At 54.3% G+C, this 56926-nt stretch carries 61 protein-coding genes (1 of these 61 only partly in view); 22 read left to right on the top strand and 39 right to left on the bottom strand.

Features of this window, described 5'->3' with window-relative positions; all coding sequences use genetic code 11:
• Together JK231_RS00955 and JK231_RS00950 are read right to left on the bottom strand one after the other, a co-directional pair.
• Positions 1-150, bottom strand: partial view of a DUF2291 family protein gene (locus tag JK231_RS00955; protein WP_211727799.1) — the beginning only. 462 nt of this gene lie to the left of the window's left edge; only the first 150 of its 612 coding nucleotides appear in the window; its start codon is at positions 148-150; its stop codon lies off the left edge, out of view.
• 13 nt (positions 151-163) lie between these two features.
• Positions 164-1105, bottom strand: a complete 942-nt coding sequence (locus JK231_RS00950; RefSeq protein WP_211727798.1) for a D-ribose ABC transporter substrate-binding protein — start codon at positions 1103-1105, stop codon at positions 164-166.
• A 183-nt stretch (positions 1106-1288) separates the two neighbouring features.
• On the opposite strand from JK231_RS00950, the gene JK231_RS00945 reads away from it, so the two are divergent.
• Positions 1289-2236, top strand: coding sequence for a sugar-binding transcriptional regulator (locus JK231_RS00945; protein ID WP_097119202.1), 948 nt, complete (start codon positions 1289-1291; stop codon positions 2234-2236).
• 59 nt (positions 2237-2295) lie between these two features.
• Here JK231_RS00945 and emtA read toward each other — a convergent pair whose 3' ends face one another.
• Positions 2296-2925 (bottom strand): membrane-bound lytic murein transglycosylase EmtA, encoded by a 630-nt coding sequence (gene emtA, locus JK231_RS00940; RefSeq protein WP_075564066.1) that lies wholly within the window; start codon positions 2923-2925, stop codon positions 2296-2298.
• Between the two features lie 163 nt (positions 2926-3088).
• Between emtA and ldcA the strand changes: the two genes are divergently transcribed.
• Both ldcA and JK231_RS00930 read left to right on the top strand, forming a co-directional pair.
• The gene (gene ldcA, locus JK231_RS00935) at positions 3089-4012 is read left to right on the top strand and encodes a muramoyltetrapeptide carboxypeptidase (protein WP_211727797.1); all 924 of its coding nucleotides are present in this window, start codon (positions 3089-3091) and stop codon (positions 4010-4012) included.
• Between the two features lie 23 nt (positions 4013-4035).
• Positions 4036-4698 carry an MBL fold metallo-hydrolase gene (locus JK231_RS00930; protein WP_038647517.1) on the top strand — a complete coding sequence of 221 codons (663 nt, stop codon included), beginning with the start codon at positions 4036-4038 and terminating at the stop codon, positions 4696-4698.
• Here the strand turns inward: JK231_RS00930 and JK231_RS00925 are convergent, their stop codons facing one another.
• From JK231_RS00925 to JK231_RS00910, 4 genes are all read right to left on the bottom strand, one after another.
• Positions 4699-5112 carry a GNAT family N-acetyltransferase gene (locus JK231_RS00925; RefSeq protein WP_211727796.1) on the bottom strand — a complete coding sequence of 138 codons (414 nt, stop codon included), beginning with the start codon at positions 5110-5112 and terminating at the stop codon, positions 4699-4701.
• 22 nt (positions 5113-5134) lie between these two features.
• The gene (locus JK231_RS00920) at positions 5135-5518 is read right to left on the bottom strand and encodes a hypothetical protein (protein WP_211727795.1); all 384 of its coding nucleotides are present in this window, start codon (positions 5516-5518) and stop codon (positions 5135-5137) included.
• Positions 5519-5649: 131 nt separating this feature from the next.
• Positions 5650-5871 (bottom strand): YgdI/YgdR family lipoprotein, encoded by a 222-nt coding sequence (locus tag JK231_RS00915; RefSeq protein ID WP_058962298.1) that lies wholly within the window; start codon positions 5869-5871, stop codon positions 5650-5652.
• A gap of 175 nt (positions 5872-6046) precedes the next feature.
• Positions 6047-6226 (bottom strand): hypothetical protein, encoded by a 180-nt coding sequence (locus tag JK231_RS00910; protein WP_034821992.1) that lies wholly within the window; start codon positions 6224-6226, stop codon positions 6047-6049.
• Between the two features lie 202 nt (positions 6227-6428).
• Between JK231_RS00910 and JK231_RS00905 the strand changes: the two genes are divergently transcribed.
• Both JK231_RS00905 and JK231_RS00900 read left to right on the top strand, forming a co-directional pair.
• The gene (locus JK231_RS00905) at positions 6429-6758 is read left to right on the top strand and encodes a hypothetical protein (protein ID WP_034821995.1); all 330 of its coding nucleotides are present in this window, start codon (positions 6429-6431) and stop codon (positions 6756-6758) included.
• A gap of 60 nt (positions 6759-6818) precedes the next feature.
• Entirely contained in the window at positions 6819-7370 is a 552-nt protein-coding gene (locus tag JK231_RS00900) for a hypothetical protein (protein WP_211727794.1), read from the top strand.
• Between the two features lie 25 nt (positions 7371-7395).
• Here the strand turns inward: JK231_RS00900 and JK231_RS00895 are convergent, their stop codons facing one another.
• The gene (locus JK231_RS00895) at positions 7396-7602 is read right to left on the bottom strand and encodes a DUF2767 family protein (RefSeq protein WP_211727793.1); all 207 of its coding nucleotides are present in this window, start codon (positions 7600-7602) and stop codon (positions 7396-7398) included.
• A gap of 183 nt (positions 7603-7785) precedes the next feature.
• Here JK231_RS00895 and JK231_RS00890 point away from each other — a divergent pair, with 183 nt between their 5' ends.
• Positions 7786-8034, top strand: a complete 249-nt coding sequence (locus JK231_RS00890; RefSeq protein ID WP_034822005.1) for a DUF883 family protein — start codon at positions 7786-7788, stop codon at positions 8032-8034.
• Positions 8035-8066: 32 nt separating this feature from the next.
• Here the strand turns inward: JK231_RS00890 and JK231_RS00885 are convergent, their stop codons facing one another.
• Together JK231_RS00885 and JK231_RS00880 are read right to left on the bottom strand one after the other, a co-directional pair.
• Complete coding sequence (locus JK231_RS00885; protein WP_211727792.1) at positions 8067-8264, bottom strand: hypothetical protein; 198 nt, start codon at positions 8262-8264, stop codon at positions 8067-8069.
• Between the two features lie 100 nt (positions 8265-8364).
• A complete protein-coding gene (locus tag JK231_RS00880; protein ID WP_034822012.1) occupies positions 8365-8562 on the bottom strand; it encodes a DUF6404 family protein in 198 nt (65 codons plus the stop codon).
• 206 nt (positions 8563-8768) lie between these two features.
• Here JK231_RS00880 and JK231_RS00875 point away from each other — a divergent pair, with 206 nt between their 5' ends.
• Positions 8769-10025, top strand: coding sequence for a mechanosensitive ion channel domain-containing protein (locus JK231_RS00875; RefSeq protein WP_211727791.1), 1257 nt, complete (start codon positions 8769-8771; stop codon positions 10023-10025).
• A 59-nt stretch (positions 10026-10084) separates the two neighbouring features.
• Here the strand turns inward: JK231_RS00875 and icd are convergent, their stop codons facing one another.
• Positions 10085-11335, bottom strand: coding sequence for an NADP-dependent isocitrate dehydrogenase (gene icd, locus JK231_RS00870; RefSeq protein ID WP_038647536.1), 1251 nt, complete (start codon positions 11333-11335; stop codon positions 10085-10087).
• A 131-nt stretch (positions 11336-11466) separates the two neighbouring features.
• Between icd and rluE the strand changes: the two genes are divergently transcribed.
• The 8 genes from rluE to JK231_RS00830 all read left to right on the top strand — a co-directional run bounded on the left by rluE (position 11467) and on the right by JK231_RS00830 (position 19406).
• A complete protein-coding gene (rluE, locus tag JK231_RS00865) occupies positions 11467-12105 on the top strand; it encodes a 23S rRNA pseudouridine(2457) synthase RluE (protein WP_249221582.1) in 639 nt (212 codons plus the stop codon).
• 45 nt (positions 12106-12150) lie between these two features.
• On the top strand, positions 12151-12624 hold the full coding sequence (locus tag JK231_RS00860; protein WP_097119197.1) for an NUDIX hydrolase: 474 nt from the start codon (positions 12151-12153) through the stop codon (positions 12622-12624).
• A 41-nt stretch (positions 12625-12665) separates the two neighbouring features.
• Positions 12666-13778, top strand: a complete 1113-nt coding sequence (mnmA, locus tag JK231_RS00855) for a tRNA 2-thiouridine(34) synthase MnmA (protein WP_200571360.1) — start codon at positions 12666-12668, stop codon at positions 13776-13778.
• Positions 13779-13813: 35 nt separating this feature from the next.
• Positions 13814-14455, top strand: coding sequence for a high frequency lysogenization protein HflD (gene hflD / locus JK231_RS00850; protein WP_200571356.1), 642 nt, complete (start codon positions 13814-13816; stop codon positions 14453-14455).
• 44 nt (positions 14456-14499) lie between these two features.
• Positions 14500-15870, top strand: a complete 1371-nt coding sequence (gene purB / locus JK231_RS00845; RefSeq protein WP_097119194.1) for an adenylosuccinate lyase — start codon at positions 14500-14502, stop codon at positions 15868-15870.
• Positions 15871-16094: 224 nt separating this feature from the next.
• The gene (gene phoP, locus JK231_RS00840; protein ID WP_034822036.1) at positions 16095-16763 is read left to right on the top strand and encodes a two-component system response regulator PhoP; all 669 of its coding nucleotides are present in this window, start codon (positions 16095-16097) and stop codon (positions 16761-16763) included.
• Between the two features lie 3 nt (positions 16764-16766).
• A complete protein-coding gene (gene phoQ / locus JK231_RS00835; RefSeq protein WP_058962308.1) occupies positions 16767-18227 on the top strand; it encodes a two-component system sensor histidine kinase PhoQ in 1461 nt (486 codons plus the stop codon).
• Between the two features lie 57 nt (positions 18228-18284).
• Positions 18285-19406: a cupin domain-containing protein gene (locus JK231_RS00830; RefSeq protein WP_034822040.1), complete on the top strand. Its 1122-nt coding sequence runs from the start codon at positions 18285-18287 to the stop codon at positions 19404-19406.
• Between the two features lie 132 nt (positions 19407-19538).
• Here JK231_RS00830 and pepT read toward each other — a convergent pair whose 3' ends face one another.
• From pepT to lolC, 5 genes are all read right to left on the bottom strand, one after another.
• Positions 19539-20765, bottom strand: coding sequence for a peptidase T (gene pepT / locus JK231_RS00825; RefSeq protein WP_038647552.1), 1227 nt, complete (start codon positions 20763-20765; stop codon positions 19539-19541).
• Between the two features lie 119 nt (positions 20766-20884).
• The gene (gene cobB / locus JK231_RS00820) at positions 20885-21718 is read right to left on the bottom strand and encodes a Sir2 family NAD+-dependent deacetylase (RefSeq protein ID WP_034822045.1); all 834 of its coding nucleotides are present in this window, start codon (positions 21716-21718) and stop codon (positions 20885-20887) included.
• A gap of 149 nt (positions 21719-21867) precedes the next feature.
• Positions 21868-23112, bottom strand: coding sequence for a lipoprotein-releasing ABC transporter permease subunit LolE (gene lolE, locus JK231_RS00815; RefSeq protein WP_038647554.1), 1245 nt, complete (start codon positions 23110-23112; stop codon positions 21868-21870).
• Positions 23112-23813 (bottom strand): lipoprotein-releasing ABC transporter ATP-binding protein LolD, encoded by a 702-nt coding sequence (gene lolD / locus JK231_RS00810; protein WP_034822051.1) that lies wholly within the window; start codon positions 23811-23813, stop codon positions 23112-23114. Before lolD ends, lolE begins: the two co-directional genes overlap by 1 nt.
• The gene (gene lolC, locus JK231_RS00805) at positions 23806-25005 is read right to left on the bottom strand and encodes a lipoprotein-releasing ABC transporter permease subunit LolC (protein ID WP_211727789.1); all 1200 of its coding nucleotides are present in this window, start codon (positions 25003-25005) and stop codon (positions 23806-23808) included. The genes lolD and lolC overlap by 8 nt, the downstream gene beginning before the upstream one ends.
• Before the next feature lie 397 nt (positions 25006-25402).
• On the opposite strand from lolC, the gene JK231_RS00800 reads away from it, so the two are divergent.
• Both JK231_RS00800 and mfd read left to right on the top strand, forming a co-directional pair.
• Positions 25403-25612 carry a hypothetical protein gene (locus JK231_RS00800; protein WP_034822057.1) on the top strand — a complete coding sequence of 70 codons (210 nt, stop codon included), beginning with the start codon at positions 25403-25405 and terminating at the stop codon, positions 25610-25612.
• Between the two features lie 140 nt (positions 25613-25752).
• Complete coding sequence (gene mfd / locus JK231_RS00795) at positions 25753-29196, top strand: transcription-repair coupling factor (RefSeq protein WP_211727788.1); 3444 nt, start codon at positions 25753-25755, stop codon at positions 29194-29196.
• A gap of 165 nt (positions 29197-29361) precedes the next feature.
• Here mfd and JK231_RS00790 read toward each other — a convergent pair whose 3' ends face one another.
• The 8 genes from JK231_RS00790 to hinT form a co-directional block, all read right to left on the bottom strand.
• Positions 29362-29904: a glycine zipper 2TM domain-containing protein gene (locus JK231_RS00790; RefSeq protein ID WP_034822117.1), complete on the bottom strand. Its 543-nt coding sequence runs from the start codon at positions 29902-29904 to the stop codon at positions 29362-29364.
• 295 nt (positions 29905-30199) lie between these two features.
• Complete coding sequence (locus JK231_RS00785; protein WP_034822063.1) at positions 30200-31504, bottom strand: NAD(P)/FAD-dependent oxidoreductase; 1305 nt, start codon at positions 31502-31504, stop codon at positions 30200-30202.
• A gap of 212 nt (positions 31505-31716) precedes the next feature.
• The gene (gene ycfP, locus JK231_RS00780) at positions 31717-32259 is read right to left on the bottom strand and encodes an alpha/beta hydrolase YcfP (protein ID WP_034822066.1); all 543 of its coding nucleotides are present in this window, start codon (positions 32257-32259) and stop codon (positions 31717-31719) included.
• A 39-nt stretch (positions 32260-32298) separates the two neighbouring features.
• The gene (nagZ, locus tag JK231_RS00775) at positions 32299-33342 is read right to left on the bottom strand and encodes a beta-N-acetylhexosaminidase (RefSeq protein ID WP_211727787.1); all 1044 of its coding nucleotides are present in this window, start codon (positions 33340-33342) and stop codon (positions 32299-32301) included.
• A 15-nt stretch (positions 33343-33357) separates the two neighbouring features.
• The gene (thiK, locus tag JK231_RS00770; protein ID WP_211727971.1) at positions 33358-34173 is read right to left on the bottom strand and encodes a thiamine kinase; all 816 of its coding nucleotides are present in this window, start codon (positions 34171-34173) and stop codon (positions 33358-33360) included.
• Entirely contained in the window at positions 34160-34756 is a 597-nt protein-coding gene (lpoB, locus tag JK231_RS00765) for a penicillin-binding protein activator LpoB (RefSeq protein ID WP_211727786.1), read from the bottom strand. The genes thiK and lpoB overlap by 14 nt, the downstream gene beginning before the upstream one ends.
• Before the next feature lie 10 nt (positions 34757-34766).
• Positions 34767-35132, bottom strand: a complete 366-nt coding sequence (locus JK231_RS00760; RefSeq protein WP_166931791.1) for a YcfL family protein — start codon at positions 35130-35132, stop codon at positions 34767-34769.
• Positions 35133-35150: 18 nt separating this feature from the next.
• Positions 35151-35501, bottom strand: a complete 351-nt coding sequence (gene hinT / locus JK231_RS00755) for a purine nucleoside phosphoramidase (protein ID WP_097119624.1) — start codon at positions 35499-35501, stop codon at positions 35151-35153.
• A gap of 358 nt (positions 35502-35859) precedes the next feature.
• Here hinT and JK231_RS00750 point away from each other — a divergent pair, with 358 nt between their 5' ends.
• Together JK231_RS00750 and JK231_RS00745 are read left to right on the top strand one after the other, a co-directional pair.
• The gene (locus tag JK231_RS00750; RefSeq protein WP_211727785.1) at positions 35860-37464 is read left to right on the top strand and encodes an MFS transporter; all 1605 of its coding nucleotides are present in this window, start codon (positions 35860-35862) and stop codon (positions 37462-37464) included.
• Entirely contained in the window at positions 37461-38600 is a 1140-nt protein-coding gene (locus JK231_RS00745) for a glycoside hydrolase family 88 protein (RefSeq protein WP_097119622.1), read from the top strand. The genes JK231_RS00750 and JK231_RS00745 overlap by 4 nt, the downstream gene beginning before the upstream one ends.
• 345 nt (positions 38601-38945) lie before the next feature.
• Here the strand turns inward: JK231_RS00745 and ptsG are convergent, their stop codons facing one another.
• The 14 genes from ptsG to yceD all read right to left on the bottom strand — a co-directional run bounded on the left by ptsG (position 38946) and on the right by yceD (position 51174).
• Positions 38946-40379: a PTS glucose transporter subunit IIBC gene (ptsG, locus tag JK231_RS00740; RefSeq protein WP_058959578.1), complete on the bottom strand. Its 1434-nt coding sequence runs from the start codon at positions 40377-40379 to the stop codon at positions 38946-38948.
• 283 nt (positions 40380-40662) lie between these two features.
• Entirely contained in the window at positions 40663-41454 is a 792-nt protein-coding gene (locus JK231_RS00735; RefSeq protein ID WP_034830707.1) for a metal-dependent hydrolase, read from the bottom strand.
• 17 nt (positions 41455-41471) lie between these two features.
• Positions 41472-42461 (bottom strand): DNA polymerase III subunit delta', encoded by a 990-nt coding sequence (gene holB / locus JK231_RS00730; RefSeq protein WP_097119621.1) that lies wholly within the window; start codon positions 42459-42461, stop codon positions 41472-41474.
• A complete protein-coding gene (tmk, locus tag JK231_RS00725; RefSeq protein ID WP_097119620.1) occupies positions 42458-43093 on the bottom strand; it encodes a dTMP kinase in 636 nt (211 codons plus the stop codon). The genes holB and tmk overlap by 4 nt, the downstream gene beginning before the upstream one ends.
• Positions 43083-44102, bottom strand: a complete 1020-nt coding sequence (gene mltG, locus JK231_RS00720) for an endolytic transglycosylase MltG (protein ID WP_211727784.1) — start codon at positions 44100-44102, stop codon at positions 43083-43085. Before mltG ends, tmk begins: the two co-directional genes overlap by 11 nt.
• A complete protein-coding gene (gene pabC / locus JK231_RS00715) occupies positions 44099-44911 on the bottom strand; it encodes an aminodeoxychorismate lyase (RefSeq protein WP_097119618.1) in 813 nt (270 codons plus the stop codon). The genes mltG and pabC overlap by 4 nt, the downstream gene beginning before the upstream one ends.
• A gap of 122 nt (positions 44912-45033) precedes the next feature.
• Positions 45034-46275 carry a beta-ketoacyl-ACP synthase II gene (gene fabF / locus JK231_RS00710; protein WP_211727783.1) on the bottom strand — a complete coding sequence of 414 codons (1242 nt, stop codon included), beginning with the start codon at positions 46273-46275 and terminating at the stop codon, positions 45034-45036.
• Between the two features lie 86 nt (positions 46276-46361).
• Positions 46362-46598, bottom strand: a complete 237-nt coding sequence (acpP, locus tag JK231_RS00705; protein ID WP_007885774.1) for an acyl carrier protein — start codon at positions 46596-46598, stop codon at positions 46362-46364.
• A 153-nt stretch (positions 46599-46751) separates the two neighbouring features.
• Positions 46752-47486 (bottom strand): 3-oxoacyl-ACP reductase FabG, encoded by a 735-nt coding sequence (gene fabG, locus JK231_RS00700; RefSeq protein ID WP_034830697.1) that lies wholly within the window; start codon positions 47484-47486, stop codon positions 46752-46754.
• A gap of 10 nt (positions 47487-47496) precedes the next feature.
• Complete coding sequence (gene fabD, locus JK231_RS00695) at positions 47497-48429, bottom strand: ACP S-malonyltransferase (RefSeq protein ID WP_160832491.1); 933 nt, start codon at positions 48427-48429, stop codon at positions 47497-47499.
• Between the two features lie 16 nt (positions 48430-48445).
• Positions 48446-49399, bottom strand: a complete 954-nt coding sequence (locus JK231_RS00690) for a beta-ketoacyl-ACP synthase III (RefSeq protein ID WP_034830694.1) — start codon at positions 49397-49399, stop codon at positions 48446-48448.
• Positions 49400-50440 carry a phosphate acyltransferase PlsX gene (gene plsX, locus JK231_RS00685; protein WP_034830692.1) on the bottom strand — a complete coding sequence of 347 codons (1041 nt, stop codon included), beginning with the start codon at positions 50438-50440 and terminating at the stop codon, positions 49400-49402. It abuts the gene before it with no gap.
• Between the two features lie 27 nt (positions 50441-50467).
• A complete protein-coding gene (gene rpmF / locus JK231_RS00680; RefSeq protein ID WP_007885783.1) occupies positions 50468-50638 on the bottom strand; it encodes a 50S ribosomal protein L32 in 171 nt (56 codons plus the stop codon).
• Between the two features lie 14 nt (positions 50639-50652).
• On the bottom strand, positions 50653-51174 hold the full coding sequence (yceD, locus tag JK231_RS00675; RefSeq protein WP_034830691.1) for a 23S rRNA accumulation protein YceD: 522 nt from the start codon (positions 51172-51174) through the stop codon (positions 50653-50655).
• A gap of 143 nt (positions 51175-51317) precedes the next feature.
• Between yceD and JK231_RS00670 the strand changes: the two genes are divergently transcribed.
• On the top strand, positions 51318-51899 hold the full coding sequence (locus tag JK231_RS00670) for a nucleoside triphosphate pyrophosphatase (protein ID WP_211727782.1): 582 nt from the start codon (positions 51318-51320) through the stop codon (positions 51897-51899).
• An 11-nt stretch (positions 51900-51910) separates the two neighbouring features.
• Here JK231_RS00670 and rluC read toward each other — a convergent pair whose 3' ends face one another.
• On the bottom strand, positions 51911-52867 hold the full coding sequence (rluC, locus tag JK231_RS00665) for a 23S rRNA pseudouridine(955/2504/2580) synthase RluC (RefSeq protein ID WP_097119613.1): 957 nt from the start codon (positions 52865-52867) through the stop codon (positions 51911-51913).
• 302 nt (positions 52868-53169) lie between these two features.
• On the opposite strand from rluC, the gene JK231_RS00660 reads away from it, so the two are divergent.
• On the top strand, positions 53170-53376 hold the full coding sequence (locus tag JK231_RS00660; protein WP_141399045.1) for a hypothetical protein: 207 nt from the start codon (positions 53170-53172) through the stop codon (positions 53374-53376).
• Positions 53377-53440: 64 nt separating this feature from the next.
• On the top strand, positions 53441-56884 hold the full coding sequence (rne, locus tag JK231_RS00655; protein ID WP_211727781.1) for a ribonuclease E: 3444 nt from the start codon (positions 53441-53443) through the stop codon (positions 56882-56884).
• The last annotated feature ends 42 nt before the right edge of the window (positions 56885-56926 follow it).

Here is a 56926-nt window from a genome sequence, read left to right as displayed (position 1 = left end):
CTGTGGCGTCTGGTTGCTATAGCCGGGTTTGGCATTCGGATCTTTCGGCATGATGGGATTGCCGTTTGCATCGAGATCCACCACGGTGCAGGCGGTCAATATCAGCGATAAGAGCCCAACCATCAGCCCGGTTGCTGCTTTTCCCTTCATGCCGACCTCCGTCTCATTGCGCCAGGTTGAAGTTTTTCAGCTTCGCGGCGTTACTGTCGTCGATCAGCACGCAATCCATCAGCTGCTTCTCTTCTTTTTGCGCTTTGCCGTTTTTCAGGTAGTAATCCACCTGCTCAACCGCCATTTGTGCCTGATCCCAGCCTGGTTGCAGCACCGTGGCTTTGATGTTGCCTTTATTGATGATGGAATCGCGCGTGTAGTCGCTGCCGTCAAAGCCCACCACAATTACGTTGGTTTTACCGGCGGCTTTCAGCGCGGCTTCTGCCCCCAGCGCCATGGTGTCATTCCCGGAAATCACCCCGACAATGTTGGGATTTTTCTGCAGAATGGTTTCCATGCGGCTAAAGGCTTCGGTCTGGCTCCAGTTGGCACTCTGCTGCGCCACCATCTTCATATCGGGATAGTCATCCAGCACGTCGTGATAGCCCTGTGAGCGCACGCCCGCGTTGGTATCCGACTCTTTGCCCAGCAGCTCAACGTAGTCGCCTTTGCCGTTCAGCAACTTAGCGAACTTCTCTGCGCCCAACTGCGCGCCCTGATAGTTGTTAGAGACAATCTGCGCCACGGCGACGCCGGTTTTGTTGATCTCGCGGTCAATCAGGAAGGTGGGGATTCCGGCATCTTTGGCTTTTTGCACCGGGCCAACGGTGGCGTCAGCACCGGCGTTATCCAGAATGATCGCTTTGGCTTTACGCGCGATGGCGGTTTCGATCAGCTGGTTCTGTTTGTTCACGTCATCATCGTGCGAGGCCACCAGCGTGGTGTAACCGAGCGCTTTGGCTTTCTCTTGCGCGCCATCGGCTTCAGCTTTAAAGAACGGGTTATCGTGAGAAGGCGTGATGATAGCAATCAAGCCCTTTTCTGCCGCCAGCGTTGCCGCTGAAACTAACATCAGTGAAGCCAGTAGGGTCATTTTGAGGACAGAAGCTTTCATTGATTTTTCTCCGCTTGAATATATATTCAATTGCGATTTTATATGCATAATGACTATGCGCTGGCTTCCTGAACTCGTCCATCGCGCGATCCTGAAAAAGCGAAAACGATCACAAAATGTTCTGCGTTGTTATTTATGACAGCCTGATTAACAATACCAGGCAGGTTAAGAGAGAGAAAAACCATGGCAAAACAGGACGAACAGCGGCTGATGGTAAAAATCGCCACGCTTTATTATGTGGAAGGCATGAAGCAGTCCGATATTGCGCAACTGCTGAAGCTGTCGCAATCCTTTGTGTCACGCATCCTCAATCGCAGCGTGAAAGAAGGCGTAGTGAAAATCAGCGTGGTGCCACCCGCCAATGTCTATCCCGAACTGGAGAAGGCGATTGAGCAGCAGTATCAGCTACCACAGGTGATTGTGGTCGATGTGCCGGATCAGGCTTCCGCGCTGCAAATTAAACAGGCGATTGGCTCAGCAGCGGCGCACTATCTGGAAACCCGCCTGCGCGCCGATGAACTGATCGGCATTTCATCATGGAGTGGCACCATTCGCGCGATGGTGGACGCGTTGCATCCGCTGAGTGCGCCCTGCAAAGGCGTGATCCAGCTGCTTGGTGGGGTGGGTGCGAACGGCAACGTGCAGGCCACCATCCTGACGCAGAATCTTGCGGCGCTGCTGGATTGTCCGGCCTGGCTGCTGCCGTCGCAGTCGATTGAGCATTCAGTGCAGGATCGTCAACGCTTATCAGTAAACCCAGACGTGGCCGTGGTGCTGGAAAAGTTTGATCAAGTGGATCTGGCGATTGTCGGCATTGGCGATCTTGAGCCCTCCGCGCTGCTACGCAATTCCGGCAACTACTATGACGGCGAGATGCTGCGCACGCTGGCCGAGCGCGGTGCGGTGGGCGATATCTGTTTGCATTATTTTGATACTGACGGAAAACCGGTGTTGAACGCCGAGGAAGATCCGGTGATTGGCATGGAGCTGGCGCAGGTTAAACAGTGTGCGCAAGTGGTGGCACTGGCGGGCGGCAAAGAGAAAGCCCAGGCGATTCGCGGAGCGTTGCGCGGTGGATATGTGAAAGTGCTGATTGTGGATTATCCCACCGCACGATTGCTGATGGAATGACCGATTTAACAGGTTGCTTTAAGGCGCGGCCCTGACGAGCCGCGCTTCGCAAAGCCGACTTATCCGATGGTTCGGTAGGCCGTTGTGACCTTCCACAAATAACGTGGTGCCTGTGCCGCCGGATGTTTATCCTGCACATGCTGATAGAATTCGTCCGGCGTCATCGAGTTGATCATCGCAATCGCCCGATCGCGATTCCGTGAGAAGGTGCGCAGCAACGCACCGGCACCGTTGGCGTAAGAAACGATGGTGGCATAACGCAGCGTGAGTGGATTTCGAATACCGGCCAACTCAGAATCCTGCAGCAGCTTGAGATATGCCGCACCGATATCGATATTTCTCGCTGGATCGCGCAATTCCGAAGACGTCGGCTGACCGTGACGTCCCTGAGTGCGATACACAGCACGCCCCGCCGTTGAGGCTTTAATCTGCATCAACCCTACCGCGTTTGAACGGCTGGTAACGGTGGGATTGCCCCCGGATTCGACACTAATAATGGCGCTGATTAACTTCTCATCAACGCCATAATGACTGGCGGCATCTTCGGTAAACATTGACCATGCATCATTCACTTTCGACGGTGGTGCCTGGGTTAATGGCGTATTTTTCTCTGGCACGACCGTTTTTTCTGGCTCACTGGCACAGCCCGCGAGCAACAGCGCAGATAGCATAAGTAGTCGAATTTTCACTGATTTTTGGTTCCGCAATAGAGTTGGCGCAAGCTATCATACCTGGCGCAGCGCAATGCAAAATTACCGTTTATCCTAAATACGTAAAAAACCTTGTGCTGCCGTGACATCGATAACGGATTTCGCCATCATCGGCAGGCCACTTTAAATCAGGATGAACGCTATGCTTTCCCCCCGATCTATTCGTCTGATCGCCCCCTCCGGCTATTGCCATAATCAGGATGCGGCCCAACTTGCAGTGAGTCGTTTACAGGCTCAGGGACATCAGTTGGACAACTTATCAGCGATTACACGCCGCTTCCAGCGTTTTGCGGGCGAAGACGGGGAACGGTTGAATGATGTGAACCAGCTGGCAGCACTGAGCACGCTGCCCGATATTGTGCTGGCGGTGCGCGGTGGGTACGGTGCCTCGCGTTTGCTGGATCAGATTGATTATGTCGCTCTGCAGCGCCGGCTGCTCAATCAACCTATCGCGCTTTGTGGACACAGTGATTTCACCGCGATTCAACTGGCGTTACTGGCGCAAACCGGGCTGGTGACCTTCAGCGGCCCGATGCTGGCCGGCAACTTCGGCGCAGAGGCATTATCCGAATTTACCCTGTCACACTTTTGGCAGGCGCTCTCTTCTCCTACAGTCAATATAGGCTGGCAGACCCACAGCCCGGATGCGGGACGCTGGCAAGGGACCTTGTGGGGTGGCAATCTGGCGATGATCTGCTCCCTGATCGGCACACCCTGGATGCCACAAATTGAAAACGGCATTTTGGTGATCGAGGATGTGAATGAGCATCCTTTCCGCATAGAGCGTATGCTGATTCAACTGCAACAGAGCGGCATTCTGTCGCGCCAGCGGGCGATCATCACCGGCAGTTTCACCAGCACGTCACTGTCGGCTTATGACAATGGTTTCGATTTTGCCAGCGTATGGCAACGCATCCGCGATGAATATCAGCTACCGGTGATCAGCGAACTGGCGTTTGGCCACGATGCCGACACCGTCACGCTGCCGCTGGGTGCCAGCGCCACCTTACAGCTTGAACAGGGCGAAGCACAGCTTGCCTTCACCGGCCACCCGACATTGCGCTAACGTTTTGCCGCAGGAGACCGACATTGAAGCCACTGTACGAAGATTTGTGGATCTCCACCCCGGAATTTCCCGCCGAAGAGACGGCGCAAGATTTAATGATGCATGGCTTTATGCTGCGCCATCCGCGCGGCAATCTGGTCATCGGCCGTGTCGAGCATCCGCTCGATCATGAGTTTCTCAATGATGCGGGCGGGGTGATTCGCCACTACCTCACCCACTGGCATGAAGCCGCGCCCGGCGCCGTGGCGATCCAGCAGCGTTTTAACAGTGCGCTCTACTGTCACAGCCGTTCACTGGGGCCGGTCAGTCTGATTGTCGAACCTGATGAGACCTTCATTCAGCAGGAAAGCCACTTTGGTGATTTCCATCTGCTGCCCACACCCGGCCACACGCCGGGCAGCTGCAGTTACCTTTATCACTCCCCGCTGGGCCAGACCTATCTGTTCGTTGGCGATACCTTGACCTGTGACTACAACCGCTGGATCAGCGTGTTGGTACCGGAGAGTAATCCGCTGGAGTTACAGCAATCACTGGAGCTGTACCGCGCGCTGCGCCCGGATGTCGTGCTGATGAGTACCACGCGTGGTCACTTATCATGGGCCAAAGTCGATTTGCAGAGTTGGCTGGCGGCGATTGATGAGGCAGAGCAATCGCCGCTGGATTTACGCCAGCAGCCACTGATCTAGTTACAGCGATTTACTGAGGTAATGACGCTGATACAGACGCGGATAATTATCGAGGCTAAATCGTAAGGTGTAGCCCATCTTTTCATAGAACGGGCGCGCCTGGAAACTGGCCGTATCAACCTGCGCATAAAGGCAACCACGGGCGCGGGCTTCTGTTTCGGCGGCCTGAATCAACTGTGTGCCAGCGCCCTGCCCACGTAACGCATCGCCGACCCATAGCAGGTCGATGCGCAGCCAGTTACCAAAGGTGGAACCGGTCAACCCGGCCAGCTTGCGGCCAGAAGCATCCTTAATGAAGACGCCAATCGCCTGCATCTCACTGGGATCGATAAAGCGGCTGTTATATTCGGTGAGGCCAAGACGGACGTCATCCAGATCTTGTGCGGTGACGGTGTCGGTTACGCTTAATTGCATCGTCTTCTCCTTTGACTGGCAACTATGAATTGGGGCGCTGGCTATCGTCGTAACGTTCCAGCGAAAGAATTTCCGCATCGCGTTTTTCGGTGCGATTGCAGGGGATGAGTTTATCGCTATCGGCATAGACAAAGAACGTATCGTCATTGTTTTTGTTCACAATCAGCTGATCGCCATTACGAAAACGCGTGATCGCCACTTTATCACCGCCTTGCAAACGCGTGCGCTGTTGCCCTGCTGCAATTTGAAAATGACGTGTTGGCCACATCAGCGTACTTAAACCGTATTCCGCACGCGATACCGTCATGGTCGGGCGCCCCGGACAGGTAATTTGAAATTCGGATTCGCTCCAGGCCGGCGCGATATGGCACGCCATTAAGCCAACGGCAATAGCTATCGCCTTCATTGGATCTCCGCTGAGGTTAGATGATGATTTCGTTGGATTTTATACAGAGAAGCGTAACACAGAAAAAAACGTTAAAACGAATAATGGCCCGTTGAGTACGGGCCTGCAAGGATAGAAGGGTAAAGGAAACGTTAGTTAACCGAGTTCATATCTTTGATTTGATTACGGTTTATCTGCTGTTCTTTACCATCAATATCTTTGTAAGTAATCATGCCGGTATCTTCATCCACTTTAGGTTTACCCTGCACCACAATGGTTTGCCCATCGGTGGTGTGCATGACGTGATCGGATGCGCAGCCCGCCAGCAGTAGGCCGAGGCTAAAAGTACCGATTAAAAGCAATGTCTTTTTCATCTCATCCTCCTTTTGGATTCATTGTCAGGTTTAGCACAGCGCGCAGTAATGTGAACCAGGAGAAAGATTAATCTGTGCAGAACAATCGCTGCGCATCAGCCGATATCGACTGAGCAGCAGCTATATTGCATGGATTTCCATCGCAAACGGATGGGGAAGGAATGACCGAAAGGGATTACTCTGCTGCAACCTGTGCGGCGACTAACATTAACGCCAGACCCGCATCTTCCGGATCGAAGCCTTGCATCACTTCTTGTATGGCCGCTACACAGTTCATTACCTGCTTTTTTTTGTCGGCTTCTAATTTATCAATCGCGTGCTGAAGAATCATTAAACTGGCTTCTTCTTCTTTCATAGATTTGCCCTTGTTTTGCTTACCTGATGCGCAACGCTGGCAAGAATAACGTTTAACTGCTACCAAAGTCACCCCTTTACATTCTTACCGCTTAACGATTAGGCAAATGACAAATGGGAAGCGGTGCCAGACCTGCTATGATCAGCATATCAGTGGGCATTGACGGGCCACTGCAAACAAGGAATCGAACCAGGACAGGATCATGTTGCGAATCACGGTAGTACTCACCCTTTTATTATTGGCTGGTTGCAGCTCCACGCCTAAAGGTGTCGACTGCCCGGGCGAAGTCGCGACTATTTATGGACAATCAATGGGGCAGACGCAGGCGCGCATCTTCGATTTGGTGAATGCCTTTACGGTCACGCGTGATGGCGTGGCGGTGAAAAGTGGCACATTGCACTCCAGCGATCGTTTCCAGTATGTCCCTTCTGCCGTGACGCCTGAGGGCTTCACCGCTCAGCGGCTGTCAGATAAGCAATTCCGTCTGATCAACCCTTATCAGAACACCATGATTACCTGGACGTGCCCTTAAACGTGCTTAGCCGGGAAAGATGGTTTATTGTCAGGCTTCCTCACGCTGCGGACCTGTACTATGGAAAAGAGTCTGGACAATAACGGCTACATCGATTTCCCCTTCCCCGCTTCCACCAACGCGGATGGTTCGGTGAATCCTTGTGGATTTGACCTCACGCTGCAGACCGATCGCATCGACGAAATCTCAGCGGGTAAACATTCCGAAAATTTACGGCGTTTACTGGAAGAGGTGAATTTGCAGGAAGGGGTATTTATGACCTTAGCCTGTGACTGGCAGCAGCGTGATGACGGCGTGTGCGGATTTATCGATGTGGCATTACGCCCGGCGCTATCGAGTGGCAGCAGTGAGGAGACGCAAAGTCTGGATCAGGCATTTGAACTCTATCTGAGCCGACAAGAGAAGCAGCACAACATGCAGAGCGGCACCCTGGTCAATTACGCCCGCGCCGTGCTGGATTGGGGCTGGTCACCTTTGCATCAGCGTCATATGCGCTATGAGAAAGTCACCGTTCGCTATTATTGTCAGCAAGCCGACGATGCCGAGTGGTGTTTCGATCATCTACGCCATTTTTTAGTGACCTGGTATCCGGCTTATCGCGGAAATCCCTAAGGGCGTCTCGTGACACCCTTAGGGATTAGGGTTTGACCAGACGAATCGCATGCTCCAGCATCCGCTGTTCGTCGCGTTCATCATGCGCGCGATGATGGCGGGTTCGCTGCAATAAATCGGTGATTTCAGCGCGTTTAGTTTCGTGGCCACATTCGGATAGGACAATCACCGCGTCGCCAATGACCCGACACACTTCATCGTAATCGTCTTCATTTAATACATCACGTTTCATCTCTCCTCCTGGTGTGACACGGCCTGATTTCCGCAAATCAAAAGGCCTGCTACTTCGTTTAAGCCTGGACAGAGTTCAACAATCCTGCAAACCACTGTTACAACCTCGTTGGCCTGCGGGTTGCTGGTCTGAAAATCTGTGACTACGCTGAATCGTAATATTCACAACCAGCAGGGAGTCATCATGACTGATAAAGCGGAAGCAAAATTGAATGAAGCAGCGGGCGCAGTTGAAGAAAAAATCGGGGAATGGACCGGCTCTCGCAAACATCAGGCTAAAGGTGCCGCGCGTCGTTATCCCGCGCAAGCCAGTTATGCTGTGCAGGATGCAGCAGATTGCGTGGTCAAATCGGTACGTGATAATCCGGCAACCGGCCTGGCGGTAGCGGCCAGCATCGGCATTATTGTCGGTTTCCTGCTGGGCAGGAAATAGGCGGCGATAGGGGGCCTTCCTGGCCCCAACGCTTATTGATGATGACCGGCCTCATCCAACCTTTCCTGAATATGTTCATCCGGCGTCTCTGCCACATCAGCCGTGCTGTTATTCACATCCAGATGACGCCCCTGGTGCACAGAGATATTCACTGGCACGTCAGGTAATTGCGCACAGCTGCCAAATGACACCAGTAAAAAGAACCACGCCGCTAATGACGTCTTTGCCATCTTCACTTCCACCCACACTGTTTTGAGTCGGGCCAGATTGCCTGACAGAGTGCAAATTAGCGTCAGTGCTGCGCAAAGCTGTGTGGGGAGATGTGAGCAATCAGGCTTGCGAACGGCGTGCTTTGAAGCGCGCCACCATGGTCATCAATGCCTGATAAATCAATCCAGCGTACAAGCTTTTCACCACCACCATACTGATGGCCTCACCCTGCGCCTGCCACGAAGTGAACCACATGAAAATGCCCCACAGCAACGAAAACAGCAACCAGCCCTTAACGAATTTTATGACACCTTGCATACCACCTCCAGAATCTGAAGCGCAGAACATAGCGGGTTTTGCCGGAAAAGGCACGACGAGGGGTTCATGGATGCTATCTGTTTCAAAGTTTTGCGAAATGTATTGTCAGGCGCGAACCGCCGTTAAGAAATTGCGCACTTGTCGCATACAGTATGATCACAGTTTGTGATTGAATCCCCGCCATCGTTGTCAGGCATGTTGTGAATATGAATTATTTAAGCGATATCCAGAAATTTATTGAGAGTAACACCCTGCTATCCACCACTTTTAGCTTGCTGCTGCTGGTGATCGCGGGGATGGTGACGCATCTGGTCTGCAAATTCTTTGTGGTGAAGGTGGTGCGCAAGGTCTTCTTCAGCACACACAAAAAACAGGTTCCACTTGATAAAGATGTGCGGCTATCTGAAAAGCTCTCAAACTTTATTCCGGTGATCACGGTCTATTACCTGCTGCAGTTTATGCCAGATCTGCCCGAGCATCTGCTGATTGCTATTAAGACTATCTGCGGCATTTTGTTCTTTGTTTATCTGTCGCTGTTCTTCACAGAAGTGCTGGAGATTGTTAACAACTCCTACTCCCGCAAATCAAAGCGTAAGAATCACTCGATCAAGGGCTATATTCAGGTCGGCAAGATCCTGGTGCACATTATTTCGGCGATCATGATTCTGGCCATTATGTCGAATAAATCGCCAGTGATTATTATCTCGAGTTTGGGTGCGGTTGCTGCGGTATTGATGTTGGTGTTCCAGCACACCTTAATGTCGCTGGTGGCGAATATTCAGGTGTCATCCAACGATGTGCTGCAACTTGGTGACTGGATTGAGATGCCGGATAAAGGCATTAGCGGCGAAGTGATTGATATTGCATTGCACACCATTACGCTGCGTAACTGGGATAACACTTTGTCACGCATCCCGACGAAAAACTTCCTCACCGAAACCTATACCAACTGGCAGGCGATGTTCTCCTCCGGCGCGCGCCGTATTATGCGTAGCTTCCACCTCGACCAAATGTCGATTCGCTTTCTCGATCACGAACTCATTCAGCAGATGAGCCAGATTCGCGGTGTTAACGAGCAGCTTTCAGCGTTAATGGATGGCCGTGACAGCAATGCCGTGGGTGACCGCTGGTTTGCCGAAAACGGCATGACCAACTTGACGGTGTTCCGCAAATATCTCACCGCGTGGCTGTCGCAGCGCGATGATATTAAGCAGGATATGTATATCGTGGTGCGCACCATGAAGCCCTCGCCGGAAGGTTTACCGGTAGAAGTCTATTGCTTCACCTCGTCGATATTTTGGGTGGAGTATGAGAACTCGCAGTCAGCGATCTTCGAATATATCTATGCGATTGTCGGCCAGTTTGGCCTGCGCATGTATCAGCATCCGGGCGGCAATGATTTCTGGCGCTTGTCGCAGCAGCATGCGTCATCCGCCAAATCTGTTGAACAGCAGGCCGATTAACTTAGCGCATAAAAAAACGGGAGCCATAGGCTCCCGTCTCAATTTCTGGCTGGCAGAAATTACATGTTCGCGATGATCGCGTCACCAAACTCTGAACATTTCAGCAGTTTAGCGCCATCCATCAGACGCTCGAAGTCATAGGTCACGGTCTTAGCAGCGATTGCGCCTTCCATGCCTTTAACAATCAGGTCTGCAGCTTCGAACCACTCCATATGACGCAGCATCATTTCTGCGGACAGGATAACGGAACCTGGGTTCACTTTATCCTGGCCAGCGTACTTAGGTGCCGTACCGTGGGTTGCTTCGAACAGTGCGCACTCGTCACCGATGTTCGCGCCAGGTGCGATACCGATACCACCAACCTGTGCCGCCAGGGCATCAGAGATGTAGTCACCGTTCAGGTTCATACAGGCGATAACGTCGTATTCTGCTGGACGCAACAGGATCTGCTGCAGGAAGGCGTCAGCGATCACGTCTTTCACGATGATCTCTTTGCCGGTGTTCGGGTTTTTGAACTTCATCCACGGGCCGCCATCGATCAGCTCGCCGCCGAACTCTTCTTTCACCAACTGGTAGCCCCAGTCTTTGAATGAGCCTTCGGTGAACTTCATGATGTTGCCTTTGTGAACCAGGGTCAGAGAATCACGATCGTTGGTGATGGTGTACTCAACCGCAGCACGCACCAGACGTTTAGTGCCCTCTTCAGAGCACGGCTTCACGCCGATACCACACTGCTCAGGGAAGCGAATTTTCTTCACGCCCATCTCTTCGCGCAGGAACTTGATCACTTTGTCCGCTTCTGGTGTGCCCGCTTTCCACTCGATACCCGCATAGATATCTTCTGAGTTCTCACGGAAGATCACCATGTCGGTATCTTCTGGGCGTTTAACCGGGCTTGGGGTGCCGGTGTAGTAGCGAACCGGACGCAGACACACGTACAGATCCAGCTCCTGACGCAGCGCCACGTTCAGAGAACGAATACCGCCGCCAACTGGCGTAGTCAGTGGGCCTTTGATGGCAACGCGGTACTCTTTGATTAAATCGAGGGTTTCTTGCGGCAGCCAGACGTCCTGGCCGTAAAGTTCTACTGATTTCTCACCAGTATAAATTTCCATCCAGGAAATTTTGCGCTCGCCGTTGTAGGCTTTCTTCACAGCGGCATCAACCACTTTCAGCATAACAGGGGAAACATCAACGCCGATGCCATCACCTTCGATGTAAGGAATGACTGGGTTATTCGGAACAGTGAGTTTGCCCTGAACCAGGGTGATTTTTTGACCTTCCGCCGGAACAACTACTTTGCTTTCCATCAACCTCTCCTTCGAGCGATTTTTTGTTAATGATTTGTAAGATGCGGGTCAATACTACTTGAATATTTCCGCTACGCCAATCACCGCAGTTTCGCGTTATAATGCGCCGATTGTTTCTGACTGCAAAGCCCATGCGAAAAACTTCTCAACGAATTCACCAGGATAAGCGTCCAAACACCGCAGCACGCCAGCCCGTGCGCCGTGACACACGTCCAAAAGGACCGCGACGCGTCATACTCTTTAACAAACCTTTCGATGTTTTACCGCAGTTCAGTGATGAAGCGGGACGCCGCACGCTCAAGGATTTCGTGCCGGTTAGCGACGTTTATGCCGCCGGCCGCCTCGATCGCGACAGCGAAGGTTTGATGATTCTGACCAACGATGGCGCGCTACAGGCGCAACTTACGCAGCCCGGAAAGCGCACCGGAAAAATCTATTATGTGCAGATTGAAGGTGCTCCACAGGAATCAGATTTATCCCTGTTACGCAACGGCGTCACCCTCAATGATGGACCTACGCTGCCTGCTGGCGTGGAATTAGTGACCGAGCCAGCGTGGCTGTGGCCGCGCCAGCCGCCGATCCGCGAGCGTAAAGCGATCCCGACCAGTTGGTTGAAAATCACCCTGTACGAAGGACGTAACCGTCAGGTGCGGCGCATGACGGCGCATATTGGTTTTCCCACCTTACGCCTGATTCGCTTTGCCATGGGCAAATATCAACTGAACGATTTAGCCCTGGGAGAGTGGCGCGATGTCAGTGCCAACGTTTAGATCACGACTTTTCAATAACTTTTAGTTAACAATTTCGGAGGAAGGATGTTTAAACCTCATGTAACCGTAGCCTGTATTGTGCAGGCACAAGGCGAATTGCTGGTGGTTGAAGAGCGTGTTCACGGCCGCATTACCTGGAATCAGCCGGCGGGTCATCTCGAAGCCAATGAAACGATTTTAGAAGCGGCGCAGCGTGAGTTGTTTGAAGAGACCGGCATTGACGCTCAACCTGAGTATTTCCTCGGTGTGCAGCAGTGGATCGCGCCTGACGATACACCTTTTGTGCGTTTCCTGTTTGGCCTCGATCTGCCAGAAAAATGCGAGACGTCCCCGCACGATCGCGACATCGATTGCTGCTGGTGGCTGCCGCCAGAGCAGATTCTCACTGCGAATCGCCTGCGTTCACCGCTGGTCGCCGAGAGTGTTCGATTGTGGCAACAAGGCGCGCGTTATCCGCTGCAACTGGTGGCGCCGTTCCAATGGCCGTTTCACGAAGGTGCGCGCCCGGCTTCGGCATGATAGAATGCGCCGCCTGTTTTTATCGTAATTAAGAGTGCGTCATGTCTGACAACAGCCAGAAAAAAGTGATCGTCGGGATGTCCGGCGGCGTCGATTCTTCCGTATCCGCCTGGTTACTGCAACAGCAGGGCTATCAGGTTGAAGGCCTGTTCATGAAGAACTGGGAGGAAGACGACGGCGAGGAGTATTGCACCGCCGCTGATGATCTGGCTGACGCTCAAGCCGTGTGTGACAAGCTCGGCATGAAACTGCACAAAATCAACTTCGCCGCTGAATACTGGGACAACGTGTTCGAACACTTCCTGGAAGAGTACAAAGCGGGCCGCACGCCAAACCCCGATATTCTGTGCAATAAAGAGATTAAATTTAAAGCCTTCCTTGAATTCGCGGCTGAAGATCTCGGTGCAGACTTCATCGCCACCGGCCACTATGTGCGCCGCGCCGATGTGAATGGCACCAGCCAGTTACTGCGCGGTCTCGACGGCAATAAAGATCAGAGTTACTTCCTCTACACCCTTAGTCATGAGCAGATTGCGCAAAGCCTGTTCCCGGTAGGTGAGTTGGAGAAACCCGAAGTCCGTCGTATCGCTGAAGAACTGGATTTGATCACCGCGAAGAAAAAAGACTCGACCGGCATCTGCTTTATCGGCGAGCGCAAATTCCGCGACTTCCTTGGCCGTTACTTACCTGCGCAGCCGGGTGAAATCGAAACCGTTGACGGTGAGATTGTCGGTGAGCATCAGGGTCTGATGTATCACACGCTGGGCCAACGCAAAGGATTGGGTATTGGTGGTCGCAAAGAGAGCAACGACGATCCCTGGTATGTGGTGGATAAAGACGTGGCGCGCAATCGTCTGGTGGTGGCTCAGGGTGCGGAACATCCACGCCTGATGTCTGTGGGTCTGATTGCTCAGCAACTGGATTGGGTCGATCGCCAAACGATGACGGCCCCGCTGCGCTGCACGGTGAAAACCCGTTATCGCCAGACCGATATTCCATGCGAAATTATCCCGCTCGATGCCGAGCGTATTGAAGTGCGTTTTGACGAGCCGGTTGCGGCCGTCACGCCTGGCCAGTCGGCCGTATTTTATCTGGGTGATGTTTGCCTCGGCGGCGGCATTATTGAACAGCGCCTGCCATTGGCAGAAGCCTGAGGTCGGCGCTGCCGACGCGATGACAGGAGTTAAGCGTGGCCAAGAACTATTATGAGATAACGCTCGCGCTGGCGGGTATTTGTCAGTCCGCGCATCTGGTGCAGCAATTAGCGCATCAGGGCAGTTGCAACAATGCCGCATTAACCGTGTCGCTGCGCAGCCTGCTGGATCTGAACCCCGGCTCAACGCTGGCGGTATTTGGCAATGATGAAGCGAATCTGCATCTCGGCCTGGAATCGCTGATGGCGGTGTTGAACAGCGGCAGCCGCCAGGGTGCCGGGGCCGAACTGACACGTTACACCCTGAGTATGATGGTGCTGGAGCGCAAATTGCACGGCAACAACGCGGCGCTGAACACCCTTTCTCAGCGTATTGCGCAGCTTGATCGCCAACTCGCGCATTACGAGCTGGAATCTGAAACCATCACCAGTGCCATGGCAGGGATTTATGTCGATGTCATTAGCCCACTGGGTCCGCGCATTCAGGTCACCGGTTCGCCGCAGGTATTACAGAATTCTCAGGTACAGAGTAAAGTGCGTGCCACCTTACTGGCAGGTATTCGTGCTGCTGTACTGTGGCAGCAGGTTGGCGGTGGCCGCCTGCAGCTGATGTTCTCGCGCCAGCGTCTGCTGCGTGAAGCCAAAACCATTTTATCCCGGCTGGGCCCGGCGTATTAAGCGCCGCCCTGCCCTAATTTGTTAACGATTCAGGAGTTGCACTGATGGAATTATCCTCTCTGACCGCCGTCTCACCTGTCGATGGCCGTTATGGCGATAAAGTCAGCCCGCTGCGCGCCATTTTCAGCGAATACGGTTTGCTGAAATTCCGCGTTGAGGTTGAAGTTCGCTGGTTACAGAAACTGGCTACGACCGCAGAGATCAAGGAAGTTCCTGCATTTGATGCTGACGCAAACGCTTTCCTTGATGCCATTGTCGCCAATTTCAGCGAAGAAGACGCGGCGCGCATTAAAACCATCGAACGCACCACCAACCACGACGTTAAAGCGGTTGAGTACTTCCTGAAAGAGAAAGTGGCCGATATCCCTGCGCTGCATGCGGTATCCGAGTTCATCCACTTCGCCTGTACTTCTGAAGATATTAACAACCTTTCTCACGCGCTGATGCTGGAAACCGCTCGCCGTGATGTCATCGTGCCTTTCTGGAACAAAATCATCGATGCGGTGAAAGGTCTGGCGCAGGAGTATCGCGATATCCCGCTGCTGTCGCGTACGCATGGCCAACCCGCTACGCCATCCACCATGGGTAAAGAGATGGCTAACGTCGCTTACCGTATGGAACGTCAGCTGCGTCAGTTGAGCAAAATCGAAGTGCTGGGCAAAATCAACGGCGCGGTCGGCAACTATAACGCCCACATCGCTGCGTATCCGGAAGTGGACTGGCATCAGCTGAGCGAGCAGTTTGTCACCTCACTGGGCGTCACCTGGAACCCGTACACCACGCAGATCGAACCGCATGACTACATCGCAGAACTGTTTGATTGCATCGCGCGTTTCAACACCATCCTGATCGACTTTGACCGTGATATCTGGGGTTACGTAGCTCTTAATCACTTCAAGCAGAAAACCATCGCGGGCGAAATTGGTTCTTCCACCATGCCGCATAAAGTGAACCCAATTGACTTCGAAAACTCAGAAGGCAACCTCGGTCTGGCGAATGCGGTGATGCAGCACCTGGCGAGCAAACTGCCGGTTTCCCGCTGGCAGCGCGATCTCACCGACTCTACCGTGCTGCGTAACCTCGGCGTCGGCGTGGGCTATGCGCTGATCGCTTATCAGGCGACGTTGAAAGGTATCTCTAAACTGGAAGTGAACCGCGATCGTCTGCTGGACGAACTGGATCACAACTGGGAAGTGCTGGCCGAGCCGATCCAGACCGTAATGCGCCGCTACGGTATCGAGAAGCCATACGAAAAGCTGAAAGAGCTGACGCGTGGCAAACGTGTAGATGCAGCCGGTATGCAGGCCTTCATCGACAGTCTCGAACTGCCGGAAGAAGAGAAAGTGCGTCTGAAGCAGATGACACCGGCCAACTATCTCGGCCGCGCCATTCAGATGGTTGATGATTTAAAATAATCATTAAGGGTGTGCCTGCGCGCACACCCTACCCTTTCCCTCAGGCAGTCGAGCACCAGCAAATCGGCAAGTGCATCAATCCCTTGTTGCCTGTGTCCGAAATGAATGCTCGCCGCTTTTTGCTGCTGTCGTTCAAACAATGACAATCAAGTGTTGTTCTCTTGTTTAGCTCGCTTAACATATACTCTTGCCATCATCACTGAGTTTGAAGGTAAGGAAATTCTATGCGTGTTCTGGTTGTGGAAGATAATGCACTGCTGCGTCATCATCTCGCCGTGCAGTTACGTGAAATGGGTCATCAGGTGGATGCTGCCGAAGATGCCAAAGAAGCCGACTATTTCCTGCAGGAACACATTCCCGACATTGCGCTGGTCGATTTAGGCTTGCCTGATGAAGATGGCATGTCGTTGATTCGTCGCTGGCGCGGCGATGCTGTGCGTCAACCGATTCTGGTGTTGACGGCACGTGAAGGCTGGCAGGCTAAAGTGGAAGCACTTGAAGCCGGTGCCGATGACTACGTCACCAAACCTTTCCATATCGAAGAAGTCGCTGCACGTTTGCAGGCGCTGATGCGTCGCAACAGTGGACACGCTTCGCAGATCATTGCGATGCCGCCGTTCCAGGTTGATCTGTCACGTCGCGAAGTCACCGTCAATGATGCACCGGTCAAACTCACCGCCTTTGAGTACACCATTGTAGAAACCTTGATCCGCAACGCCGGAAAAGTGGTCAGCAAAGATTCGCTGATGCTGCAACTCTATCCCGATGCCGAACTGCGCGAGAGCCACACCATTGATGTTTTGATGGGACGCCTGCGTAAAAAGATTCTTGCGCTCCATCCGACCGAAGTGATTAACACCGTGCGCGGCCAGGGCTATCGCTTTGATCTCTGATTTATGAATTGGCTGAATCGCTTACGTCCTTTCTCATTACGCGCCCGGTTTTTACTGGCGACTGCCGCTATTGTCCTGTTTCTGTCGCTCTCCTACGGCATGGTAGCCGTAGTCGGCTATGTGGTGAGTTTCGATAAAAACACCTATCGCGTGATGCGCGGCGAGAGCAACCTGTTCTTCACCCTGGCGCAATGGCAAAACAACAAGCTGACCATTGCCCAGCCAGAGCGGATGACGCTCAATTTCCCGACGCTGGTGTTCATCTACGATGAACACGGCAAGTTGCTGTGGCAGCAGCGTGATGTGCCTGACATCCGCAAAAACATTCGGCGTGAGTGGCTGCTCAAGCCCGATTTTTATGAAATTGACACCACAAATCGCACCAGTCTGGCCGCCATCGGCAACAACTCCGAGGTCAAAGAGCGGTTACATCAACTGGACAGCGACAACAACGACACCTTTACCCACTCGGTCGCCGTCAACCGTTACGATGCCACCACCAACTTACCGGCACTGACCATCGTCGTGGTGGATTCCATCCCTCAGGAACTGCAGCACTCGGATGTGGTGTGGTCATGGTTTAGCTATGTGCTGGCAGCAAACCTGCTGTTAGTGATTCCGCTGCTGTGGCTGGCCGCGCACTGGAGCCTGCGCCCTATTGGTGATTTAACCGCGCAGGTGCGTGAACTGGAAACGGGTCATCGCGAGAATCTGGATGACAATCCACCGCAGGAGTTGCGCAGCCTGGTGCGAAATCTCAACCTGCTGCTGACCAATGAGCGCCAGCGCTACACGCGTTATCGCACCACCCTGTCTGATTTAACGCACAGCCTGAAAACCCCGCTGGCGGTGTTGCAGAGTACCTTGCGCTCCCTGCGCAGCGGCAAGGAGCTCACCGTGGAGCAGGCCGAGCCGGTGATGCTGGAGCAGATTAGCCGTATTTCACAACAAATTGGCTACTACCTGCATCGAGCCAGTATGCAGGCCGATCATAATCCGCTGCAGCGCGATCTGCATTCGGTGTCGGCACTACTGGATAGCCTTTGCTCGGCGCTGAATAAGGTTTATCAGCGCAAAGGGGTCGAAATCACCCTGGATATCTCCCCCGAGTTGACCTTTATCGGCGACCAAAATGACTTTATGGAAGTGCTGGGCAATGTGCTGGATAACGCCTGCAAATACTGCCTGGAATTTATTGAGGTCAGCGCACGACAAACCGATAAGGCACTGCATCTGTTTATTGATGATGACGGCCCCGGCATTCCTGAAAGCAAACGCGATCTGATCTTCGTGCGCGGTCAGCGTGCCGATACGTTACGTCCCGGCCAGGGCCTTGGCTTAGCCGTGGTCCGCGACATCCTCGAACAATACGCCGGTAAGGTGATCGCCAGCACCAGCCCACTAGGCGGTGCCCGCATGGAAGTGATTTTCCAGCGTCAGGAAGTTGAACATCACCGCGAGTAGAAAGGCCTGCGGGCTGTTATACTTGCCTGCATTCATGGCCCTAACCGGAACACTCGTATGGACTATCAGCTCGATATTAACTGGCCCGACTTTATTCAGCGCTACTGGCAAAAACGTCCGGTGGTGCTCAAGCGTGGTTTTAAAAACTTCATTGATCCCATTTCTCCTGATGAGCTGGCGGGTCTGGCGATGGAAAACGAGGTGGACAGCCGCCTGGTGAGCCATAACAACGGCAAATGGCAGGTTAGCCATGGTCCGTTTGAAAGCTATGATCATCTCGGCGAGAGCAACTGGTCGCTGTTGGTGCAGGCGGTTAATCACTGGCATGAACCTTCTGCTGCCCTGATGCGCCCGTTCCGCTTCCTGCCTGACTGGCGCATTGACGATCTGATGATCTCTTTTGCCGTTCCGGGCGGCGGCGTAGGCCCGCACTTCGACCAGTATGATGTGTTTATCATTCAGGGCACCGGCCGTCGTCGCTGGCGCGTAGGCGAAAAAGTGCCGATGAAACAGCACTGCCCGCATCCCGATTTGCTGCAGGTTGAGCCGTTTGACGCCATCATCGATGAAGAGATGGAACCCGGCGACATTCTGTACATTCCACCAGGATTCCCGCATGAAGGCTATTCGCTGGAAAATGCCATCAACTATTCGGTCGGCTTCCGTGCACCTAACGGTCGTGAATTGATCAGTGGCTTCGCTGATTACATGCTGGCGCACGAATTAGGCAGCTATCGTTTCAGCGATCCGGATGTGCCGTCGCGTGATTGCCCGTCACAGATTTTGCCTTCTGAAGTGGAAGGAATTCGTCAGGTGATGCTGGATGTCATTAATCAGCCAGAACAGTTTAATCAGTGGTTTGGTGAGTTTATCTCACAGACACGTCACGAACTGGATATCGCACCTCCTGAGCCGCCGTATCAGCCTGATGAGATTTACGATGCGCTGCAGCAAGGCGATGCGCTGACACGTCTTGGTGGCCTGCGCGTGTTAACGCTGGGCGATGCGGTGTTTGTGAATGGCGAGCGCGTGGCGTGCAGCCACCCGGAAGTGCTGGCGGCACTGGCACACAATCAGGTGTTAACGCTGGAAGATTTCGGCGATGCGCTGGACGATCCGTCGCTGCTGGCTCAGCTTGCGGCGCTGGTGAACAGCGGCTACTGGTTCTTTGGTGAGTAATCTGTTGCGCTAAAATCGCGCCTCTTTATCACGGCGCGATTTACCACAGGTGTTAGCCGCGACAGAGACGCTGTTGACTGCGCCGCCACGTAAGATATTGATAAAAGGCCTGCTTAGCAGGCCTTTTTCATACTATTTCTTCTCTGCTGCCAGCGCAGACAAGCGCACAATCACATCCACCGCCTGCGACATCACATTTAATGACGCGAACTCGTGTTTACCGTGGTAGTTATAGCCGCCGGTGAACAAGTTCGGGCAAGGCAAGCCTTTCCACGATAGCGCAGAGCCGTCGGTGCCACCGCGAATCGGCTTCACCACCGGTTCAATCCCGCAATCACGAATGGCCTGCAGCGCCAGCTCAATAATCTGCGGATGTGGCTCAACTTTCTCACGCATATTGCGGTAGCTGTCGCTAATCTCTACTTTCACTGAGCATTCAGCCTGCAGCCCCTTCCCAACGCGCGCAGCAATCTCTTCCAGCAGCTGTTTACGCTGTTCATAACTGTCGGCGTCGAAATCACGAATCAAATACATTAACTCGGCATGCTCAACCGTGCCTTTGATGGTATGCAGATGGAAAAAGCCTTCATAACCGTCGGTGAACTGCGGTTTTTCTTTGGCGGGCAGCTCGGCGTGGAAACGCATCGCCAGATCCAGTGCATTCACCATGACGTTTTTCGCACTGCCAGGGTGCACGTTATTGCCGGTGATTTTCACCATCGCGGTTGCTGCATTGAAGTTTTCAAATTCAAATTCGCCGAGATCGCTGCCATCAATGGTGTACGCCCAGTCCGCTGCAAAACCTTCAACATCGAAATGAGAGGTTCCGCGTCCAATCTCTTCATCTGGGGTAAACGCCACACGAATCGCGCCGTGCGGAATATTCTCTTTCACCAGTCGCGCCATCGCCGTCATGATTTCAGCGATACCCGCTTTATCATCTGCGCCCAGCAAGGTTTTGCCATCGGTGGTGATCAGCGTATGGCCAATCAGCTTGTGCAGAATCGGGAACATCACCGGCGAGAGAATTTCGTCACCGTTGCCCAGCGCAATATCGCCGCCACGGTAATTTTCGATAATCTGCGGATTGACATTTTTAGCGGTGAAATCCGGTGACGTATCCATATGCGAGATAAAGCCGATCACCGGGGTCGGCCAGTCAACGTTGGCGGGCAAAGTGCCCATCACGCAGCAGTGATCGCTCAGGGACACATCAACAAATCCCAGTGCAATCAGCTCTTCCTGTAACTGACGCGCCAGCGTCCACTGCCCTTCACTGCTGGGCACCTGACGCGCCTGCGGTTTTGACTGAGTTTCTACGGCCACATAACTGAGAAAACGCTCAAGTAATTGATCCATTTGTCATCCCTCTAAAGAACCTGCGTTATTATCATGGCGCGTGAGGCGCGCCATGTTGCGTCAAATCATTATCCTTCAGGTTAGCGTTCTCAGCGCAAAGTGCTTAACCATGTATCGTCTTACTTATACAGCCCGCGTAGAAAGGTATGCACAAAATCCGGTACCACCTCACTGGCCAAGCCGTACTGGCTTTCCGCGAACTCATTGCCCACCTGACTCGGCTCCAGATTAAGCTCAACGGTATGCGCACCCTGCAGTTTTGCTTCATGCACAAAGCCGGCGGCGGGATAGACATGCCCGGAGGTGCCAATGGCGATAAACAGATTGGCTTTCTCGATCGCCTGATAAATCTCTTCCATGCCGAGCGGCATTTCTCCAAACCACACCACATGCGGACGGAGTCGGGCCGGGAACTGGCAGCAGGTGCAACGATCGTCCGGCTTAACATCTTCCGTCCAATCCAGCACCTGACCACTGCTTTCACAGCGCACTTTTAGCAATTCACCGTGCATATGCAACACGCGCTGACTGCCTGCCCGCTCATGGAGATTATCGATGTTCTGCGTCACCAACAGGAAGTTGTCGCCCAGCACCTGTTCAAGTTCGGCCAGCGCTTTGTGCGCGGCATTTGGCTGAATCTCCGGCTGTTGCAACTGACGGCGGCGCGCATTGTAGAATCCTTGCACCAGATCGGGATTACGATGAAATCCTTCTGGTGTGGCAACATCTTCAACCCGATGCTCTTCCCATAATCCGTCGGCAGCGCGGAAGGTTTGAATGCCTGACTCGGCGGAGATGCCAGCGCCGGTCAGTACCACGACGCGCGGTTGCGGGTGCGCAGCCAGTTCAGCTTTGCGATCGCGTTCAAAGATGCGCTGGCGAAAGCGCTGATGCACTTTGCGGCGATTTTTCTTGTCGCGGGCGAGTCGTAGGCGGCGGCGCGGTATGCGCATAAAAGCTCCTTATGCTGCGGTGGTTGTCACCGCATGTCGGGTGTTTGGCTCGGGATAATGGTTCCCGATAATAGCGGCTGCGCATGACGGCTGCATGCCACAGACGCTGAAAATGTGCGCAGCCGCGAAGGCGGCTGCGTTTTTTATCATTACTGTCCGCTCAGTACGCGAGCCGGATCGATTCGACTGGCACGCCGCGCCGGATACCAGCTGGCAATCAGGCTGAGCAGGATGGCGGTCACCAGCACCGAAATCACATCAATCCAGTGCAGCTCCGATGGCAGGAAATCAATGAAGTAGATATCCCCCGCCAGCAACTGATGACCGGTAAGGTGCTCCAGCCCACGCACGATCGGCGTCAGGTTGAGCGCCACCAGCACGCCCACCACCACGCCGCTGATGCTGCCGAGCAATCCGGCCAGTAAGCCATACCAGATAAAAATGGCGCGGATCAGGCCATCTTTGGCGCCCAGCGTGCGCAGCACCGCAATATCACTGCTCTTATCTTTCACCGCCATTACCAGCGTCGAGACGATATTAAAACAGGCCACGCCAATCACCAGCACCATCGCCAGATACATAATCGCGCGGATCATCTGGATATCGCGGTACATGTAACCGTAGGTGCCAATCCAGCTCTTGATATAGACATAGGAATGCGTGGCTTCACCCGCATCGCGCACCAGTTTTTGCGCCTGGAAGGGATCGCTCATCTTCAGCGCGATGCCACTGACGCTGTCGCCCATATCAAGATATTTTTGCGCATCCGCCAGCGGCACCAGCGCCAGGCTATGATCCAGCATGCCGCTGAGTTGCAGAATGCCTGATACCTGCAGACGAATACGTTTCGGTTGCAGCAGCTTATTTTCACCGTCATTGTTCGGGATCATGATGGTGATCCAATCGCCCTGTTTCACGTTGAGCGATTTGGCAATGCCACCACCGAGGATGATCTGCTGTTTATCTGCGCCGAACTGCTGCCACGCATCGCCATCGACAAAGCTCGGCAAAGCGCTCAGACGTGATTCCTGTTGCGGGTCGACACCCTTCACCTGCAACGCCTGCATCTTCGCGCCGCTCTCAATCAAGCCGGTAAAGTTAATGTAAGGCGCCGCTGCAGCGATACCCGGCACCTTTTCAATCGGTGCGATCATCGGCTGCCAGTTGCGGAAAGGCTGATTCACCGGCTCGATTTCACCGTGCGGTACCACGGCCAGAATGCGCTTGTTCAGCTCGCGTTCAAAACCGTTCATCGCGCTCAGGCCAATAATCAACACCGCAACACCCAGGGCGATGCCGATGGTCGAGATGATGGAGATCAGTGAGACCATGCCACCACGCCGCCGACCGCGACTGAAGCGCAGGCCAAGCAGCAGGGATAATGACGAACCCATCAGATGGCTCCCAGCGTCAGATGCTCGCTCAGCTGACCGTCGCGCATCTCCATCTGGCGATTCAGACGTTTAGCCAGATTCAGATCGTGCGTCACCACCAGAAATGCGGTGCCCTGCTGCTGATTCAGCTCGCCCAGCAGTTTGAAAATCGCATCGGCATTACGCGCGTCCAGGTTACCGGTCGGTTCATCCGCCATCACCAGGCGCGGACGGTTCACCAGCGCACGCGCGATTGCGACACGCTGACGCTCACCGCCCGACAGCTCAGAAGGACGATGCGCAGCGCGTTTTTCCAGTCCGACCGCTGCCAGCATTTCCAGCGCGCGCGAGGCGGCCTCCGCTTTTGCGGTTTTGCCAATCAGCAATGGCATCGCCACGTTCTCCAGTGCCGTGAAGTCGGGCAATAGATGGTGGAACTGATAGATAAAGCCCAGCTCGCGGTTGCGCAGTTCGGCTTTGGCAGCAGAAGACATCGCATTCAGTGATTTGCCGTCGAACACCACGTCACCCGAAGTGGGCGCATCGAGGCCGCCGAGCAGATGCAGTAGGGTACTTTTACCCGAGCCGGAGCTACCAACGATGGCCGTCAGTTCGCCTGGCTGCAGGCTAAAAGCCACATTGCGCAGCACATCGGTCTGCACGCTGCCTTCTTGATAGCGTTTGCACAGGTCACGACACTGCAACAAAGGGGTATTACTCATAACGTAAAGCCTCAGCGGGTTGAACGGCGGCAGCGCGCCATGACGGATAAAGGGTTGAGAGCAGCGCGACGATCATCGAGACCAGCGCAATCGTGACCACCTGCCAGACGTTGATATCAACCGGCAACGCCGCGCCATCCAGGAACAGGCCAATCACTGGCATCAAATTATTCAGCTGGCTGGCGAGCAGCACGCCGAGCAGCGTACCGAGCAAGGTGCCGATAATGCCGGCACTGGCGCCCTGCACCATAAACACCGCGACGATCTGTCGGCGGGTTAAGCCCTGCGTTTGCAGAATCGCCAGTTCACCCTGCTTTTCCATGATCAGCAGACCGAGTGAAGTAATGATGTTAAACGCCGCTACCGCGATGATCAGACTCAGCAGCAGCCCCATCATGTTTTTTTCCATGCGTACCGCCTGGAACAGATCGCCTTTGCGCTCGCGCCAGTCTTTCAGCGTCAGGCCATCCGGCAGGTGCTGTTCACTGAAGGCATCCACATTCAGCGGTTTATCCAGCCACAAACGCCAGCCGGTGATGTTACCCAGCGGATAGCGCATCACGCGGGAGGCATCCTGCTGATTCACCAGAATCTGATAGGCATCGACTTCGCTGTTGGCAGCATAGGTGCCTGCGACGGTGAAGATACGCTGGCTCGGCAAGCGGCCCACCGGCGTAAACTGGCTCACCGTCGGCACCATCAGACGCAGCTGGTCGCCACGTTTAACGCCCAACTGAGACGCCAACTGTTCACCGAGAATCATATTGTATTGGCCCGGTTGCAGCACGTTCTGTTGCGTGTTCACAAGATAAGGGGTGAGCGGGTCTTGTTCGTCCGGGTTGATGCCCAGCATCACGCCCACTGAGACATTGCGCGCGCTTTGCAGCACCACATCAGCGGTGGTCAGCGGGGCCACACGCGTGACGCCCTGCAGTTTGAGGCTCTCCGCCGTCACCTGTTGTGGATTGATGCTGCCTTTGTCGCTGGTGACCAACGCTTGCGGCATCAGGCCGAGGATATTGCCCTCCAGCTCACGCTCGAAGCCGTTCATCACCGACAGTACGGTGACCAGCGCCAGCACGCCCAGCGTGATACCGATGGTGGAAAGCCAGGAGACGAAGCGACCGAAGCGGTCTGAGGCACGTCCACGCATGTAGCGCAAACCGATGAATAACGCGACTGGTTGATACATGAGATCCGTCTTGGCAGTTGCCTGAAAATAAGTAGTGGGATGATAAAGGAGCAGCCCTGTTTATGAAACCTCTAACCCTCTGAGTCTGTGGCAAAGTTGCATCCAAATACGTCGCAATCTGCGTCAATGCATAAAATTGCGACAAAATAATGATACTTATTGTGCGTTTATTAGGCATACCCTGCGGTAGACTTCTCCATGTAGCACAAATTTATGTCCAGCCGGCACCGCAGTATGCCCATTTAATCAGCACCGCAGTCAGCCCAAAGATTTCGTGCTGTGGCAAGGCGGCAAGCTTGCTAATCCCCAGGAGCTTACATCAGTAAGTGACTGGGGTTAGCAGGCGCAGCCAACGCCGCCACGGTGCGAAAGATGCCGGGCGAAAAGGAGTATACCCATGTTCAGATTTCCGAAGGGCAGTATCGTGAAACACAAATCGGGAGAAATCAGAGGCGAGATCGTCAACGTCTTTGAACAGGGAGATGCGGCAACCGGCTATTACGTGAAGTGGGACGACGGCAACCACAGCTATCATCTGGAAAAAGAGTTGTCCTGGGCTAACGTCGATCGTCCGCGCATGCACTACACACAGCAATCAAGTAAGTGACCGGGGTTCGCAGACGCAGCCAACGCGGCCACAGTGCGAAGTATGAAGGGCGATGAGAAATAGCACCGCGACAGATGATCCTGGGGGCGGATTATGGAATGATGACGCCCTGGAATCCAAGGAGAGAATGTCGAGTCCTTATGTCGGAACAGAGTCGTTATACCCTGCCTGCGAAAGCGGGCGATCATCGTCAGCTCGGCGAACTGATTGGCGCCGCTCAGGCGGTTGAGTGCGCCAGTATTACCGAACGCCACCCGGGTCCGGTGCTGATGATTACGCCGGATATGCAATCTGCCCTGCGTCTGCAGGAGGAGATTCGCCAGTTCACCGATCTGCCGGTCACCAATCTCGCCGACTGGGAAACGCTGCCTTACGACAGCTTCTCGCCGCATCAGGACATTATCTCTGCCCGTCTTTCCACCCTTTATCAACTGCCCAATCTGACGCGCGGCATGCTGATTATGCCGGTCAACACGCTGATGCAGCGCGTCTGTCCGCACAGCTTCCTGCATGGACATGCGCTGGTGATGAAGCAGGGGCAAAAACTCTCGCGCGATGCGCTGCGTGATCAGCTGGAGCAGGCTGGCTATCGCCATGTCGATCAGGTGATGGAGCACGGCGAGTACGCCACGCGCGGCGCGCTGCTGGATCTGTTCCCAATGGGCAGCGATCAGCCCTATCGTATCGACTTCTTTGATGACGAAATTGACAGCCTGCGCCTGTTCGATGCGGACAGCCAACGCACGCTGGAAGCGGTTGACGCCATCAATTTGCTGCCTGCGCACGAGTTTCCCACTGATAAAGCGGCGATTGAGCTGTTCCGCAGCCGCTGGCGCGAGCTATTTGATGTGCGCCGCGAGCCGGAGCATGTCTATCAGCAGGTGAGCAAAGGCACGCTGCCTGCCGGGATCGAATACTGGCAGCCGCTGTTCTTTGAGCAGGAGTTGCCTACCCTGTTCAGCTATCTGCCTGCTAACACGCTGGTACTCAACAGTGGCGATCTGCACGGCAGCGCCGATCGCTTCTGGCAGGATGCTAACGCGCGTTTCGACAATCGCCGCATCGATCCTATGCGCCCGCTGCTGGAGCCTGCAACGTTGTGGCTGCGCCCGGACGCGTTGCTCGGCGAACTGAAAGCCTGGCCACGCATGCAGCTCAGCAGCGAAACGCTGCCAGAAAAAGCCGCCAATACCAATCTCGGCTATCAACCGCTGCCGGAACTGACGGTGCAGGCCCAGGCGAAAGCGCCACTCGATCTGCTGCGTCAGTTCATGGAGCAGTTTGATGGGCAGATCATTTTCTCAGTAGAAAGTGAAGGCCGTCGTGAAAGCCTGCAGGAATTGCTGGCGCGCATCAAACTGCGCCCACAGCCGATTGAACGCTTTGAAGAAGCCGCCAAACAGCCGCACAGTTTAATGATTGGTGCCAGCGAACGCGGCTTTATTGATAGCGCGGGCCATCGCGCGTTGATTTGTGAAAGCGACCTGCTGGGTGAGCGTGTCAGCCGTCGTCGCCAGGATAATCGCCGTACCATCAATCCCGATGTGTTGATCCGCAACCTCGCCGAGCTACATCCCGGCCAGCCGGTGGTGCATCTGGAACACGGTGTGGGCCGTTATATTGGCCTGACTACACTGGAAGCCGGCGGCATTGTCGCGGAATATCTGATGCTCTCCTATGCGGGCGACGCCAAGCTGTACGTGCCCGTTTCATCACTGCACCTGATCAGCCGTTACGCGGGTGGCGCGGATGAGAATGCCCCGCTGCACAAGCTGGGCAGCGATGCCTGGTCACGCGCACGCCAGAAAGCGGCGGAGAAAGTGCGTGATGTGGCGGCCGAACTGCTGGATATCTACGCCCAACGCGCGGCCAAAACCGGCTTCGCCTTTAAGCACGATCGCGATCAGTATCAACTGTTCTGCGAAGGCTTCCCGTTTGAGACTACGCCGGATCAGGGCCAGGCCATTAATGCGGTGCTGAGCGACATGTGCCAGCCGCTGGCAATGGATCGTCTGGTGTGCGGTGACGTAGGCTTTGGTAAAACTGAAGTGGCGATGCGCGCCGCCTTCCTCGCGGTGGAGAATGCCAAACAAATCGCCGTGCTGGTGCCCACCACCCTGCTGGCGCAGCAGCATTACGATAACTTCCGCGACCGTTTCGCCAACTGGCCAGTGCGCATTGAGATGCTGTCACGCTTCCGTAGCGCGAAAGAGCAGAGTCAGGTGCTGGAACAGGCACGTGAAGGCAAAGTGGATATTCTGATCGGCACGCATAAGTTGCTGTCAAACGACCTGAAATGGCACGATCTCGGTCTGTTGATTGTCGATGAAGAGCACCGTTTTGGCGTGCGTCATAAAGAGCGTATTAAAGCGATGCGCGCGGACGTTGATATCCTGACGCTCACTGCTACCCCCATCCCGCGTACGCTGAATATGGCGATGAGCGGCATGCGCGATCTGTCGATCATTGCAACACCGCCAGCCCGCCGTCTGGCAGTGAAAACCTTTGTGCGCGAGTACGACAGCCTGGTGGTGCGTGAAGCGCTGCTGCGTGAAATTTTACGCGGCGGTCAGGTTTACTATCTCTACAACGATGTTGAGAACATCGAAAAAGCCGCACAGCGGCTGGCGGAGCTGGTGCCGGAGGCCCGCATCGCCATCGGCCACGGCCAGATGCGCGAGCGCGAGCTGGAACGGGTGATGAATGATTTCCACCACCAGCGTTTTAACGTGCTGGTGTGTACCACCATCATCGAAACCGGTATTGATGTGCCGAGCGCCAACACCATCATCATTGAGCGTGCTGACCACTTTGGCCTGGCGCAGCTGCATCAGCTGCGTGGCCGCGTCGGGCGCTCACACCATCAGGCCTATGCCTGGCTGTTAACGCCGCATCCAAAAGCCATGACCACTGATGCGCAGAAGCGTCTGGAGGCGATTGCCTCGCTGGAAGACCTGGGCGCGGGCTTTGCGCTGGCGACGCACGATCTTGAGATTCGCGGTGCCGGCGAGCTGCTGGGCGAAGATCAAAGCGGCCAGATGGAAACGATCGGTTTCACGCTGTATATGGAACTGCTGGAAAACGCCGTGGATGCGCTGAAGGCCGGGCGCGAGCCATCGCTGGAAGATCTCACCAGCAACCAGACCGAAATCGAACTGCGCATGCCTGCGCTGCTGCCGGATGACTTTATCCCGGACGTGAACACGCGTTTGTCACTCTATAAACGCGTTGCCTCAGCCAGTGACGAGCAGGAACTGGCTGAACTGAAGGTTGAGATGATCGATCGTTTTGGCAAGTTGCCGGATGCGGCGCGCAACCTTCTGGATGTGGCGGCTTTACGTCTGGTGGCGCGAGAACTGGGCGTGCGTAAAATTGAAGCCAGTGAAAAAGGCGGATTCTTCGAGTTCGCGCCGCAGAATCATGTCGATCCTGGTTGGTTGATTGGCCTGCTGCAAAAAGATCCTAAACAGTGGAAGTTGGATGGTCCGACCCGTCTGAGATTCACTCGTGATTTGGAAGAGCGCAAAGTGCGGATGGAGTGGATTCAGGGCTTCATTGCCGAGCTGGCGAAGAACCGGATTTAGCGTCCTCAGCCGCATCTCGCCTGGCGAAGCGATACATTGCGCTTCTGCATGCAACATGGTGGCTATCGGGACGCGAGATGAATCTCGCCGCGCCGATAGCCACCATAAAAAAAGCGCCTTACGGCGCTTTTTTCGTTACTGCTGCTGTGACGTGTCTTTGCCCAATCAGGCCTGATTCGAATTCAGGATCAGCTGACCATTACGGTCAAGCGGAATGCGGGTGCCAGGGTCATTTTCCATGCGGATTTTGCCCTGCTGGTCGCCTATTTTATAGGTCACATCATAACCCAGCATTTTTTCCTGTTTGTCATAAACGGTTTTGCAACGCTGCTCGTTGGTGGTGTAGGTATCACGATCCTGCAGTGCCCCTTGCACCTGGTTACCACCGTAACCGCCCGCCAGCGCGCCCGCTACCGTTGCAACATCGCGCCCACGACCGCCACCAAACTGGTGACCGAGCACGCCGCCCGCCACTGCACCCAATACCGAACCGGCGATGCGGTTCTCATCCTGTACCGGACGACGATGCGTTAACGTCACGTTGCGACACTCCTGTCGCGGTTGTTTAATGCTCTCTTTAATCGGCGTAGCCGAGAGAACTTGTGCATACTGCGGGCCGCGATCAAAGACATCCATGCTGGCGACGGCGGCAACCCCTAACGCTGCTGCCACGCCGATACCGATACCCGCTAACATTGATTTATTCACAGGAATGTCCTCCTGAATGTTGTTACCGCGCATTCCTGCCGCTACGAAATCCTGTGTAGCCGAGGCATAACCGGCGTGCGCGCCGCGCCGTGTTTGTGGATATAAGTTTTACAGATGGTCCGTAATTGCAACATCAGATTAATGGAGGAAACGCAGCGGAAAGCCGTCAGGGCCAGTTTTTCGGAGAGTTCTGAGAGAGGCTGAAATACCGCCGTAACCTTAAACTGAATTGTCGTTTTTCAGCGGGTTACGGCAGGCAGAGCGGCATCGGGCGGCAGAGGACCGCCCGAAAACATTAGTGCAACTTGAGGCGAGGACGCAGCACGCGGTTCAGGCTACCGACCAGCATCATCAGGCCGGTTTTGAAGTATCCATGGAGCGCAATCTGGTGCATGCGATATAGAGAAATGTAGACGAATCGCGCAATGCGCCCTTCTACCATCATCGAGCCGCGCATCAGGTTACCCATCAGGCTACCCACGGTGGTGAAGCGCGACAGTGATACCAGAGAACCGTGATCTTTATAGACGTAGGCTTTGAGCGGTTTGCCTTTGCGTTGCGCCAGAATATTTTCCAGCGCGCGTGACGCCATCTGGTGTGCAGACTGCGCGCGCGGTGGCACAAAACCGCCGCCCGGCAGTGCGCAGGAGGCGCAGTCACCAATCGCGTAGATGTCATCATCCAGCGTGGTTTGCAGCGTATCTTTCACCACCAACTGATTGATGCGGTTGGTTTCCAGCCCGCCAATCTCTTTCATAAAGTCCGGCGCTTTAATACCGGCAGCCCACACCATCAGGTCAGCATTAATAAATTCGCCGCCTTTGGTATTGAGCCCCTCTTCTGTCGCGCTGGTCACCATGGTTTGCGTCAGGACGCGCACGCCGAGCTTGGTCAATTCCTGGTGTGCCGCAGCAGAAATGCGCGGTGGCAATGCTGGCAGAATACGCTCACCGGCTTCCACCAGCGTCACGTTCAGTGCAGAGCTATCAAGGCCTTTGTAGCCATAGCTGTGCAACTGTTTCACGGCATTGTAGAGTTCTGCTGACAGCTCAACGCCGGTGGCACCGCCGCCGACAATCGCAATGTTCACTTTTTCCAGGCTACCTTCACTGGCGGAGAAGCGCAGGAACAGGTTAAGCATCTCGTTGTGGAAACGACGAGCCTGATGCGGGTTATCGAGGAAGATGCAGTGATCTTTCACACCCGGAGTGCCGAAGTCATTGGAAGTACTGCCCAGCGCCATCACCAGACGGTCATAAGCCATCTCGCGCTGCGGTACCAGTAATTCACCGTTAGCATCACGGATTTCCGCCAGCTCAATGGTTTTGTTTTCGCGGTTAATTTGCGTCAGCGAACCCAGCTGGAACTGAAAACCGTGATTACGCGCGTGCGCCAGATAGCTCAGGGCATCAATCCCTTCGTCCATCGAACCGGTTGCCACTTCATGCAGCAATGGCTTCCACAGATGGCTGTGGTTACGATCGACGAGAATAATCTCGGCTTTCTTGTTCCTGCCCAGCTTGTGACCGAGCTGCGTTGCCAGCTCTAAGCCGCCGGCACCACCGCCAATAATGACGATTTTTTCCATAGATGTAGTCAACAAAGACCCCCTCAAAGTTGTAAACCAATAGTTAATTAATGGTTACTAAAAACCTTAATAAACATAGGGTTGGCGACGTTAAATCGCGAGCTGAGGGCAGAATATCACGGCGCTAACGACATATCATAAGAAAATTGATGTACATCAATCTTTCAAGTGCATTATCAGAATGTTAAACGTTTTGTGCGCCGCATCACACGGCGCGCGGAGGCTCAGGCAAGGGATTTAAAGGCCTTAATGCGGTGTAAATGCGGCGAGATGTTCTTGAATTTATGGCTGGCCTGTTCGTCCCACACGATTTCATAGAAAGGATGCAGTTGTGCGGCCGTGCGCTGATTATCCAGCGCCTCGTCATGGCGGGACAAAATGGTCAGGCAGCGATCGCGATTCTTTTCACGAAAATCACTGACGCACTTGGTGGCGATATCCAGATACTCTTCCGGACGATCAATCTTGCCTTCCATGTTCTCATACGGGAATAGGTTGGGATTGAAAATCACCTGACGCATACCGCAGAGAAAACCGATACGTTCGGCCCAGTAACCACCCAGCCCCACCCCGCAAATCAAGGGATACGCGTCACCGCCCTGCTGCTGCAATTTATCGCACTCTTTCAGCAGAAACTGCATGTCATGTTTGGGGTGTTGCGTGCTGTAACTGATGAGTCTGACGTCCGGGTCAATAAACTGCAGTTGCAGCACTTTTTCGTGGTTGCCCGGACTATTGGAATCAAAACCGTGCAGATAGATGATCATGATTATCCTCAGCGTGGAATGAAATCCGGGCAGCGACGCTTATCTGCCCGACGCTTTATGCTCCAGCCAGCGCTCCTGTAATGCGCTCAGCTGATGATGATTCTGCTTCCAGCGTTCACTGGATTGCAGCGCTTCTCGGGTATAACGCCCCTGATGGTATAACTGCGTCACACGTTCCGCCTGGATCGGCGTCAAGTTATCCAGCACACTCACCGCTCCGGCGCGCTGATTGCACACCAGGATCATGTCGCAGCCCGCATTGAGCGACTGCTGCGCGCGCTCAGCATAACTGCCCATTACCGCAGCACCTTCCATCGACAGATCGTCGGAGAAAATCACCCCGTTAAAACCGAGTTCTTTACGCAGCACGGTTTGCAGCCAATAAGGTGAGCCACTGGCAGGTAATGGATCGATCTCAGTATAGATAACGTGCGCCGGCATCACGGCATCCAGCAGTTGCTCATCAATCAACTGCTTAAAGATCGCCATATCATGCTGGCGCAGCGTGGCGGCATCGCGCGGATCGCGCGGGGTCTCTTTGTGGGAATCAGCACTCACCGCACCGTGACCGGGGAAATGCTTGCCAGTGGTTTTCATGCCGGCTTCGTGCATGCCGTTGATAAAACGGCGAGCAATTTGCAATGCAATCGCGGGATCTTCATGGAAGGAACGGTCGCCAATCGCCGCGCTGATGTGGCCAATATCCAGCACTGGCGCAAAGCTGATGTCGATATCCATCGCGATCATTTCCGCTGCCATCTGCCAGCCCGCCTGCTGGGCGACTTCACCCGCCGTGGCGATATCATGCAGGGCGGCAAAAGATTGCATCGCGGGGAGTTTGGTAAAGCCTTCACGGAAGCGCTGCACCCGTCCGCCTTCCTGATCCACGGCGACCACTAAACGATTACGCGAAGCAGCGCGAATCTGGCGTACCAGTTCCGCCAGCTGATCCACATCGTGAAAGTTGCGGGCAAACAGAATCAGTCCGCCCACCAGCGGATGCTTCAGAATCTCGCGCTCTTCGGCGTCGAGTTCGTAGCTTTCAACATCCAGCATTAATGGGCCGGGGGTATTCATGGTCATGGTTACAATCCTGAGTTAGAGATCCTGCCAGCTGGCCTGCGCCAGCTGTTGCAAATGAGGGTCACCGCTCTGTTCAGCACGCAGCTGATACCAGCTCGCCATCAGCAGATGCAGCCACGGCTGCCAGCGCCGCATATGTCGCTTAAGTCGCGCTTCGTCAAGCTGGCTGCGTTGCGCGTAACCCGCAATCCAGTCGATTGGGTGTTCACCATCGACCGCGCAGAGCGCCGCGAGTTCCAATGCCACATCGCCATCGGCAGCATATTCCCAATCGATGAGACGTAAGCCGTCTGACGTGGCAATCACATTGCCCGCGTGAACATCCATATGAATCGGCACGAGGCGTAACGGCCGGGGTTCACCCTGCCTGATCAGGCGCTGCAGTTGATGTTGCCAGCGCCAGTGGCGTTGCTGACACAGCTGCCAGTAGTGTTGCAACAGCGGTGTCAGTCGCAAGCGATAGCCTGTCAGCGGCTGCTGATGCAGGCGATGTAGCAAGGCAAGCACCGCATCACGCTGTTGATTGAATTGCTCAGGCGTCAGCACCTCGCCGGGCAACCAGCTCTGTAATAACCAGGGATGATGCCAATCCAGTGGCGTCGGCCCGAGTTGCGCAGCACGTATTCGACGCAAGATGCGATATTCGCGTTGGCGATCAACAAACGGGAGCGGTTGCTGTGGCGCACGACGCGCCAGCAGCTCACCCTGCTCGGTTTTCACCCGCACACTGTTGCCACTCAATCCCGGCAGCGCGAAAAAATGACCGGCAGCTTGCGCCGTCGGCCATTGTTGCTGAATCCGTTGTTGCAGTATGGGATCAGGGTTGAGCAATACCATTGCCTGACCAGATAATTTCACCGGTCTGCACCAGCATCAGCTGCATCTGCAGCGTTGGCGCTTTCACATCGCCCTGAGCACTGCTGTAAAGCACATACTGCGCGTTGACATTGCGTGCCAGGCCAATGGCTTTGCTGCGCGAATTGAGGCTGTCATCGGCGTATAAGCCCAGCGTCTGTTTTGCCTGTGCCAGCTGTTCTGGCGTCACCAGCGTAAATTTGCCGTTGTTTGCCAGCGCATTCTGGATGGCATCGGTGGCTTTATCGCTCTGCAACGCTCCGTTGGTGCTGTTCTTGATGCGGTCCACCAGCAGCACACTGCCTGGATTCACACCAGCAGACTGCACCATATTCCCCACTAATGGCTGCACGCTGGCATTCCAGTTAATTGTTTTCAGTTTTGGCGGCTGCGGCACCGTTTCCGGCGGCGGTACCGGCTGCACAGGAGGCTGCTCCGGTTGAGTTGGCGTCGTTGGCTGGGTCGGTTCAACCGGCGCTGGGGTTTGCTGTTTCACCACACAACCGGTGAGCATCAACGCAAATAACAGCGCGCTGGAACGTTTTACACTGCGAATCACAGGTTACTCCTCAGAGGTAAAGATAGAGACGCACCTTACTGGCGGTCAGGTTACCGATTTGCGAGACAACTTCTGTGCTGCCATGCGCCGGGACGATTTGAGTTTGAGCCGGCTCTTCCGGTGTTATCTCCAGCCCCTTCTCGTCGTACCAATAAAAACGATAGTGAACGGTCACCGGCGTTTCCCGCTGATTATAGAGCACACTTGAGGCACGCATCTGCCCATCACGGCTGGCCAGCGCAGGTTCGTCGGTAATGATGCCCGCAGAAAGCACGGAAGATTCCATTACCAGCGATTGCGAGGTGTTGATCATCGGTTTGTCACTGCTGCACCCGACAAGGGTCAGCAACAGCAGGCCACTCAGCCATTGACGCATCACAAGGTCCGCCTGAGGTTAAATAGACAGCATCGGACCCAGTGGCTGACCGCCGACCAGGTGCATATGAATATGATAAACCTCCTGACCACCATGCTGATTACAGTTCATGATCAGACGATAGCCATCCTCGGCAATCCCTTCCTGTTTCGCGATTTTCGCCGCCACGGTAATCATACGGCCCAACGCATGCTCGTGTGCTTCCTGCACGTCATTGGTGGTGGGGATCAATACATTAGGGATAATCAGAATGTGCGTTGGCGCTTTAGGCGCAATATCGCGGAAGGCGGTGACCAGTTCGTCCTGATAAACCACGTCGGCGGGGATTTCGCGACGAATGATCTTACTGAAAATGGTTTCTTCAGCCATGGTGCATTTCCTTAAGCCTGAGTTCAGTCAGGCAGTATGCGCGAGGAATTCGTTTGCTTTCAACCTCAGTACCACTTTTCTTCTGTTAAATGGCTGCCTTTACGCCATTTCATCCCCCAGACAGCATTGCTGTGCTCTCCCTCTCAAATTTACGCCATCGCAGATCACCAAAATGAAACGCTGTTTTATAAATTAGAGATATCACGCCAGTTTCTTTGTGTTTTTGCCACTCAACCGACAACCCTTACCAAATCACGAAGGTTTGCCGTTGCGCGGCGCTCTACTTTCTATCCAATCCGGGCAAGCAGTACGGAGCAATGAGGGATGTGTCATCCGTCGATTTCAAGGAGAAGCTGCCATGCAGTCTCGTAAGATTGGTCTGGGCCATTATCTGGCTTACGGTTCCGGGGATTTCCTCGGCGCCGGCACCACGGCGCTTACCGCCGCCTGGTTGCTCTATTTCTACACCACCTTCTGTGGGCTTTCGCCGATTGAAGCCACCTTTATTTTTGCTGCTGCCCGCGTGCTGGATGCGGTCGTCAGCCCGCTGATGGGTTTTCTCACCGATAACTTCGGATCCACCTGGCTTGGCAAGTGCTTCGGTCGCCGCAAGTTCTTTATCCTGCTCGGTATTCCGTGTGTTTTCAGCTATAGCCTGATGTGGATCGGCGACATGAGTTTCTGGTGGTATCTGCTGACCTATCTGCTGTTCGATATGGTCTACACCATGATTCTGGTGCCGTACGAAACGCTGGTGCCGGAGATGACCGACGACTTTAAACAAAAGACCCGCTTCTCCGGCGCACGTATCGCGCTGGCACAACTGTCATCGATTCTGGCCGCCTTCCTGCCAGGCATCCTGATTGGCTGGTTTGGCAAAGAGAATCCCATCTCCTTCTTTTATGCCAGCCTGGTGTTCTCGGTCATCTGTGCGCTGGTGCTATTCCTGGTGTGGCGCTTCACCTGGGAACGCGCGCCGGAGGATTTTTCCGCCGAGTCACGTCGGGCTGAAGAAGAAAAGGCGCAACTCTCGCTGTTCCAAAGCCTGAAACGCCTGTATATCGAGCTGGCCTCCACGTTGCGCATTCGTATCTTCCGTCAACACCTCGGCATGTATCTGGGCGGTTACATCGCTCAGGACGTCTTTAATGCGGTATTTACCTGGTACGTGGTGTTTGTACTGATGCAGAGCGCGCAAATCGCTTCCAGCCTGATGGGAACGATGGCGGTGCTGCAATTTATAGCGGTGATGGCAATGATCCCGCTGTGTATACGCCTCGGACCGGCCCCAGCCTATCGTCTGGTGGTGATGCTGTTTGGCCTCAGCGCCCTCTCCTACGCTGGACTGTGGTACAGCGGGATGAACGATAACTTCGCGCTGTTAGTGCTGATCTCGGCCTTCGCCGGTTTAGGACGTGGCGGCATCAACTACGTGCCATGGAATACCTACACCTATATTGCCGATGTCGATGAAGTGATCACCGGACAGCGACGTGAAGGCATATTCGCCGGGATCATGACATTGACGCGTAAAGCCTCGCAGGCCGGTGCCGTGATGATCGTTGGCATCATGTTGCAGCTGGCGGGTTTCACCTCCGGTAAAACTGAACAGATTCCTGCGGTGGGCCATACCATTCTGCTGATCCTCAGCGTCGGCACCGTTGGGGTGCTGATCTGCGGCTTTATTGTGTCGCTGCGCTTCAAACTGAATCTGCATACCCACACTGTTTTGCGCGAAGAGACGCTGAAGATGCGTGAAGCGGGCCGTGTGGTCCCGGAACGTATAACACCGCAGGCGCGCACCATCGTCGAAACCCTGGCGGGTATGCCGTATGAAAACTTATGGGGCAACAACAACGTCGGTTACCTCAACCGTAACAAGCCCGCAGCGCCCGCGCTATCCACGCATCGCGGCACGCTTCACTCTCTCCCTACCCTGATTAACGATAGGAATGAACCATGACTGTATTTCCTGTAAAACACAGCGCCTTATTGTGCCAGCCTGAATACCTGTTGCCACGCAGTGAATTAGTGCAACTCATCCACAAACTCACTGACAATCTGGTCAATATCACCGATCACAGCGGCGAGTTTTTGCTGCGGCTGGATGATGGCCGCGTCATTGACACTAAAGGTTGGGCTGGCTGGGAATGGACGCACGGCATCGGGCTATATGGCATGCTGCATTACACCCAGCAGACGGGCGATCAGGCAACCCTGAAGATTATCGATGACTGGTTTAGCGCGCGCTTAGCAGAAGGCACACCGACAAAGAACGTGAACACGGTATGCCCGTTCCTGACGCTGGCTTATCGTTATGAAGAGACCGGTCATGCAGCATGGCGGCCGGTGCTGGAACGCTGGGCTGAGTGGGTGATGTATGAAATGCCGCGCACTGAGCAAGGCGGTCTACAGCACATCGTTTACAACAACGAAAATACCCAGCAGCTGTGGGACGACACCTTAATGATGAGCGTGATGGCGCTGGCGAAGATTGGCCAGTTACTCGATCGCCCGGAGTTTGTTGAAGAAGCCAGCTATCAATTTCTGATCCACACTCAATACCTGATGGATCGTCAAACCGGTTTGTGGTTCCACGGCTGGACCTTCGATGGCCGACACAATTTTGCTAATGCCCGCTGGGCACGCGGCAACAGTTGGCTGACCATCGTGATCCCGGATTTCCTCGAAATGATGAACTGGCCGGAACAACATGCCACGCGTCGTTTCCTGCAGCAGGTATTGGCCAGTCAGGTAAAGGCATTAGCCGCTTGTCAGCACAGCAGCGGTCTCTGGCATACCCTACTCGACGACCCACAAAGCTATCCGGAAGCGTCTGCCACGGCGGGATTCGCTTATGGAATTCTCAAAGCGGTGCGTAAACGGTATTTGTCTGACGAGTATCGCCCAATGGCCGAAAAAGCCTTGCGTGGCGTGATCGCCAATATTGATGAAGACGGGGAGTTAAAACAGGTGTCGTTTGGCACCGCAATGGGCAGCGATTTGGAGTATTACCGCCAGGTACCGCTGACGTCGATGCCCTATGGTCAGGCGATGGCGCTGCTGTGTCTGACGGAGTATCTGCGGGTTTATCTGTAATCGCATTTACATTGAAGTGGGAGATAGCGACGGCAGACATGTATAGCGACGCGTGACAGGAACCATAGGCCGTGAAACGTAGCATGACTACCAAATGCCGCTAACACCGATACCCTAATTTCTGGCGATGAGTCTGCTAAGTCCAGTGAGGAACGAGGGTTTTATCCCATACCGCACCTAAGGTGAGGTGCGAGGGAGCGGCGGCAGAGGAGTAAAGCGTCCCGCGACAGGGATGTCGCGGGCCGAGCCCCAGGGATGGTTTATGGCGTCTTTACGATCTGCCGCCGCTTCATCGCACAGGCTCGGCCACTGCCTTGACCTTGACCTCAGGCCGAGCCCAATCCTTTACATATTACGAATATAATCATCCATCTCAGTTTTCAGGTTATCGGACTTGGTCCCGAAAATCGCCTGAACACCGGAACCGGCCACCACCACGCCACGCGCGCCGAGGTTTTTCAGTTCAGTTTGATTCACTTTTGCCACATCCGCGACACTCACACGCAGACGCGTAATACAGGCATCAAGATTGGTAATGTTCTCTTTACCACCAAATGCAGTCACCAGTTTGCCTGCCATCTCGCTACCGGTAGCGCTGCTCTGCTCCATTGCAGTGTCCTCACGTCCAGGTGTTTTCAGATTCAATTTCACAATCAGCACACGGAAAACGGTGTAATAAATCAGGCCGTAAATGATACCGACAATCGGGAACAACCAGATCTTGCTGCTGTTACCGCTCAGCACCACAAAGTCAATCAGACCGTGTGAGAAGCTGGTGCCATCACGCATGCCCAGCAGAATACAGATTGGGAATGCCAGACCCGCCAGAATCGCATGGATCACATACAGAATCGGCGCCACAAACATAAACGAAAATTCAATCGGTTCGGTGATACCGGTCAGGAACGAGGTCAGCGCGGCGGAGATCATAATGCCGCCCACTTTGGCACGGTTTTCCGGCTTAGCCGAGTGCCAGATAGCAATCGCAGCAGCAGGCAGACCGTACATTTTGAACAGGAAGCCGCCAGAGAGTTTACCTGCGGTTGGATCGCCCGCCATATAGCGTGGGATATCACCGTGGAACACCTGACCTGCGGCGTTGGTGAACTCACCAATCTGCATCTGGAAAGGCACGTTCCAGATATGGTGCAGACCAAACGGCACCAGCGAACGCTCAACGACACCGTAAATGCCGAACGCCACCACCGGGTTCTGATAGGCTGCCCACTGGGAGAAATCCTGAATCGCGGTACCAATCGGTGGCCAGATAAAGGACAACACGATACCAGTGAAAATCGCGGTCAGACCGGAAATGATCGGCACAAAACGCTTACCGGCGAAGAAGCCAAGATATTCAGGCAGCTTGATGCGATAAAAACGGTTAAACATATACGCGGCGATGGAGCCGGCAATGATCCCGCCCAGCACCCCGGTATCGGCAAGGTGTTTGGCCTCAATTTCCGCTGGCGGTAAGTGCAACACCAGTGGTGCAACCACCGCCATGGTTTTCACCATGATGCCGTAAGCCACCACGGAAGCCAGCGCCGATACGCCATCGTTATTGGTAAAACCGAGCGCCACGCCAATCGCAAAGATCAGCGGCATGTTGGCGAACACGGAACCGCCCGCCTCCGCCATGACATGTGAAACGACAGCAGGCAACCAGCTGAAGTTAGCCGAACCAACACCTAATAAAATACCGGCAATCGGCAAAACCGATACCGGCAACATTAGCGATTTACCTACTTTTTGCAGGTTCGCAAATGCGTTCTTGAACATAAAAGCTCCTGAGTATGAGTGCATATTTGCGCAGTGCGCTGGCAAAGGGGGAGGATCCTTCACCGGGGTGACGCTGAGCGTCTTTTGATTTATTACGAAGGGTAAAATAAATCGATATTTGTTACTTTGACGGCTATCACGTTTCGCTCAAGACGAACGCTTGCTTTCTGTTGTTTTTGACTGAATTGCCTGGAGAAACAGCAATAAATCACTGCCCGTGCCGCGTTATATGCCGCACAGGTCAGTGATTATAGAATTAATACGGAGTTTAAAATAAAGCGGATTAGCCGCCGAGTCGGCTCATTGGGACATGGAACAGACGCGAGAAGTTTTCTGTGGTCGCTGCAGCCAGGGTTTCGATATCCACACCCTTCAGCACAGCCATATAATCCGCGACATCGCGCGTAAAAGCTGGCTGATTTTCTTTGCCACGATGCGGAACCGGCGCCAGATACGGCGAGTCAGTCTCGACCAGCATGCGATCCAGCGGCACATAACGCGCGGCATCACGAATCTGCTCAGCATTGCGGAAGGTCAAAATGCCGGAGAAGGAGATATAAAAGCCCATATCCAGCAACTGCGCCGCAGTCTCTTTATCTTCAGTAAAGCAGTGCAACACGCCACCACATTTTTCCACCTGCTCTTCACGCAGGATTGCCAGCGTGTCTTCACGTGCATCACGGGTATGTACGATGATCGGCTTATTCAGCGCGATGCCGGTACGGATGTGTTCACGGAACGAGGCTTGCTGCTGCGCTTTGGTCTCCTGCTGATAGAAATAATCCAGCCCGGTTTCGCCCAGTGCAATCACCTGCTCTTCAGCTGCCAGTCGACGAAACTCTTCGACATCGTACGGTGCTTCCTGATTTAACGGATGCACGCCGCACGCCAGGGCGATGTTTTCCCTGTCGCCGACCAATTGCTTGATCTTGTAGTAATCCGGCAGCGTGGTGGCAATCGCCAGCATAAACTTCACGTCACGCGCGGCGGCTTTGGCGATCACATCGTCCAGATCGCGATGCTGCTTCTCATAATCCAGGCCATCAAGATGGCAGTGCGAATCAACAATAAACATACTTCTCTCTTTTACGCTTAGCCGACCGCCATGGGCGACATTAAGCGTCCCCAGGCTAACAGGCGATCGGTCAAAATCAGTTCACGGTTCAGGGCGGCGACATGCAACAGTTGCTCACGACACTGCATCCACTGCTGGGCGCTGGCGTTGAGAGCACTGCTGTTAAGCTGCTGAGCCAGTTGCGATACGACCTCAGGATGGTCGCCGTTGCTTAACCAGTTGCTGGCACCCTGCTGCACTTTCATGGCATCCACCAGTAATGAAATCAGCCAGCTGAGGCGCTCTGCCACATCGTCGCTGTTCAGCGCGGGCAGCAGTTGCAGTACATCGCGGTTCAACGCGCTGAGCAAGGTTTCACACAGCTTCTCACGTGCCTGCCAACGCTCAGGCTGCAGCAGGGTCAACGCCGCAGCAGGTGCGCCATTGCTCAAGCGCAGAGCGGCTCGCAGTACTGGCTCGGATTGCGGCAACTGTTTCTGCAGCCATTGCAAACTGGGCAACTCTTCTGGTGGGGAAAGATGCCATGTCATGCAGCGGCTGCGCAAGGTTGCCAGCAAACGTGATGGCTCACGGACGCTGAGGAAAAACCAGCAGTTGGCAGGAGGCTCTTCCAGCGTTTTCAACAACGCATTGGCGGCGGCTTCAGTGAGCTGCGCCGCATCCGGCAACCAGACAATCTTTGCTCCGCCCTGCTGAGCAAAATGGTAGAGCTTCTCGGTGACGTCACGTACCGCATCAATACCCAGTGAAGATTTGCCTTTTTCTGCTTCCAGACGATACCAGTCAGGATGCGTCTGCGCCTGCATCAGCTGGCAGCCGTGGCAATGGCCGCAGCTCTTCAAGCCTTCCGGATGTTGGCACATTAACCAGCGGCTAACACCCCACACTAACGCATGGTCACCCATGCCATTAATGGCCTGTATCAGCAAGGCATGGTGTGCCTGACCGCTCTGATGACGGCTGATAATCTGCCGATAGGGCTGATTCAGCCACGGATACCAGTTCATGCCGCCTGACCTGCCAGCCATTTTTGTAGCGCTGATTTAAGTGACGATGTCACTTCTGCAATATTTTGTGTGGCATCAATGGTTAAAATGGTGTCATCGCTGGCAGCCAACGCCAGATAACGGTCACGTGTGCGTTCAAAGAAACGCAGTGATTCTTGCTCAATACGATCGAGTTCCCCGCGAGCACGCGCGCGTTGCAGGCCAATTTCCGGTGTCACATCCAGGTAGAGGGTCAAGTCCGGACGGAAGTCGCCCAATACCGCATCGCGCAGGGTGGCCATCAACTGCGTATCCAGGCCACGGCCACCGCCCTGGTAAGCCTGGGATGAGAGGTCGTGACGGTCACCAACCACCCAGGCGCCACGCGCTAACGCAGGCTTAATCACGTTCTCGACCAATTGAACACGGGCGGCATACAGCATCAGCAGTTCGGCTTTGTCAGTCACCTGTTCGCCATCAATTCCCTGCTTCACCAGTACGCGTAATTGTTCTGCCAGCGGCGTGCCGCCGGGCTCACGGGTGAACACCACATCGTCGATACCCTGCTCATGCAGCACCGCCACAATGGCATCACGCGCAGTGGTTTTGCCCGCGCCTTCAAGGCCTTCAATGACGATAAACTTACTTTTCATTTTTTTCCTTCATAGCCAGCCGATAGACCTGCACCGCTTTATTATGGCTGGCGAGATTGGTGGTAAAGGTATGTCCGCCTTTGCCATCCGCGACAAAATAGAGATAGTTGGTTTTTTCTGGATGCGCCGCCGCTTCCAGCGAGGCTCGGCCTGGCATCGCGATAGGACCAGGCGGCAAACCGCTAATCGTGTAGGTATTGTAATCGGTCGGCGTTTCGAGGTCTTTACGCGTAATCGTACCGGTGTAGTTATCACCCATGCCGTAAATCACGGTAGGGTCGGTTTGCAGCTTCATGCCGGTGCGCAAGCGATTAATAAATACCGAGGCAACGCGCGCGCGCTCTTCCGTCACGCCGGTCTCTTTTTCGATAATCGAGGCCATGGTGACCAGATCTTGCTCATTTTTATAAGGCAGATTGTCCATCCGCCCCTGCCAGATCTCATCCACCAGTTTATTCATGCGCGTGTGTGCCCGCTCCAGCAGCGATATATCACTGGTGTTAGCTGTATACAAATAGGTGTCGGGATAGAAAGCGCCCTCAAGCTGATTTGCATCCATTTTCAGCGCAGCGGCGACAGTCGCAAACTGATCGTCAGTTAGCGTATGTTTGATACAGGGCGCTTGACGCAGTTCGGCCAACCACTCCTTCAGGCGCGAGCCCTCGACAAACCGTACCGGAAATTGCGCTTCTTTACCGCTGGCCAGCAACTGCAACAGCTGTCTTACCGTCATATTGCTTTCCAGTCGGTAGGTGCCGGCTTTGAACTTCGCGAGTTCAGGCTCAAGTTTCAAAAGCGGCCCAAACCAGATACTTTCCGGAATGATGTGTTGGCTTTCCAGTTGCGCTTCCAGCACGACCCGACCACTACCCGCGGGCAATGTGTAGATCGTTTCCTGATTAATGGTCAAAGGGGTATCGGCAAAACGTTCAATCTGCCAATAACTCAATGCCGCCGCGAGGCCGGCAATCGCCACAGCGCTGGCGAGTATTTTTTTCATTCGGGTCATGATGCTTCCATCTTCTGGCAACTGTTATACAGCTGCTGGTACAGCGTGCGTGCGGTGAACGAAACATCGTCAATTTTCCGCACAGGTAAAACCGGCATCAGGGCATTGCAGATCACCACTTCATCGGCGTTCAGCACATCCTCCCTGCTTCCTTCAATCAACTGACAAGCCTGGCCTTCCGACGCTATCTGCGCCATCAGATAACGGCGCATAATGCCATCGACACCCGCTTGCTCAAGACGCGGCGTGAAAACCTGATCACCTTTGCGCCAGAATAAATTGGCCGCACAGCATTCCACCACCGTCCCTGCAGTGTCAAGCACCAGCGCCTCATCAGCATCGGTGTAGTCAAGCTGCTGACGGATCAGCACCTGTTCCAGTCGGTTAAGATGTTTGAGGCCGGCGAGCAGTGGATTGCGCGCCAGTCTCACTGGGCTGGTTATGAGCGCTGCGCCCTGCTGCTGCAAAGTAGTGTAGTGTTGCGGCCACGGAGAAAGGGAGAGGATGCGCGTCGGGGTTGTGCAACCGGTTCGGCTATATCCCCGTCCACCGACGCCTGGCGTCAGAATCACTTTTAAAACGGACTGGGTTTGACCATTGGCGGCATGCTGCATCTCCTCGGCCAGCTGCGCCATATCCGGTAAGGGAATGAATAAACGCTCACAGCCTTCCTGCAATCGCTGCAAATGGGCGTTCAGCAGTTGTATCTTGCCTGCCACTACCGCAGCAGTGGTAAAACAGCCATCACCAAACTGCACCGCGCGATCGCGCGCAGAAAGTTCGAACTGCTCTACGCCGTTTATCCACATACCGCTCACCTTTGGCTACCCTGCCAGTCTGAATACCACTGACAGCGGTAAGAATCCACGCCACTGCGTGACAAAATATAAAAAAGGCCCGCATTGCGGGCCTCTGTTTGGCTGGGTAAAACTTAGACCTTGCGGAAGATCAGCGAGCCGTTGGTGCCGCCAAATCCGAAGGAGTTACACAGCGTGTACTCCAGTCCGCTCACCTGACGTGCTGTATGCGGCACGAAGTCGAGGTCACAACCTTCATCTGGGTTATCCAGGTTGATGGTTGGCGGAACTGCCTGGTCGCGCAGCGCCAGAATCGAATAAATCGCTTCTACCGCGCCTGCTGCACCCAACAGGTGCCCAGTCATGGATTTGGTAGAACTCACCATCACGCTGTGAGCCGCTGCACCAAATACAGACTTGACCGCCTGAGCTTCAGCTTTGTCACCCGCTGGCGTTGAGGTGCCATGCGCGTTGACGTAGCCAATCTGTTCAGCATTCAGCTGCGCGTCACGCAATGCATTCACCATCGCTGCTGCAGCACCTGAACCATCCTCCGGCGGGGACGTCATGTGGTAAGCATCGCTGCTCATGCCGAAACCGACGATTTCAGCATAAATTTTCGCACCGCGCTTTTTCGCATGCTCGTACTCTTCCAGCACCACAATGCCTGAACCATCGCCCAATACGAAACCATCACGGTCTTTATCCCACGGACGGCTTGCCGCCTGCGGATTATCGTTATTGGTTGAGAGCGCACGTGCAGCACCAAAGCCACCCACACCCAGCGGGGTACTGGCTTTTTCAGCACCACCGGCCAGCATGACATCGGCGTCGTTGTACGCAATGATACGCGCAGCATGACCAATGTTATGCACGCCTGAAGTACAAGCGGTTGCAATAGAAATGCTTGGACCTTTCAGACCGTACATGATGGTCAGGTGACCTGCCACCATGTTAACAATGGTAGAAGGAACAAAGAACGGGCTGATTTTGCGCGGACCGCCGTTAACCAGTGAACTGTGGTTGTCTTCAATTAAACCCAGTCCGCCGATGCCGGAACCGATAGCTGCGCCGATGCGACCGGCATTCTCATCAGTCACGACCAGACCGGAGTCCGCCATAGCCTGAATACCAGCCACAATGCCGTATTGGATGAAGTCATCCATCTTGCGCTGATCTTTGCGCGAGATGAATTCATCGCAATTAAAATCTCTTACTAAGCCCGCAAAGCGTGTTGCGTAGGCACTAGTATCAAAATGGTCGATCAGGCTGATGCCGCTCTGACCGGCAAGGAGAGCACTCCAGGTAGACTCTACGGTATTGCCGACAGGAGACAACATGCCAAGACCAGTCACAACTACACGACGCTTAGACACGTACGTCCTCCAGGGAGGGAAAAAATAACGCTATGTGGGGCAAACATAAAACTCAGGCGGTCGAGGTGACCGCCTGAAGATATTCATTAGCCTTGGTGGCTATTGATGTAATCGATCGCTGCCTGAACGGTAGTGATTTTCTCAGCTTCTTCGTCTGGAATTTCAGTATCAAACTCTTCTTCCAGAGCCATTACCAGCTCAACGGTGTCAAGAGAATCTGCACCCAGGTCTTCAACGAAAGAAGCAGTGTTAATCACTTCGTCTTCTTTAACACCCAGCTGCTCAGCTACGATTTTCTTAACGCGTTGTTCGATATCGCTCATACTATTTAATTTCCTATCAAAACTCGCTTTCGCGATGGTTTTCGTAGTGTATAAAATGTTGAAAAAGATGCAACAAAATCCCGGCTGGTCGAACCACGATTTTGCGCTATTCTGCGGTGTTTACCGCAGATAATGCAAATGTTTTCGTGATTATCAGACCATGTACATGCCGCCATTGACGTGGAGCGTCTCACCCGTGATGTAAGAGGCTTCGTCAGAGGCTAAGAATGCAACAGCATTGGCAATCTCCTGCGGGTCGCCTAAACGACCTGCCGGCACTTCTGCCAAAATGCCCGAGCGCTGATCTTCGTTCAGTGCACGCGTCATGTCCGTTTCAATAAAGCCCGGAGCCACGACGTTTACGGTAATGCCACGTGACGCGACTTCTCGCGCCAGTGATTTGCTAAAGCCAATCAAACCTGCTTTTGCTGCCGCATAGTTTGTTTGACCCGCGTTACCCATGGTTCCAACTACAGAACCGATGGTAATGATACGGCCCACGCGTTTTTTCATCATGGCACGCATAACCGCCTTAGAAAGACGGAAGACTGATGTCAGGTTGGTATCGAGGATATCCGCCCACTCATCGTCCTTCATGCGCATCAACAGATTATCACGCGTAATGCCTGCATTATTGACTAAAATGTCCACTTCGCCAAATTCAGCGCGAACTTTCTCGAGCACGCTCTCAATAGAGGCCGCATCGGTCACGTTCAACAGCAGACCTTTGCCGTTATCGCCGAGGTAAGCACTGATTGCTTCCGCACCGCTTTCGCTGGTGGCGGTTCCCACCACTTTCGCACCGCGCGCAACCAACGTTTCCGCGATTGCACGGCCAATGCCGCGGCTTGCGCCAGTCACCAGCGCTACTTTACCTTCAAAGCTCATGTTTTTCCTCTTATTCCTGTGTAAGCGCCGCAGAGAGTGAAGCAGAATCGTTCACGGCTGCAGCGGTCAGGCTATCCACAATACGTTTGGTCAGACCGGTCAGGACTTTACCTGGACCGATTTCCAGCAACTGGCCAACGCCTTGGGTGGCAATAAATTCAACAGCTTCGGTCCAGCGCACCGGGCTATACAGCTGGCGAACCAGTGCACTGCGGATTGCCACGGCATCGGTTTCACACTTGACGTCAACGTTATTGACGACAGGCACAGATGGTGCGTTGAAAGTGATGCTTTCCAGTGCCACAGCCAGTTTATCTGCTGCAGGCTTCATCAACGCGCAATGCGAAGGAACGCTCACAGGTAATGGCAACGCACGCTTGGCACCGGCCGCTTTACAGGCAGCACCTGCACGCTCAACCGCTTCTTTGTTACCCGCGATAACCACCTGGCCTGGCGAATTGAAGTTCACCGGCGAAACCACCTGACCTTGCGCGCTTTCTTCACACGCTTTACGGATAGACTCATCATCAAGCCCGATGATTGCCTGCATGGCACCGGTCCCTTCAGGAACCGCTTCCTGCATCAGTTTGCCGCGTAATTCGACTAACTTGATTGCGTCCGCAAAGTTCAATACGCCAGCACAGACCAGCGCAGAGTATTCACCCAGGCTATGGCCGGCCATCAGCGCAGGCTGCGGGCCATTTTTGCTCTGCCAGACGCGATAAATCGCGACGGAGGCCGCCAGCAACGCAGGTTGCGTCTGCCAGGTCTTATTCAGTTCTTCAGCTGGACCTTGTTGTACCAACTGCCATAAGTCATATCCCAGTGCATCAGAAGCTTCACGGAAAGTGGCTTCAACCTGCGGGTTTTCCACAGCCAGATCGGCCAGCATGCCGACGGTCTGTGAGCCCTGTCCTGGGAAAACAAAAGCAAATTGTGTCATCTGTCGTTCCTGTCAATCAAAAGCGAACCAGCGCAGAACCCCAGGTGAAACCGCCACCAAAGGCTTCCAGCAAAATCAGTTGGCCAGGCTTGATACGGCCATCTCGCACCGCTTCATCCAGTGCACTTGGCACCGAAGCCGCTGAAGTGTTGCCATGACGATCCAGCGTCACCACCACTTTTTCCATGCCCATGCCGAGCTTTCTGGCCGTTGCGCTGATAATGCGCAGGTTGGCCTGATGTGGCACCAGCCAGTCGAGCATTTCGCGATCAAGGTTGTTGGCTTGCAGCGTCTCGTCCACGATATGGGCAAGCTCGGTCACAGCGACTTTAAAGACTTCATTACCGGCCATCGTGAGATAGGCTGGCTCATCCTGATGTTCACGATCCTGATACGGCAGCGTCAACAGCTTGCCATAACGACCGTCAGCATGCAGATGCGTTGACAGGATACCGGGCTCTTCACTTTGCCCCAGCACCACAGCGCCAGCGCCGTCACCAAACAGGATGATGGTGCCACGATCGTTAGGATCGAGGGTGCGGGCTAAAACGTCCGCACCGATCACCAGCGCGTGTTTGACCACACCGTTTTTGATGTACTGATCGGCAACGCTAAGTGCATAGGTGAAACCTGCACATGCAGCGGCCAGATCGAAAGAAGCGCAGTCATTGATCTCCAGCATCTGCTGGATCATGCACGCTGAACTTGGGAAGGCATGGCTGGAAGAGGTGGTCGCCACGATAATCAGACCAACATCGCTGGCCGCAACGCCTGCCATTTCCAGCGCGCGCTGTGCAGCCGCGAAGCCCATAGTGGCAACCGTTTCATCTGGCGCGGCAATACGGCGCTCACGGATACCGGTACGCGTGACAATCCACTCGTCCGAAGTCTCCACCATTTTTTCCAGATCCGCATTGGAGCGAACCTGCTCAGGCAAATAGCTACCCGTACCGATAATTTTGGTAAACATCTACGCTTTGTCACTCCTGGCTAATACAGCGTCAAGGCGCGCCGCAATCCTCTCTGGGACTTGCCTGCGCACCGCCTGCTCTGCCTGCTCTATCGCCACGGCAAACGCACGTTGATTCGCCGCACCGTGGCTTTTGATCACTGTTCCGCGCAATCCTAACAGACAAGCGCCATTGTACTGGTCGGGGTTGAGATGGCCGAAACGTTTAGCCAGACGCTTTTGCAGCCAGCGCCCGACCCATTTCAACCACCACGCCCGTTTTTTCCCATCCTCTGACGACTTGAGCAGAGAAAGAAACATTCTTACCACGCCTTCCATGGTTTTAAGCGTGACGTTTCCCACGAAGCCATCACAGACCAGCACATCCGTCTTGCCGGTGAGGAGATCATTCCCCTCAAGATAACCAATATAGTTGATTTGCGGCGTATCCCGCAGAACCGCAGATGCTGTGCGAATCGTTTCCAGCCCCTTGGTCTCTTCCTGCCCAATGTTGAGCAGCGCGACACGCGGTCTGTCGATTTCCAGCACTTCCTCGGCCATGACAGCGCCCATGATGGCAAACTGCACCAACATATCGCTATCCGATTCCACATTTGCGCCGAGATCCAGCACCACCGTTTTACCCTGCTGCTGATGCGGCAGAACGGTCATCAGCGCCGGACGCTCAATGCCATCCAGCGGCTTCAATAACATCTTAGCCAGACCCATTAACGCGCCGGTATTGCCTGCACTGATGCAGGCTTGCGCGTTACCCTCTTTCACCAGCTCGAGTGCCACACGCATCGAGCTGCCGCGGCTGTTTCGAATGGCTTGTGAAGGCTTGGCATCACTTGCAATAACCGATTCGGCAGGGATCACCTGCACACGCCCCAGTAACGAGGAATCCGCTTTGGCAAGAAATGACGAGATGATGTCGGGATCACCGACCAGAAGAAGAACCAGATTCGTATGAGAGGCCAGTGCCTGCAAGGATGCAGGCACTGTCACGCAGGGACCGAAATCCCCGCCCATGGCATCAACTGCCAGGGTCAAACGTGTCAAGGTATCGCCTTGCGTAACCGCAAAGAATTACTTGGTGATAACCTTGCGACCGCGGTAGTAACCATCCGCAGTGATATGGTGACGCAGATGAGTTTCACCAGAAACTTTATCTACTGACAGAGCTGCAGTGGTCAGCGCATCGTGCGAACGACGCATACCACGCTTAGAACGGGTTGGTTTATTCTGTTGTACGGCCATGGACCTTACTCCTATTACTTACGCTTTAAACTGGCTAATACGGCAAAGGGATTTGGTTTTTCTGCCTCTTCAGGCAACTTGCCAAATACCATGTCCGCGTCGGACACTTCACAGTGTTCAGAATCATGCACCGGAACTACAGGCAGCGCGAGGATGAGTTCATCTTCGATAACTGCCAGCAAGTCGATTTCGCCGAAATCATTGATATCAACTGGCTCGTAAGCTTCCGGCAGTGCCTCGGCCTGCTCATCAGAAGAGACAGGACTGAAGCAATAGCTTACGTGGACAGCATGCGGGAATGACTGGTTGCAGCGTTGACACGACAATGTCACCTGCACATCAGCTGTTCCTTGCAGAACCGCTAAGCGCTGGTTGTCAATCGCAAACGACATGGTGCATTCCACATCACTGTCCACACTCACGACCGTTTCGGCCAGGCGCGCCACCAATTCAGGTGCATACACACCTTGGTAATCAAGGCGCTTTTGCGCGGCGCGGGCCAGATCGATCGTCAGGGGTAATTTTACCTTTTGCATAGGGCGCGCATATTAACTTTGTAACGTCATAGAGTCAAAGAAAAAGGCCGGTTTACAGCATCTTTCACCCGTTAGTCGCATCCAGTGCGGCGCATAGTTTAAAATGCCTGTCATCTTTACGCTATCTATTCTGAAAAAAAATCATGACACCGTTAATTCTGGCCTCCACTTCCCCATTCCGTCAGGCCTTGCTGAGCAAGCTTGGCCTGCCTTTTATTGCCGTTGCGCCCGATTGCGACGAGACGCCGCAATCGAACGAAACCGCACCGCAGTTAGTGCAACGCTTAGCACTGGCAAAAGCCCAGGCGCTAGCCGCTCGGTTTCCACAAAGCTGGATTATTGGTTCGGATCAGGTCTGCGTGCTTGATGGCAACATCACCGGAAAACCGCATACGGTGGAGAATGCCTGCCGGCAACTGGCTGCGGCCAGTGGCCAAGTGATTACGTTTTATACCGGGCTCGCCTTGATTCAGCCACAAACGGCACAACAGCAGGTGGTTTGTGAACCGTTCAACGTACATTTCCGTCATTTAAGTCAGGCAGAAATTCGTCACTATGTGGAAAAAGAGCAGCCGTTGAATTGTGCGGGCAGCTTTAAAAGCGAAGGTATGGGGATTTGCTTGTTTGAGCGGCTGGAGGGGCGCGATCCCAATACGCTGATTGGATTACCACTGATAGCGTTAAATAAGATGCTGATCAAAGTGGGCATCAACGCGCTGGATTGATGCCCGGAAAATCAGGCTTTTTTCTGACGCAACTGCGCCAGGCAGTGTTTCAGCGCATTATCCAGCGGCGCTTCCATTCGCAGGACTTCCCCGGTATTCGGATGGGTAAAGGTCAGCGCTGCAGCATGCAGGAACAACCGCGCCAGGCCCGTTGACGCGAGCTGACGATCAAAGTCCCGATCGCCATAGCGATCGTCAAAAGCGATAGGATGGCCACCATGCAGCGTGTGCACACGGATCTGGTGCGTGCGCCCGGTCACCGGACTGGCTTTTACCAGAGTGGCGAAACCAAAACGCTCTTCCACTTTGAAACGGGTCTCGGAGGGCTTGCCTTCCGCACTGACACGCACCACGCGCTCACCGCTTTGCAAAATATTTTTCAGCAACGGTGCCTGCACCGCTTTCAAATGTGAAGGCCAGTCACCGCGCACCAGCGCCAGATAATCTTTCTGCATGCCCTTTTCACGTAACTGCTCATGCAGCGAACGCAGCGCAGAACGTTTTTTTGCCACCAGCAAAATACCGGAAGTGTCGCGGTCAAGACGATGTACCAGTTCGAGGAAACGGGCTTCAGGACGCAGCGCGCGCAGACCTTCAATCACACCAAAGCTAAGACCGCTACCCCCGTGTACGGCGGTACCTGATGGCTTGTTCAGCACCAGTAGATGATCGTCCTCATACAGGATGGCATTCGCCAGCGCGGCAACCTTATCGAGTTTCGGTGATACCGCCTGCTCTTCACGCTCGGCCACACGCACTGGCGGAATGCGCACTTCATCCCCCACCTGCAGCTTATACTCGGGTTTCACGCGTCCTTTATTCACGCGCACCTCGCCTTTACGCAAGATGCGATAAATCATACTTTTAGGCACGCCCTTGAGCTGAGTGCGCAAAAAGTTATCAATACGTTGTTCGGCATTTTCAGCCGTAATGGCGACATAAAGTACGCCGGGATTCTCTGTTTTCATGGCGGCGATTCTAAATAGTGTCCCTGGATAGCGCCACCCCTTTTTCTGTGCTTAACTCTCTCTTTGTCGCGCGGACAAAAGGTCATAATGATGACTTTTTCACCGATGCGATGTTAAGCCCTGCAAATGAACAGGTTAAGGATGCACAAACTTCACAGCTCGGCAAAAGTCGCCTTGCTATATGTGAGTGAGCAATGGAATAATGCAGGGGTTTCTGCCCTGGAAAAATTCAGGCAGGAAAAAAGAGCGAAATAAGTCATTTTGCCGGATTGAACGGACACGCAGCAATGGCGTAAGACGTAATGTTAAATCAGGCACTTAGCGGGCTGCGGGTTGCAGCCTGGACGACAGACTGGGATGTGTGGATTTCTGAATTTTCTATAGCTATTCCACCTTCAGGCGCTGTTTTTCCTTATGAAAAACAGGCCACCGACAAGATTTGCGCCCCTTTAGCCGACGACAGCCGTGAGGTTGACGTCAGTGCATTAAGACACGGGGCCATCGGTTGATTCTCGTCCAGGGTAACGATGCCCGCAGCTACATCACTCATGTGAGAATAACGAGTAAGTCACGATGAAAAGAATGTTAATTAACGCATCTCAGCAGGAAGAGTTGCGCGTTGCCCTTGTTGACGGCCAACGTCTGTACGATCTGGATATCGAAAGCCCCGGACACGAGCAGAAAAAAGCCAATATCTACAAAGGTAAAATCACCCGTGTTGAACCCAGCCTCGAAGCGGCATTTGTCGATTACGGTGCTGAACGTCACGGTTTCCTCCCTCTGAAAGAAATTTCCCGCGAATACTTCCCTGCTAATTACAACGCACATGGCCGTCCTAACATCAAAGAGGTGTTGCGTGAAGGTCAGGAAGTTATCGTGCAAATCGATAAAGAGGAGCGTGGAAATAAAGGTGCAGCCTTAACCACCTTCATTTCTCTGGCCGGTAGCTATTTAGTCCTGATGCCGAATAACCCGCGTGCCGGGGGTATTTCCCGCCGTATTGAAGGTGACGATCGCACCGAACTGAAGGAAGCGCTGTCCGCACTGGAACTGCCAGACGGTATGGGTTTGATCGTGCGTACCGCAGGCGTTGGCAAATCTGCCGAATCGCTGCAGTGGGACCTGAGTTTCCGACTGAAGCACTGGGAAGCGATCAAAAAAGCCGCTGATAGCCGCCCTGCCCCGTTCCTGATCCACCAGGAAAGCAACGTCATTGTACGTGCCTTCCGCGACTATCTGCGTCAGGATATTGGTGAGATTCTGATCGATAACCCAAAAGTGCTGGAGCTGGCCCGTCAGCATATTGCTGCGCTCGGTCGCCCGGACTTCAGCAGCAAAATCAAACTGTATACCGGTGAAATTCCGCTGTTCAGCCACTACCAAATTGAGTCGCAGATTGAATCGGCATTCCAGCGCGAAGTGCGCTTGCCTTCCGGTGGCTCAATTGTTATCGATAGCACCGAAGCGCTGACCGCCATCGATATCAACTCCGCCCGTGCAACACGCGGTGGCGACATCGAAGAGACGGCATTCAATACTAACCTCGAAGCGGCTGATGAAATCGCTCGTCAGTTGCGCCTGCGCGACCTCGGCGGCCTGATTGTCATCGACTTCATCGACATGACACCGGTTCGACACCAGCGCGCGGTTGAAAACCGTCTGCGTGAAGCGGTTCGTCAGGATCGTGCACGTATTCAAATCAGTCACATTTCGCGTTTCGGTCTGCTGGAAATGTCGCGTCAGCGTCTTAGCCCATCATTGGGTGAATCCAGCCATCACGTCTGCCCACGCTGTAGCGGCACCGGCACCATCCGTGATAACGAATCGCTCTCGCTGTCTATCTTGCGTCTGATTGAAGAAGAAGCGCTGAAAGACAACACCAAAGAAGTGCATGCGATTGTACCGGTGCCCGTCGCCTCTTACCTGCTGAACGAAAAGCGTGATGCAGTCAGTGCGATCGAGAAACGCCAGGGTGGCGTGCGTGCCATCATCGTGCCAAACGATCAGATGGAAACGCCACATTACTCTGTGCTGCGCGTGCGCAAAGGCGAAGAGACGCAGACACTGTCTTACCACCTGCCGAAACTGCATGAAGCCGAAATGGCGCTGCCTTCGGAAGAAGAGCATGCCGAACGTCGTCGTCCTGAGCAGCCAGCCCTGGCCGCCTTTGTGATGCCTGATGCGCCGCCTGCGCCGGTTGAAGTGGAAAAAGAGAGCCGTAGTGCGGTTAAAGCGGATGCAAAACCGGCAGCTGCCGCCGCGGCACCTGCCGTTGCCAGCACTGGCTTTGTCGCTCGCCTGTTAGGCGGTTTGAAAAAACTGTTTGCTGGCGATGCGCCTGCTGCTGCACCTGTTGAAGCTAAACCAGAAGAGAAAGCCGCTGAAAGTGAGAATAATCAGCAGCGTGGCGACCGCCGTAACAACCGTCGTAGCAATAATCGTCGCGATCGCACTCCGCGCAACGGTGAAAATGCTCAGGGTCGCGAAGGCCGTGAAGCGCGTGAGCCACGCGAATCGCGTGAACCACGTGAACCACGTGAAGCCCGCGAGCCGCGTGACAATCAGGACAATCGCCGTAACAAGCGTCAGAACGAGCCTCGCGGTGAACGTCCAGCGCTGACCGATGAGCAGCTGCAGCAGCGTGATGAGCAGCAGCAACAGCGTCGTGAGCAGCGAGCTGAACGCCAGCGTCGTCGTCAGGATGAGAAACGTAATCAGCAGCAGGATCAAAAAGCCGCTGAAACCATTGCTCAGACCGAAATCACTGATGAAAACGTTGCGCAGGAAGAAGAACGTGTGCAGGTCATGCCACGCCGTAAACAGCGTCAACTGACCCAGCGCGTGCGCGTGGATGATACTGGCGAAGTGGCGGCAGCCATCTCAGCACCAGCAGCCACGGAAGCGGTTGTGGAAAATGCACAGCGCACTGCATTCAATGAGCAATCTGAAGTCGCTCAGGATGAACAGGATGATAACGAGAACCGTGATAGCGCCAACATGCCGCGTCGCTCACGTCGTTCACCACGTCATCTGCGCGTGAGCGGCCAACGTCGTCGTCGCTACCGCGATGAGCGTTACCCAACCCAATCTGCCATGCCGCTGGAATCGGCTGCCTCTTCTCCAGAGATGGCATCCGGCAAAGTCTGGATTACCTACCCGGTTGCCCAGGCCCACGATCAGTTCTCCTCTCAGGAAGCGCTGAACGAAATGCCTGATTACAGCTATCAACATACCGGTGAAGCGGACGCACTGCCGGTTGCGGCAGCAGCAGAACAGGTTACTCAGCCAGCAGCGCAAGAGGCTGTTCATCAGTCTGAGCCACAGGCACACACTGAAGTGCCGGAGGTGAACACCGATGACCTGACCCCAGTCGCTGCGCCTGTTAACGAAGAGCCTGCCGTGATTTCTGCCGCTGTTGAGCAGATTGCACAACAAACCGCTGCTGAAGCCGTACCGGCCGATGAAGTGACAACGGCACCGGCTGACACAGTCATCGCAGATGAAATTGAAGATATTCAGGCTGAAGTTGCACCCGCTGCGGAAGTTGCTGCTGCATCGTCTGAAGTGGCACCGGCTGCGGCGCCTGCATCGACTGAGACAGTTTCTGCTACTGAAGTGACACCAGCTGAAGAAGTCCCTGCTGCGGAAATTACCGCACCACAGGTCAGCGAAGCCGTGGCTGAGCAAGCGCCTGCTGACGTTGAGCCTGCTGTAGCAGCGCAAGTGGAAGAAGTACTGGCTGCACCCGTGGCTGCTGAAGCGCCTGCTGCACCGGTTACTGAACCGCATGCTCCTGTTGCTGCACGTGATACCGCAGTGAGCAACGCTGATACCCGCTGGAAGCACCACGCCACGGCGCCAATGACCAAAGCACCTGCTCCGGCATGGGAGCCAGAAGTCGTTCGTCACAGCGATTGGGTTCGCCCACCGTTTGACTTCGAAGGTCGTGGCTCTGCGGGCGGCCATAGCGCCACGCATCAGGCGACGGCACCGGCAACACGTCCGGAAAGCGTTTAAGTCTTAGTCGCTAATCAGCGTTAACAAAACCCCGACTGGTTC

It is taken from the genome of Pantoea sp. JGM49, assembly GCF_018257655.1.
Taxonomy (GTDB): Bacteria; Pseudomonadota; Gammaproteobacteria; order Enterobacterales; family Enterobacteriaceae; genus Pantoea; species Pantoea communis.
This window is presented reverse-complemented; position numbering and strand designations above follow the sequence as displayed.

Bases quoted from the DNA above. Each gene is read 5' to 3' on its own strand.
- JK231_RS00950 (WP_211727798.1), bottom strand. From the start codon at position 1,105: ATGAAAGCTTCTGTCCTCAAAATGACCCTACTGGCTTCACTGATGTTA.
- JK231_RS00945 (WP_097119202.1), top strand. From the start codon at position 1,289: ATGGCAAAACAGGACGAACAGCGGCTGATGGTAAAAATCGCCACGCTT.
- ldcA (WP_211727797.1), top strand. From the start codon at position 3,089: ATGCTTTCCCCCCGATCTATTCGTCTGATCGCCCCCTCCGGCTATTGC.
- JK231_RS00925 (WP_211727796.1), bottom strand. From the start codon at position 5,112: ATGCAATTAAGCGTAACCGACACCGTCACCGCACAAGATCTGGATGAC.
- JK231_RS00920 (WP_211727795.1), bottom strand. From the start codon at position 5,518: ATGAAGGCGATAGCTATTGCCGTTGGCTTAATGGCGTGCCATATCGCG.
- JK231_RS00915 (WP_058962298.1), bottom strand. From the start codon at position 5,871: ATGAAAAAGACATTGCTTTTAATCGGTACTTTTAGCCTCGGCCTACTG.
- JK231_RS00910 (WP_034821992.1), bottom strand. From the start codon at position 6,226: ATGAAAGAAGAAGAAGCCAGTTTAATGATTCTTCAGCACGCGATTGAT.
- JK231_RS00905 (WP_034821995.1), top strand. From the start codon at position 6,429: ATGTTGCGAATCACGGTAGTACTCACCCTTTTATTATTGGCTGGTTGC.
- JK231_RS00900 (WP_211727794.1), top strand. From the start codon at position 6,819: ATGGAAAAGAGTCTGGACAATAACGGCTACATCGATTTCCCCTTCCCC.
- JK231_RS00895 (WP_211727793.1), bottom strand. From the start codon at position 7,602: ATGAAACGTGATGTATTAAATGAAGACGATTACGATGAAGTGTGTCGG.
- JK231_RS00890 (WP_034822005.1), top strand. From the start codon at position 7,786: ATGACTGATAAAGCGGAAGCAAAATTGAATGAAGCAGCGGGCGCAGTT.
- JK231_RS00885 (WP_211727792.1), bottom strand. From the start codon at position 8,264: ATGGCAAAGACGTCATTAGCGGCGTGGTTCTTTTTACTGGTGTCATTT.
- JK231_RS00880 (WP_034822012.1), bottom strand. From the start codon at position 8,562: ATGCAAGGTGTCATAAAATTCGTTAAGGGCTGGTTGCTGTTTTCGTTG.
- JK231_RS00875 (WP_211727791.1), top strand. From the start codon at position 8,769: ATGAATTATTTAAGCGATATCCAGAAATTTATTGAGAGTAACACCCTG.
- icd (WP_038647536.1), bottom strand. From the start codon at position 11,335: ATGGAAAGCAAAGTAGTTGTTCCGGCGGAAGGTCAAAAAATCACCCTG.
- rluE (WP_249221582.1), top strand. From the start codon at position 11,467: ATGCGAAAAACTTCTCAACGAATTCACCAGGATAAGCGTCCAAACACC.
- JK231_RS00860 (WP_097119197.1), top strand. From the start codon at position 12,151: ATGTTTAAACCTCATGTAACCGTAGCCTGTATTGTGCAGGCACAAGGC.
- mnmA (WP_200571360.1), top strand. From the start codon at position 12,666: ATGTCTGACAACAGCCAGAAAAAAGTGATCGTCGGGATGTCCGGCGGC.
- purB (WP_097119194.1), top strand. From the start codon at position 14,500: ATGGAATTATCCTCTCTGACCGCCGTCTCACCTGTCGATGGCCGTTAT.
- phoP (WP_034822036.1), top strand. From the start codon at position 16,095: ATGCGTGTTCTGGTTGTGGAAGATAATGCACTGCTGCGTCATCATCTC.
- phoQ (WP_058962308.1), top strand. From the start codon at position 16,767: ATGAATTGGCTGAATCGCTTACGTCCTTTCTCATTACGCGCCCGGTTT.
- JK231_RS00830 (WP_034822040.1), top strand. From the start codon at position 18,285: ATGGACTATCAGCTCGATATTAACTGGCCCGACTTTATTCAGCGCTAC.
- pepT (WP_038647552.1), bottom strand. From the start codon at position 20,765: ATGGATCAATTACTTGAGCGTTTTCTCAGTTATGTGGCCGTAGAAACT.
- cobB (WP_034822045.1), bottom strand. From the start codon at position 21,718: ATGCGCATACCGCGCCGCCGCCTACGACTCGCCCGCGACAAGAAAAAT.
- lolE (WP_038647554.1), bottom strand. From the start codon at position 23,112: ATGGGTTCGTCATTATCCCTGCTGCTTGGCCTGCGCTTCAGTCGCGGT.
- lolD (WP_034822051.1), bottom strand. From the start codon at position 23,813: ATGAGTAATACCCCTTTGTTGCAGTGTCGTGACCTGTGCAAACGCTAT.
- lolC (WP_211727789.1), bottom strand. From the start codon at position 25,005: ATGTATCAACCAGTCGCGTTATTCATCGGTTTGCGCTACATGCGTGGA.
- JK231_RS00800 (WP_034822057.1), top strand. From the start codon at position 25,403: ATGTTCAGATTTCCGAAGGGCAGTATCGTGAAACACAAATCGGGAGAA.
- mfd (WP_211727788.1), top strand. From the start codon at position 25,753: ATGTCGGAACAGAGTCGTTATACCCTGCCTGCGAAAGCGGGCGATCAT.
- ycfP (WP_034822066.1), bottom strand. From the start codon at position 32,259: ATGATCATCTATCTGCACGGTTTTGATTCCAATAGTCCGGGCAACCAC.
- nagZ (WP_211727787.1), bottom strand. From the start codon at position 33,342: ATGACCATGAATACCCCCGGCCCATTAATGCTGGATGTTGAAAGCTAC.
- JK231_RS00760 (WP_166931791.1), bottom strand. From the start codon at position 35,132: ATGCGTCAATGGCTGAGTGGCCTGCTGTTGCTGACCCTTGTCGGGTGC.
- hinT (WP_097119624.1), bottom strand. From the start codon at position 35,501: ATGGCTGAAGAAACCATTTTCAGTAAGATCATTCGTCGCGAAATCCCC.
- JK231_RS00750 (WP_211727785.1), top strand. From the start codon at position 35,860: ATGCAGTCTCGTAAGATTGGTCTGGGCCATTATCTGGCTTACGGTTCC.
- JK231_RS00745 (WP_097119622.1), top strand. From the start codon at position 37,461: ATGACTGTATTTCCTGTAAAACACAGCGCCTTATTGTGCCAGCCTGAA.
- ptsG (WP_058959578.1), bottom strand. From the start codon at position 40,379: ATGTTCAAGAACGCATTTGCGAACCTGCAAAAAGTAGGTAAATCGCTA.
- JK231_RS00735 (WP_034830707.1), bottom strand. From the start codon at position 41,454: ATGTTTATTGTTGATTCGCACTGCCATCTTGATGGCCTGGATTATGAG.
- holB (WP_097119621.1), bottom strand. From the start codon at position 42,461: ATGAACTGGTATCCGTGGCTGAATCAGCCCTATCGGCAGATTATCAGC.
- tmk (WP_097119620.1), bottom strand. From the start codon at position 43,093: ATGAAAAGTAAGTTTATCGTCATTGAAGGCCTTGAAGGCGCGGGCAAA.
- mltG (WP_211727784.1), bottom strand. From the start codon at position 44,102: ATGACCCGAATGAAAAAAATACTCGCCAGCGCTGTGGCGATTGCCGGC.
- pabC (WP_097119618.1), bottom strand. From the start codon at position 44,911: ATGTGGATAAACGGCGTAGAGCAGTTCGAACTTTCTGCGCGCGATCGC.
- acpP (WP_007885774.1), bottom strand. From the start codon at position 46,598: ATGAGCGATATCGAACAACGCGTTAAGAAAATCGTAGCTGAGCAGCTG.
- fabG (WP_034830697.1), bottom strand. From the start codon at position 47,486: ATGAGCTTTGAAGGTAAAGTAGCGCTGGTGACTGGCGCAAGCCGCGGC.
- fabD (WP_160832491.1), bottom strand. From the start codon at position 48,429: ATGACACAATTTGCTTTTGTTTTCCCAGGACAGGGCTCACAGACCGTC.
- JK231_RS00690 (WP_034830694.1), bottom strand. From the start codon at position 49,399: ATGTTTACCAAAATTATCGGTACGGGTAGCTATTTGCCTGAGCAGGTT.
- rpmF (WP_007885783.1), bottom strand. From the start codon at position 50,638: ATGGCCGTACAACAGAATAAACCAACCCGTTCTAAGCGTGGTATGCGT.
- yceD (WP_034830691.1), bottom strand. From the start codon at position 51,174: ATGCAAAAGGTAAAATTACCCCTGACGATCGATCTGGCCCGCGCCGCG.
- JK231_RS00670 (WP_211727782.1), top strand. From the start codon at position 51,318: ATGACACCGTTAATTCTGGCCTCCACTTCCCCATTCCGTCAGGCCTTG.
- rluC (WP_097119613.1), bottom strand. From the start codon at position 52,867: ATGAAAACAGAGAATCCCGGCGTACTTTATGTCGCCATTACGGCTGAA.
- JK231_RS00660 (WP_141399045.1), top strand. From the start codon at position 53,170: ATGTTAAATCAGGCACTTAGCGGGCTGCGGGTTGCAGCCTGGACGACA.
- rne (WP_211727781.1), top strand. From the start codon at position 53,441: ATGAAAAGAATGTTAATTAACGCATCTCAGCAGGAAGAGTTGCGCGTT.